This is a genomic window from Siminovitchia thermophila (genome assembly GCF_016909185.1).
GTDB lineage: Bacteria > Bacillota > Bacilli > Bacillales > Bacillaceae_C > Siminovitchia > Siminovitchia thermophila.
In genome coordinates this window covers 1-45,314 of record NZ_JAFBFH010000038.1, presented here as the reverse complement: position 1 = coordinate 45,314, position 45,314 = coordinate 1, and the positions used below count along the sequence as shown (strand labels likewise).

Annotated in this window: 53 protein-coding genes, 1 tRNA gene, 1 pseudogene and 1 riboswitch; of the genes and pseudogenes, 34 read left to right on the top strand and 21 right to left on the bottom strand. The window is 42.2% G+C overall.

What is annotated here, in order from left to right; translation table 11 throughout:
- The 7 genes from JOC94_RS19660 to JOC94_RS19635 all read left to right on the top strand — a co-directional run.
- The coding region (locus JOC94_RS19660) for a helix-turn-helix transcriptional regulator (protein ID WP_205180113.1) at nucleotides 1-213 on the top strand (213 nt) is incomplete at its 5' end.
- 110 nt (nucleotides 214-323) lie between these two features.
- Nucleotides 324-455, top strand: a complete 132-nt coding sequence (locus tag JOC94_RS23260; RefSeq protein ID WP_260842199.1) for a hypothetical protein — start codon at nucleotides 324-326, stop codon at nucleotides 453-455.
- 24 nt (nucleotides 456-479) lie between these two features.
- Complete coding sequence (locus JOC94_RS19655; protein WP_144469100.1) at nucleotides 480-1,070, top strand: HNH endonuclease signature motif containing protein; 591 nt, start codon at nucleotides 480-482, stop codon at nucleotides 1,068-1,070.
- A complete protein-coding gene (locus JOC94_RS19650; RefSeq protein ID WP_144461148.1) occupies nucleotides 1,067-1,291 on the top strand; it encodes a hypothetical protein in 225 nt (74 codons plus the stop codon). Before JOC94_RS19655 ends, JOC94_RS19650 begins: the two co-directional genes overlap by 4 nt.
- A gap of 4 nt (nucleotides 1,292-1,295) precedes the next feature.
- On the top strand, nucleotides 1,296-2,006 hold the full coding sequence (locus JOC94_RS19645; RefSeq protein WP_144461149.1) for a hypothetical protein: 711 nt from the start codon (nucleotides 1,296-1,298) through the stop codon (nucleotides 2,004-2,006).
- A 20-nt stretch (nucleotides 2,007-2,026) separates the two neighbouring features.
- Nucleotides 2,027-2,473: a hypothetical protein gene (locus JOC94_RS19640; RefSeq protein WP_144461150.1), complete on the top strand. Its 447-nt coding sequence runs from the start codon at nucleotides 2,027-2,029 to the stop codon at nucleotides 2,471-2,473.
- On the top strand, nucleotides 2,473-3,285 hold the full coding sequence (locus tag JOC94_RS19635; RefSeq protein WP_144461151.1) for a hypothetical protein: 813 nt from the start codon (nucleotides 2,473-2,475) through the stop codon (nucleotides 3,283-3,285). The genes JOC94_RS19640 and JOC94_RS19635 overlap by 1 nt, the downstream gene beginning before the upstream one ends.
- A gap of 182 nt (nucleotides 3,286-3,467) precedes the next feature.
- On the opposite strand, the gene JOC94_RS19630 is transcribed toward JOC94_RS19635, so the two are convergent.
- From JOC94_RS19630 to JOC94_RS19620, 3 genes are all read right to left on the bottom strand, one after another.
- Nucleotides 3,468-4,301: a helix-turn-helix domain-containing protein gene (locus JOC94_RS19630; RefSeq protein WP_328799814.1), complete on the bottom strand. Its 834-nt coding sequence runs from the start codon at nucleotides 4,299-4,301 to the stop codon at nucleotides 3,468-3,470.
- A 126-nt stretch (nucleotides 4,302-4,427) separates the two neighbouring features.
- Nucleotides 4,428-5,447, bottom strand: a complete 1,020-nt coding sequence (locus JOC94_RS19625) for a tyrosine-type recombinase/integrase (RefSeq protein ID WP_205180112.1) — start codon at nucleotides 5,445-5,447, stop codon at nucleotides 4,428-4,430.
- A 146-nt stretch (nucleotides 5,448-5,593) separates the two neighbouring features.
- Nucleotides 5,594-5,666: transfer RNA gene (locus tag JOC94_RS19620), tRNA-Arg, on the bottom strand.
- A gap of 167 nt (nucleotides 5,667-5,833) precedes the next feature.
- On the opposite strand from JOC94_RS19620, the gene JOC94_RS19615 reads away from it, so the two are divergent.
- Nucleotides 5,834-5,977: a hypothetical protein gene (locus JOC94_RS19615; protein ID WP_171973774.1), complete on the top strand. Its 144-nt coding sequence runs from the start codon at nucleotides 5,834-5,836 to the stop codon at nucleotides 5,975-5,977.
- Between the two features lie 82 nt (nucleotides 5,978-6,059).
- Here the strand turns inward: JOC94_RS19615 and JOC94_RS19610 are convergent, their stop codons facing one another.
- Nucleotides 6,060-6,821 (bottom strand): N-acetyltransferase, encoded by a 762-nt coding sequence (locus tag JOC94_RS19610; protein WP_077109508.1) that lies wholly within the window; start codon nucleotides 6,819-6,821, stop codon nucleotides 6,060-6,062.
- 298 nt (nucleotides 6,822-7,119) lie between these two features.
- On the opposite strand from JOC94_RS19610, the gene JOC94_RS19605 reads away from it, so the two are divergent.
- The 5 genes from JOC94_RS19605 (at nucleotide 7,120) to JOC94_RS19585 (ending at nucleotide 11,646) form a co-directional block, all read left to right on the top strand.
- The gene (locus JOC94_RS19605; protein ID WP_077109509.1) at nucleotides 7,120-7,326 is read left to right on the top strand and encodes a hypothetical protein; all 207 of its coding nucleotides are present in this window, start codon (nucleotides 7,120-7,122) and stop codon (nucleotides 7,324-7,326) included.
- Nucleotides 7,327-8,642: 1,316 nt separating this feature from the next.
- Complete coding sequence (locus JOC94_RS19600; protein WP_077109511.1) at nucleotides 8,643-9,413, top strand: VOC family protein; 771 nt, start codon at nucleotides 8,643-8,645, stop codon at nucleotides 9,411-9,413.
- Between the two features lie 107 nt (nucleotides 9,414-9,520).
- Complete coding sequence (locus JOC94_RS19595; RefSeq protein WP_077109512.1) at nucleotides 9,521-9,961, top strand: Hsp20/alpha crystallin family protein; 441 nt, start codon at nucleotides 9,521-9,523, stop codon at nucleotides 9,959-9,961.
- Nucleotides 9,945-10,235, top strand: a complete 291-nt coding sequence (locus JOC94_RS19590; RefSeq protein WP_139345525.1) for a hypothetical protein — start codon at nucleotides 9,945-9,947, stop codon at nucleotides 10,233-10,235. The genes JOC94_RS19595 and JOC94_RS19590 overlap by 17 nt, the downstream gene beginning before the upstream one ends.
- Before the next feature lie 205 nt (nucleotides 10,236-10,440).
- Nucleotides 10,441-11,646: an iron-containing alcohol dehydrogenase gene (locus tag JOC94_RS19585; protein WP_077109513.1), complete on the top strand. Its 1,206-nt coding sequence runs from the start codon at nucleotides 10,441-10,443 to the stop codon at nucleotides 11,644-11,646.
- Nucleotides 11,647-11,650: 4 nt separating this feature from the next.
- On the opposite strand, the gene JOC94_RS19580 is transcribed toward JOC94_RS19585, so the two are convergent.
- On the bottom strand, nucleotides 11,651-12,235 hold the full coding sequence (locus tag JOC94_RS19580; protein ID WP_077109514.1) for a beta-class carbonic anhydrase: 585 nt from the start codon (nucleotides 12,233-12,235) through the stop codon (nucleotides 11,651-11,653).
- 118 nt (nucleotides 12,236-12,353) lie between these two features.
- Nucleotides 12,354-12,400: riboswitch (PreQ1 riboswitch) on the top strand.
- 88 nt (nucleotides 12,401-12,488) lie between these two features.
- On the opposite strand from JOC94_RS19580, the gene queF reads away from it, so the two are divergent.
- The 4 genes from queF to JOC94_RS19560 all read left to right on the top strand — a co-directional run bounded on the left by queF (nucleotide 12,489) and on the right by JOC94_RS19560 (nucleotide 15,836).
- Complete coding sequence (queF, locus tag JOC94_RS19575) at nucleotides 12,489-12,986, top strand: preQ(1) synthase (RefSeq protein WP_077109515.1); 498 nt, start codon at nucleotides 12,489-12,491, stop codon at nucleotides 12,984-12,986.
- Nucleotide 12,987: 1 nt separating this feature from the next.
- Nucleotides 12,988-13,623 carry a queuosine precursor transporter gene (locus JOC94_RS19570; protein ID WP_077109516.1) on the top strand — a complete coding sequence of 212 codons (636 nt, stop codon included), beginning with the start codon at nucleotides 12,988-12,990 and terminating at the stop codon, nucleotides 13,621-13,623.
- A gap of 125 nt (nucleotides 13,624-13,748) precedes the next feature.
- Entirely contained in the window at nucleotides 13,749-14,282 is a 534-nt protein-coding gene (locus JOC94_RS19565; protein WP_077109517.1) for an NfeD family protein, read from the top strand.
- A 15-nt stretch (nucleotides 14,283-14,297) separates the two neighbouring features.
- Nucleotides 14,298-15,836 carry a flotillin family protein gene (locus JOC94_RS19560; RefSeq protein WP_077109518.1) on the top strand — a complete coding sequence of 513 codons (1,539 nt, stop codon included), beginning with the start codon at nucleotides 14,298-14,300 and terminating at the stop codon, nucleotides 15,834-15,836.
- A gap of 95 nt (nucleotides 15,837-15,931) precedes the next feature.
- Here the strand turns inward: JOC94_RS19560 and mreBH are convergent, their stop codons facing one another.
- Both mreBH and JOC94_RS19550 read right to left on the bottom strand, forming a co-directional pair.
- Entirely contained in the window at nucleotides 15,932-16,939 is a 1,008-nt protein-coding gene (gene mreBH / locus JOC94_RS19555; protein ID WP_077109519.1) for a rod-share determining protein MreBH, read from the bottom strand.
- Nucleotides 16,940-17,720: 781 nt separating this feature from the next.
- A complete protein-coding gene (locus tag JOC94_RS19550; protein WP_077109520.1) occupies nucleotides 17,721-18,236 on the bottom strand; it encodes an acyl-CoA thioesterase in 516 nt (171 codons plus the stop codon).
- A 192-nt stretch (nucleotides 18,237-18,428) separates the two neighbouring features.
- Here JOC94_RS19550 and JOC94_RS19545 point away from each other — a divergent pair, with 192 nt between their 5' ends.
- Nucleotides 18,429-18,626, top strand: a complete 198-nt coding sequence (locus JOC94_RS19545; protein WP_077109521.1) for a hypothetical protein — start codon at nucleotides 18,429-18,431, stop codon at nucleotides 18,624-18,626.
- 586 nt (nucleotides 18,627-19,212) lie between these two features.
- On the opposite strand, the gene JOC94_RS19540 is transcribed toward JOC94_RS19545, so the two are convergent.
- The gene (locus JOC94_RS19540; RefSeq protein ID WP_077109523.1) at nucleotides 19,213-20,445 is read right to left on the bottom strand and encodes an aminopeptidase; all 1,233 of its coding nucleotides are present in this window, start codon (nucleotides 20,443-20,445) and stop codon (nucleotides 19,213-19,215) included.
- A 71-nt stretch (nucleotides 20,446-20,516) separates the two neighbouring features.
- Nucleotides 20,517-20,954: an Rrf2 family transcriptional regulator gene (locus JOC94_RS19535; protein ID WP_077109524.1), complete on the bottom strand. Its 438-nt coding sequence runs from the start codon at nucleotides 20,952-20,954 to the stop codon at nucleotides 20,517-20,519.
- A gap of 213 nt (nucleotides 20,955-21,167) precedes the next feature.
- Here JOC94_RS19535 and hmpA point away from each other — a divergent pair, with 213 nt between their 5' ends.
- Complete coding sequence (hmpA, locus tag JOC94_RS19530) at nucleotides 21,168-22,388, top strand: NO-inducible flavohemoprotein (protein ID WP_077109525.1); 1,221 nt, start codon at nucleotides 21,168-21,170, stop codon at nucleotides 22,386-22,388.
- Between the two features lie 452 nt (nucleotides 22,389-22,840).
- On the opposite strand, the gene JOC94_RS19525 is transcribed toward hmpA, so the two are convergent.
- Complete coding sequence (locus JOC94_RS19525) at nucleotides 22,841-23,779, bottom strand: metal ABC transporter solute-binding protein, Zn/Mn family (RefSeq protein WP_253191836.1); 939 nt, start codon at nucleotides 23,777-23,779, stop codon at nucleotides 22,841-22,843.
- 157 nt (nucleotides 23,780-23,936) lie between these two features.
- Nucleotides 23,937-24,713 carry a 3-hydroxybutyrate dehydrogenase gene (locus JOC94_RS19520; RefSeq protein WP_077109527.1) on the bottom strand — a complete coding sequence of 259 codons (777 nt, stop codon included), beginning with the start codon at nucleotides 24,711-24,713 and terminating at the stop codon, nucleotides 23,937-23,939.
- A gap of 671 nt (nucleotides 24,714-25,384) precedes the next feature.
- On the opposite strand from JOC94_RS19520, the gene JOC94_RS19515 reads away from it, so the two are divergent.
- From JOC94_RS19515 to motB, 6 genes are all read left to right on the top strand, one after another.
- A complete protein-coding gene (locus tag JOC94_RS19515) occupies nucleotides 25,385-25,765 on the top strand; it encodes a DnaJ family domain-containing protein (protein WP_077109528.1) in 381 nt (126 codons plus the stop codon).
- Nucleotides 25,766-25,983: 218 nt separating this feature from the next.
- Nucleotides 25,984-27,681 (top strand): carbon starvation CstA family protein, encoded by a 1,698-nt coding sequence (locus JOC94_RS19510; RefSeq protein ID WP_205180110.1) that lies wholly within the window; start codon nucleotides 25,984-25,986, stop codon nucleotides 27,679-27,681.
- Nucleotides 27,682-27,703: 22 nt separating this feature from the next.
- Nucleotides 27,704-27,982, top strand: coding sequence for a cory-CC-star protein (locus JOC94_RS19505; RefSeq protein WP_077109529.1), 279 nt, complete (start codon nucleotides 27,704-27,706; stop codon nucleotides 27,980-27,982).
- A complete protein-coding gene (locus tag JOC94_RS19500; RefSeq protein ID WP_236017160.1) occupies nucleotides 27,976-28,998 on the top strand; it encodes an ArsA family ATPase in 1,023 nt (340 codons plus the stop codon). Before JOC94_RS19505 ends, JOC94_RS19500 begins: the two co-directional genes overlap by 7 nt.
- Nucleotides 28,999-29,071: 73 nt before the next feature.
- A complete protein-coding gene (motA, locus tag JOC94_RS19495) occupies nucleotides 29,072-29,878 on the top strand; it encodes a flagellar motor stator protein MotA (RefSeq protein ID WP_077109530.1) in 807 nt (268 codons plus the stop codon).
- A complete protein-coding gene (gene motB, locus JOC94_RS19490) occupies nucleotides 29,865-30,650 on the top strand; it encodes a flagellar motor protein MotB (protein WP_077109531.1) in 786 nt (261 codons plus the stop codon). Before motA ends, motB begins: the two co-directional genes overlap by 14 nt.
- A 386-nt stretch (nucleotides 30,651-31,036) precedes the next feature.
- Here the strand turns inward: motB and JOC94_RS19485 are convergent, their stop codons facing one another.
- The gene (locus tag JOC94_RS19485; RefSeq protein WP_077109532.1) at nucleotides 31,037-32,209 is read right to left on the bottom strand and encodes a pyridoxal phosphate-dependent aminotransferase; all 1,173 of its coding nucleotides are present in this window, start codon (nucleotides 32,207-32,209) and stop codon (nucleotides 31,037-31,039) included.
- A gap of 113 nt (nucleotides 32,210-32,322) precedes the next feature.
- On the opposite strand from JOC94_RS19485, the gene JOC94_RS19480 reads away from it, so the two are divergent.
- Nucleotides 32,323-33,105: a carbon-nitrogen family hydrolase gene (locus tag JOC94_RS19480; RefSeq protein WP_077109533.1), complete on the top strand. Its 783-nt coding sequence runs from the start codon at nucleotides 32,323-32,325 to the stop codon at nucleotides 33,103-33,105.
- 73 nt (nucleotides 33,106-33,178) lie between these two features.
- On the opposite strand, the gene JOC94_RS19475 is transcribed toward JOC94_RS19480, so the two are convergent.
- Both JOC94_RS19475 and JOC94_RS19470 read right to left on the bottom strand, forming a co-directional pair.
- Nucleotides 33,179-33,400 carry a DUF1128 domain-containing protein gene (locus JOC94_RS19475; protein ID WP_077109534.1) on the bottom strand — a complete coding sequence of 74 codons (222 nt, stop codon included), beginning with the start codon at nucleotides 33,398-33,400 and terminating at the stop codon, nucleotides 33,179-33,181.
- Nucleotides 33,401-33,507: 107 nt separating this feature from the next.
- Nucleotides 33,508-34,887, bottom strand: coding sequence for an alanine/glycine:cation symporter family protein (locus JOC94_RS19470; RefSeq protein WP_077109535.1), 1,380 nt, complete (start codon nucleotides 34,885-34,887; stop codon nucleotides 33,508-33,510).
- A 156-nt stretch (nucleotides 34,888-35,043) separates the two neighbouring features.
- On the opposite strand from JOC94_RS19470, the gene JOC94_RS19465 reads away from it, so the two are divergent.
- The 6 genes from JOC94_RS19465 (at nucleotide 35,044) to JOC94_RS19440 (ending at nucleotide 40,833) form a co-directional block, all read left to right on the top strand.
- The gene (locus JOC94_RS19465) at nucleotides 35,044-35,898 is read left to right on the top strand and encodes a YihY/virulence factor BrkB family protein (protein WP_171973776.1); all 855 of its coding nucleotides are present in this window, start codon (nucleotides 35,044-35,046) and stop codon (nucleotides 35,896-35,898) included.
- Between the two features lie 414 nt (nucleotides 35,899-36,312).
- Nucleotides 36,313-36,699 carry an OsmC family protein gene (locus JOC94_RS19460; protein ID WP_077109537.1) on the top strand — a complete coding sequence of 129 codons (387 nt, stop codon included), beginning with the start codon at nucleotides 36,313-36,315 and terminating at the stop codon, nucleotides 36,697-36,699.
- A gap of 23 nt (nucleotides 36,700-36,722) precedes the next feature.
- Nucleotides 36,723-37,784: a calcium/proton exchanger gene (cax, locus tag JOC94_RS19455; protein WP_077109538.1), complete on the top strand. Its 1,062-nt coding sequence runs from the start codon at nucleotides 36,723-36,725 to the stop codon at nucleotides 37,782-37,784.
- Between the two features lie 81 nt (nucleotides 37,785-37,865).
- Nucleotides 37,866-38,672 carry a YfkD famly protein gene (locus JOC94_RS19450; protein WP_077109539.1) on the top strand — a complete coding sequence of 269 codons (807 nt, stop codon included), beginning with the start codon at nucleotides 37,866-37,868 and terminating at the stop codon, nucleotides 38,670-38,672.
- Nucleotides 38,673-38,829: 157 nt separating this feature from the next.
- Nucleotides 38,830-39,627, top strand: coding sequence for a delta-lactam-biosynthetic de-N-acetylase (gene pdaA / locus JOC94_RS19445; RefSeq protein WP_077109540.1), 798 nt, complete (start codon nucleotides 38,830-38,832; stop codon nucleotides 39,625-39,627).
- 336 nt (nucleotides 39,628-39,963) lie between these two features.
- Nucleotides 39,964-40,833 (top strand): DNA-3-methyladenine glycosylase family protein, encoded by an 870-nt coding sequence (locus tag JOC94_RS19440; RefSeq protein ID WP_077109541.1) that lies wholly within the window; start codon nucleotides 39,964-39,966, stop codon nucleotides 40,831-40,833.
- A gap of 214 nt (nucleotides 40,834-41,047) precedes the next feature.
- On the opposite strand, the gene JOC94_RS19435 is transcribed toward JOC94_RS19440, so the two are convergent.
- The 5 genes and pseudogenes from JOC94_RS19435 to JOC94_RS19420 all read right to left on the bottom strand — a co-directional run bounded on the left by JOC94_RS19435 (nucleotide 41,048) and on the right by JOC94_RS19420 (nucleotide 43,193).
- Entirely contained in the window at nucleotides 41,048-41,749 is a 702-nt protein-coding gene (locus JOC94_RS19435) for a permease prefix domain 1-containing protein (RefSeq protein WP_139345526.1), read from the bottom strand.
- Nucleotides 41,746-42,087, bottom strand: a complete 342-nt coding sequence (locus tag JOC94_RS19430) for a PadR family transcriptional regulator (protein ID WP_077109543.1) — start codon at nucleotides 42,085-42,087, stop codon at nucleotides 41,746-41,748. The genes JOC94_RS19435 and JOC94_RS19430 overlap by 4 nt, the downstream gene beginning before the upstream one ends.
- A gap of 87 nt (nucleotides 42,088-42,174) precedes the next feature.
- Nucleotides 42,175-42,483 (bottom strand): annotated as a pseudogene (locus JOC94_RS23015) (insertion element protein); the annotation flags it as partial.
- Nucleotides 42,484-42,780: 297 nt separating this feature from the next.
- Nucleotides 42,781-42,966 carry a YfhD family protein gene (locus tag JOC94_RS19425; RefSeq protein WP_077109544.1) on the bottom strand — a complete coding sequence of 62 codons (186 nt, stop codon included), beginning with the start codon at nucleotides 42,964-42,966 and terminating at the stop codon, nucleotides 42,781-42,783.
- Nucleotides 42,967-43,049: 83 nt separating this feature from the next.
- A complete protein-coding gene (locus tag JOC94_RS19420) occupies nucleotides 43,050-43,193 on the bottom strand; it encodes a YfhE family protein (RefSeq protein WP_139345533.1) in 144 nt (47 codons plus the stop codon).
- A 346-nt stretch (nucleotides 43,194-43,539) separates the two neighbouring features.
- On the opposite strand from JOC94_RS19420, the gene recX reads away from it, so the two are divergent.
- Together recX and JOC94_RS19410 are read left to right on the top strand one after the other, a co-directional pair.
- Nucleotides 43,540-44,352 carry a recombination regulator RecX gene (gene recX, locus JOC94_RS19415; RefSeq protein ID WP_077109545.1) on the top strand — a complete coding sequence of 271 codons (813 nt, stop codon included), beginning with the start codon at nucleotides 43,540-43,542 and terminating at the stop codon, nucleotides 44,350-44,352.
- Nucleotides 44,342-44,656 (top strand): YfhH family protein, encoded by a 315-nt coding sequence (locus JOC94_RS19410; RefSeq protein WP_139345527.1) that lies wholly within the window; start codon nucleotides 44,342-44,344, stop codon nucleotides 44,654-44,656. The genes recX and JOC94_RS19410 overlap by 11 nt, the downstream gene beginning before the upstream one ends.
- A gap of 32 nt (nucleotides 44,657-44,688) precedes the next feature.
- Here JOC94_RS19410 and JOC94_RS19405 read toward each other — a convergent pair whose 3' ends face one another.
- Both JOC94_RS19405 and sspK read right to left on the bottom strand, forming a co-directional pair.
- Nucleotides 44,689-44,814 (bottom strand): YpzG family protein, encoded by a 126-nt coding sequence (locus tag JOC94_RS19405; protein WP_171973778.1) that lies wholly within the window; start codon nucleotides 44,812-44,814, stop codon nucleotides 44,689-44,691.
- 47 nt (nucleotides 44,815-44,861) lie between these two features.
- Nucleotides 44,862-45,029, bottom strand: a complete 168-nt coding sequence (gene sspK, locus JOC94_RS19400; RefSeq protein WP_077109547.1) for a small, acid-soluble spore protein K — start codon at nucleotides 45,027-45,029, stop codon at nucleotides 44,862-44,864.
- Between the last annotated feature and the right edge of the window lie 285 nt (nucleotides 45,030-45,314).

The following is a 45,314-nucleotide window of genomic DNA, read 5'->3' as shown; positions in this document are numbered from 1 at the left end:
AACAAGGTGAAAGCTATTAGGCATTATCTTGGCCTGTCTATGGCGGAGTTTGCCAAGCGTCTCGGTATTTCAGTTGGTACCGTGTGTATTATCGAACAAGGTGGTCGGGACGTGTCCGATTACGTAAGGGCAAAGTTAGCGCGCCTCGAAATGGAGCTTGACGAGGATTTTTATTTGTTTATGGAAAAATTTACTCAGAAGCCCCCATACTAATTAAATTTTAACACTTTCGGAGCATTTGTCAAGAGGAAAATTAAAATACCCGATGATGCCCCGTACGCGGCCGGAGGGTAAGCGGAAATTTTAACGGAAGGAGCGAGAGAATGAGGGAAACACGGCTGGACGCCCTTATATCGTATCTCCGAGCATTGGCGGAGCTAAAAAAGGCGGGCCATCATGTAACGCTAGAGATTAACGATATTTTACGTAAAATCGACGATCAACTAAAAAATTAAAAAAGCGAAGGAGAGATTGAAAGATTGAAAGACAATACTAAACGCACATGCCGTTTATGCAATGTGGAGAAACCGCTGGAATTATTTGAGGTTGACAGCCGCGTAAAAGGCGGACGTACTCACCGTTGTCGAGAGTGTAAGTACACACTAGATGATCGAGCAAGTCGGACATTTCGGGGGTTAAAAAGAAGGGCGCAAGAGGACGGAATCCCTTTAGAGGTAACACGCAAAGAGTTACAGGCGCTTTATATGGCTTTCGACGGAGAGTGTATCTACTGCGGAACAAAAGAGGACGAAAACGGGCGCGCTCATCATATCGACCATGTAATACCGGTTAGCGATGGAGGCAGACATCACATTTCGAATCTCGTCTTATCATGCCCTTCTGATAACTCGAGCAAAGGAAACAAGCCGTTAATTGCGTTCTTCTTCGAGAAGAGAGGCGACCAATTTACCGACGAACGGTTCGTGAAACTTGTCCATTATCTCGCGCTTGTAAACGGTCAGCCAGTCGAAGAAATCACTCGAGATTTTACCCAACGATACGCTGAATATGTAATGGAAGAGTTTAGTAGATGGTGCGATAAGGCAGCGGAAAGGTTGGCGGTAAGTTGAGTTATTATTCCAAACCGGAGCAAGAGACGCTTTACCTATACGATGTTGCCGCGGGACATTGGCGGGTTTACTCAACATACCCGCCTCATATTCGGCAGTTAATCGAACGGGCTGCAATTCATCGGACGGAAGTTGACGACGAAGGACGAATTATTGCGGTCGAAGGTATAGCGGACAGAAACCAAGTACGCCTATTCAAGCCTTTAATTTCGAAGGAGTGAGCGAATGTTTTGTGTTTATGAGGAAAAGTCAATCTCGCATCAAACCGAAAGTCATATTCGCCAATTTAGGGAAAGTCGGAATGGCCATCTCGCTCCAATGTTCCGGGACAATCGGGCAATTATCGAAATAGACGCCAACGAGCGCTACATTGTCCGCAATGATTCCGGCGAGGTTTATTTTATCGGGCAGGGCTACGACGAAGCGATAAAGCGGATCGGACATGCGGAGCCAGCAGCCAGTATCGAAGTCATGAAGGACGGCAAGCATTACACCGGCGCCCAATATAAGCAAGATACCGCGCCAACCGTGTTCCTCGTTGCTTATTCGGTCAATAGTTCTAATGGCGTTTTATTCGTCGGGATGGACGCCAAGAAAGGCAATCAGCATCTCGGTAGCTGGCAATTTATCGGGAATGAGAACGAGGTATCCGCGGAGATTCGCGAGATTGTCGAGGAAATGGGCGAGCGTGATAATACGGCTATTCGCTATGCCTGGCGCGATATTGAAGAACTGGCCGACTTAAAAGGCGCTAATCTAAACGTAGGCAAACTGGACTTTACTGCGGTGCGAGCGCGAGCTAGAAATTTGAAAGCGAGGATAATTAATGAAACAACTAAGTCAGCCGAAAAGGAAACCACGAAGCAGGCGAAGAAAAGTAAGGTAAAGCTAAAAGACGGCAAGTTTGACGTGATGTCACTTTATCGAATTAATTAAAAGAAAAGAGGCTAAAAAATATGGCATATCAAGAACTCGTACAAAAAGCGGAGCAAAGAAAAGCACAGGAAAAAGAACAATGGGAGGTAAAGCGGGCGCAACTAGAGCGTGAAAAACTCGATACAATGGCGATAATTAGACGATATGATAATACACCACGCCCATTTCGCGACGTAACAGACAGCGAGTACAAGGCGGCTAGTTCTCGTTTAACGCAGATATCGACGGAAATCAGCGAGGGCGATTACGAAGCAAACAAGCCCGTTAATCCGCTGGACTATATGACGAAGGCGGAATTACAGGCGGCGCTAAAAGAATTGACAGACGATGTACACCAAACCGAGGCGCAGGCGGAATATAAAAGGGAAACGGGCTATAACTTCACGATTCCACGCAAAGACAACCGCAAACTTGCGGACATCATGGCTATTCAGACGAGATTACAAGCGATGGAGGACGATAATTAATGTTAAAATCACTTCGGGAATTTTACGATTGGCAGCAGACGAAAAAGAAATCTTACGAAGAAATGACGAAGCAAGAGACGGAACTAAAAGACAAATTAGCGGAGTTGGATAACGACAGACTAGGCGCGCTTGCCGACGGCGACGAAAAGAAACTCGAGAGAGTGGACAAGGAAATCGCGAGTACCAAACGTAAGCTAGAAATCACGGAGTACCAACGGAAAGCTAAAATCGAGCATGATCCGCAGGAGTGTTTGCCGTTCGCGGAAAAGATACGAAAGGAAGCCGAGCAGACATTCGAGAAGAAACAGAAAGAGGACGAAGAACTTCGAAAGAAAATCGAAGAAACAAAGCGAACATATTTAAAGCTAGTGGCGGATCACCACTCTTTAGTTTCCGAATGTTCTAAATTGCAGAACGAAGTCAACGAAGCGATAAGTCCGCTCGAACTTTCGTTAAAGCGTGAATCAGAGCGACTGCGCGGGCAAGCGCAAGAACTCGACCGTAAGCTATTCGATATGGCCCGGCCCACGGGCGTTCATAATGACGAAGCTATTACCGGTGAAATGTCGAGATTACAGAAAGAAAAAGCGGAAGCAATACGGAAAGCTAACGAAATTGAAGCGCAGACAAAGCCGGTAAAACATTCGGTGCGCCCGCTCCGAGAACACGTATTATCGGGCATAGGAAGTCCTTATTTTATACATGAGGACGAGCAACTAAGCGCAGCAAAAGGCGAGTTAGGTAAATTCGAAATGGCTACGCCGACGAGCGGACAAAGTGAGTTTGGTAAGGATATGGCTAAACGGAAATAATAAAACGCTGGTGCGCTGGGTATATCCCCTTTTGCCTATCACCGATAAATTACCTTCGCATTAAGGGCTGGCTTCGGCTGGTCCGTCTTTTTTACATACTAAACACATTTAATAAACCGCATAAGGGCGTGCTTAATCCGCCAATTACTGAAGTAACGCTACTTAGGTCGGTACTTGAGTAACTACCACGGCATATGCAGTCCGCCTAGCTCGTCCATTTCTTCGAAGTATAGCTTATCTAGCATCCGATCAAGTACGCCATTAAAATAGCCCGGCAAATTGCGGATATTCTTCGTCTTTGACGCCATGACAGCGACATGTAACGCACTATAGCCGACCTGTTCTACGTCTACCTTATCGAATGCATTACCGCGCAATAAAGGCGTGCTGTGAGCCTTGTAAACGCCATACAAGCGACTTATTAGGCGTTGATTGCCTTCGCCAATGGTTTGGCTTATGAACGCTTTAAAACGGACGTAGAACGGCTTAGGCTCGTCCGAATACGTATCTGTAAGATTATTATTTAGTTTTAAATAAGTAATAGGTTCGTTCTCATTTTCGGACGGCTCAACGCTTGTTTCCGTAGGCGTTACGTCGCTAGACCGAGTGGACAACTCCGACTGGACAACATAAGGCAATATGCGGTAAATGTTCGCACCATAGCCGCCGGAAACTACGCGCATGACCGTTACTTTTTCGATGATATTAAACTCGATCAGCTTCGCAATTGCACGCCGAATAGTACGGCCAGTCTTGCCTATGGCTGCCGCGATTGTAGCCGTTTTTAAGTGAGCCACGCCCGGATACTTGACGCTGTAACGCGCAAGCATCATAAGGACATCGCGAGCCGTATCGTTCAATTCGTATGTATGGCGGCTTAAATGCTCGGCTATCGCGTCGTTTAACTGCTGCTTATTTTCGAATGTTTGATAATCGGATAAATAGCGCATACTTAGCGGACTCCTTCCGGAAGCCCCTCGCAGACTAGAAACATATGTTCGGTAAACAGCGCGCACTTAAATAAACGTTGCATATCTGTCTTTTTTTAGATATACTAACGATAACTTAATGATATTGCGAACCCGTTGGTGCGGGTGTGCGCGCTGCCTTCCGTAGTCTAGTCTGCGGAGGGCTTTTTTATTTTATCGATGTTTGTTTCTTAATCGGACAATCGGACTATAAAGCGAATGTTGACTTTGTATATCTACGCCCGTCATTTGTACATACTTTCGCGTCGTCTGTATATCGGCATGACCGACAATACGCTGTAACGTAAATATGTCACCGCCGTTCATAATATAATCGCGGCAAAACTGATGCCGTAAGGCGTGCGGGCTTACTCGCTTTTCTATGCCGGCCAAGTCTTTATAAATTCGCAGACGCGACCGGAAAGAATTCGAATTATACCTCTCTCCGAAATTAGATAGAAATACATACTCGCTATCAAAATGAACCTTATTTTCAGTGATTAATTCGAGCAGTAATTTTAAAACGGTATTCGATAGCGGAATGATCCGCGGCTTTCGGTTCTTATTCTTCGATGCCGGAAGCATAATCGAACGTGTTTTAAAATCAATCTCGGAAACCTCTAAGGAAAATACCTCGTTTACTCTCATACCGGTATCCAAAATCAAACTCATAGCGACCTTATCTCGAAATTGCGCGTATTCCCGAACGTCGGGTGCGTCTAATAGTTTTAATATCTCTTTATCGGTCAATGGCTCGAACGTATCCTCGTCGACGCGCATCAACTTAACGTTTGCTGCCGGATCTTTGTCGATCAATTCCTCCGTGAATAGCGCTCGAAAGAATACTTTTAAGAAACGTATTCGAATATTAACCGTATAAGGTGATAGGCCGTAACCGCCCGTTTTATCGTTGAAGCGTTCTTCACTTAGATAAACGGAATACTCCCGAATCATCCCGGTTGTTATGTCGTCTATATAAGTTACATCGGGGTAAGCCTCGGCCAGCCATTCAGTAAAGTATTCGAACAATACCGGATAATCTTCCATTGTACGAGGTCGTAGTCCTTCCGTTTTCTTTAACGTGACGAAGTAATCGAAAGCCTGCTCGATTGTCATACCATATTCGGCCGGCTTCTTCGGATCAGTCCTGCGGCTAACAATACGTTTGCCTTTACGTCCTTTTTCAGACAACAAAAAACGCCCCTTCCGTTTAATCTCGTAATAAGAGATAACGAAAGAGGCGTCTTTGTTCGCCTTCTAATCGACGTGTAAACCGTGTGCCTCCGTCTAGCCTTACGGATGCCTCACCGGCTTATAAACCTTGATATGACGCTATTTAGCGGCCCCGGCAGGAATCGAACCTGCGACGCACGGTTTAGGAAACCGACGCTCTATCCTCTGAGCTACGGAGCCAAGTTGTTATTCATAAATGACCTTTTCTATTATAATACACATTATCTTTGTTGAAAAGTCCAAAATGATATATACTATAAAATAGACAAACGGAAAAGGATGTACATCCTTGCTTTTCAGTTGTGCGCAGATGAAAAGCGGACAATGTATGGGTGGAGGAGATGTTTATGCAACTGGGCGTACTCATTGGCTTGTCTATCCTTCTTGGTGTTATCGCCGTATTTTTAATATACTTCCTTGGCGGTGCGCTAGATTCGGAAGATTCCAAAAAAATAGATGAGCTACCTTCTGATCAACAAAAAAGTGGCTGATCAAAAACCGCCTGCGGTATAATATTGCAGGCGGTTTTTTTATATAATATGATCTTCAAATCTTCTATTGGTCGGTTATGGACTAGCCGGCTGCTAATAGTTTTGTTAATAATTTGTCAAATTTGTTTGGACTGATGATTTCGTGTGTAATGTATTTTCCATTATAGAACAAACCAAATGTTGTCCAGATTGTCGGTGCATTTTGTGCTTCCTCTTTAGTGGTTATCCTAACAGTTTTAAAAGGGATTCCTTTGTTTTCTGCTATTTTTCCCAGCTCGTCCAATATGCCAACAGCAAATGGACACTGAGCGGTGTAATAAATGGATATGCCTTCGTCATCGAAGAAAGTCTTTAGTTGTTTTTTAAAAGAAGGTAAAACAGCTTGTTCATTCCATCTCAATGCCACTAACTGGAAATAAGGTTCTGTTTGGTCCGCCAACTCAAAACCCATATGTTCAAAGAAACGTTTATCGCTTAAATATGGATATTTTTTCTTTCCCACAATGTGCACAATCCCATCCATGCCACGATTAATCGCATCTTCTTTGCAATGTGCTAGCAATTGCTTGGCATATCCGTTATTTTTATGGCGGCCTGAAACCCACAAGCAGTTGATATACATATAATTTGGTGCACCAATAGGAACCCATGCCATTTCAGCAGGCAAGTATTCTATAAATACTTTTGCACGCTCATCTAAACGGTAAAAAACTAATCCTTCTTCCATTCGTTCTGTCAGCCACTTCTTTTTCTCACTTACTGCGTGTTCGTACTGTTTTGCCCCTAATGCGCAGCATATATGTTCGGATTCGATATTCCTTTTTGTTATTTGAACAAATCCCATTGTTCCATCTCCAAATTCATTATTATAGATTGTGATTTTCTCTAAGACGTATGTTACTCCTATTATAACTTTGCCCGATAATGGAAGCAAACATCATATGGAGTCACGCTGTGAAATGGACAACTGTAATGATCATGAAGCTTGAATTTGCCGCAAAGATGATCGGAAGAGCGGAGCAAAAGGGACACTGGTTCATGATGCCATAACGGATCCCAGTCATGCCCCTAAACAAAGTAATGACGTTAAGACTTTGATAAAAATGTGGTGACAACCGGCAGAAAGAGCAGGCAAAAACAACATGCTCTTCAGCTTCAACAAATGCCAGAGCAACGAAACCCTGATTGAAAGCAACCTAAAGCAACATGATTTGAAGCTCGCACCATCATTGAAAGAAAATGATTGGAAACAAAAAATTGTTGTTGGAAGTCAGGGAACGAGCGTGGCTGCCGGAGAGAAAAAAGCAGGAGATTCTTTGCGTGGTTTTCTCGAAGAAAAAAGAGACTAGATAAAATGAAGAGGGCGGCATTACCCAACAAACGGGCCATTGTTTAAGAAATGTATGAGAAGATGATTATATTCAGCGGAATTTCATAATGAATCACACTCCTTTTGGTTGAATCACTTAAAGGGGTAACTTATCGACAACTATCTATAATTTTTGTCTACTCCTTTCTTTAAAAACATTCTTGTAAACTAATTATTGGAAATAATCGTACTATTAATGCAATATAAATCTTAAGGGATTAGTCAAATTATTTCGCGAATAAAAAAGGATGTTGTAAATGAAAATCAAGGTTACATTTTTGATCATTTTTCTCGTTGTTTCCGTTTTATCCCGCATGTAAGGTGCCGTAAGCCTCCCACTTCAAAATCTTGAGTGAATACAAGAGAAAACGGCACCTAAATGCCCGATTGGTTCAACTAACATTCAGTAGGAGATGGAAGAAAACACCTACTGAATGAAGTTTCACTTTATCCCGCATGTAAGGTGCCGTAAGCCTCCCACTTCAAAATCTTAAGTGAATACAAGAGAAAACGGCACCTAAATGCCCGATTGGTTCAACTAACATTCAGTAGGAGATAGAAGAAAACTCCTACTGAATGAAGTTTCACTTTATTTGCTTACATATTTTTGTTTGCTTATAAACAGAAACCACTTACTTTTGTGGGGGCAAGTGACAATTGGAGTATACACTATGAAGTGAATGAAAAAAATGGCTGTCGAGTAAGCAGTGGATACATTAAATATGTTGGGAACGGATCTATTCCAGAGGTGTTGGAGTACTCTATTTATCGTTCAACAGGAACAGTTCCATTAGAGAAAAATGGCGTTTTTACGTTACCGTATAGTGGGTGTACTGACGTAAGCAAGAATTCGGATATTAAAGCAACCATAAAATGGGATCATCAATCAGAAACGATACCCTTAACAATCCAATGATATTACTGAAGAGGATATATAGGCCATTTCAAAAATTGTGTACGGTAGGCTTATTGCCAGCGAGGTTGCTATAAAATGATCAAGCCTATTTAAGGAGATTATGTATAATGGCCTATTTGGTTGCGAATATACTCTGGCCTGCGGTAATGAGTCCGTTTTGAGATATGATACAGAGCCTAAGCACATTGTTCCGGTATAGATAGCAGGTGGCGGTACAAGATTGGGAAAGGGACGCATCAAAAAACGGCGCTACATCAAGGATTTGTGGATTTTGAGGAGCCAGCAATTCGTAATTGTATCTCTTTTAAGCTTTCTCTCGTCGTCAATCTGTCCTTATAAACTCTGATACAATGATAAAAAAGTAAAGGAATGGTGATTCAATGGCTGCATTGGTTTTTGACCATATCGTTCATTTTATTGACCGCGATCCGTCAGCGGCCATTTTTGAATGGAAGAAACACGGTCTTCATGCTGTGAAAGGGGGATCGCATCTTCAATGGGGAAGCTGGAACAGTTTGCTCTACTTCGGGCTTTCATATGTGGAATACTTGGCGATAGAACATGATGCGATTGCTCGAACTTCCAGCAATCCTTTAATACAACAAATGAACGAAGATTTACAGAAAGGGGAAGGATTCGGAACGATCTGTTTTAGAACGCATAACTTACTATCGCTTCGTGAACGGCTCGTTGCTTCAGGTTTTACACCCGGAGAAATAGTAAACGCGGAACGGATAAGAGAAGACGGAACGATGTTGCGGTGGAAAATGATGTTTGTGGAAACTCCATCTTTCACGGTCCGCTATCCCTTCTTCATCCAATGGGAACAGGATGATTCGGACAGGTTCAAAGAATTTTCTGAGCGGGGAATGATCCCGGAAAAACAGCAACATTTACACGTAAACAAAATTGATTATGCTGTCCCATCACCTGAAGAGTACGCTGCTCATTGGGGAAAATTGCTGCAATCGCCGGAACCATCTGTTGTTTTAGATGAGTTTTACAAGAAAGAGGCCATTTTGCTTCAGGTAGGAAACGTGGAATTGAAGTTTATACAAGGCAAAGCAAAGCGTCCGATCGCTATTCATGTAAATCATTTTAACATTAAAAAATCAATCGAACTGTTTAACGGCCTTTATGTATTTTACTAACTGAACGATCATTTCTTATGTTTCATTTGTGTTGACATCGGGTAAAAGAGAATTGAAAGGCTCTCTGCCTTTTTCCATGAATAACTAACATGGGAGGAGATGGAAAAATGTCTTTAGTACCATTTGACCCTTTTCGCCAACTGGACAATATGAGGAGAGATTTAAATCGGTTATTTTCGACGGACTTTGGGATGGACAGGGAGTTCGGCATACCGAAAGTGGATGTGTATGAAACGGAAAACGAAGTGGTAGCCACATGTGATCTTCCCGGGCTGGAAAAGAAAGATGATGTCCAGATTCATATCAATGATCAGAACACGCTGACGATCAGCGGAATCATCCAACGCTCCAATGAGATTAAGGAAGACAGAATGCACAAGCAGGAGCGTTTTACAGGTCGCTTTCAGCGGACGATCCCTTTGCCGTCACCGGTATCGTTGGAGGGCAATGCAAAAGCCACCTATAAAAATGGGGTACTCGAAATTCGAATGCCGAAAATGCAAGATGACGGTCAAAACAGAAACAAAATCGATGTTGATTTTCATTAAAATAGAAGCCGGAGGAGCAGCCTCCGGCTTTTTCTTTATTTACAATGGGAAAGTCTGGATTTTATTCGTACAACAACAGCCTGGTGTTTCCCAGCTTCAGCATATTTTTCAAGGGTGTCGATCACAAAGTCGTTTTGACGTACTAGTGCAGGAGTGCAAGCGACTCGACTTGTCAAAGAAAGCTAGGAACAACATCATCATCGTACGAGAAAAAGCGCAAGCTGTTTGTGGACGTTGCTGCTGGGCCTTGCCAACAGACCGCTTTCGATCTTGAGCTCTGTTTTCGTTTCTTATCAGTGAAGTTTAAAGGCTCCCAAACTAAGAATGCCCCGTCGGCATGCTCCAAATCTTATGGGCCTAACCCACCCGTTTGATGTCATTGCCTATGTTCCCGGTACTTCGCTAAACGGCCACTTGCGCTTTTCTTGTGAGAAAGGTTAAAATATTCAGTATATATTCAAATTCAGGGAGGAAGGTAGATGTATACATACGCAAGCTTTTCCATGCCGCCTGTTATTATTTACGGAAGCCATGCTTTTGAAAAAGTGGGTGAACTAACAGCAGAGAGAGGAAAGAAAGCACTTATTGTAAGTGATAGGATCATGGAAAAGCTCGGAAATGTGGAAAAATGCCGGCATTATTTGACATCCTCCGAAATATCCAGTGTTTTATATCTCGATATCGATTCTGAGCCGACTGATCGCTACGTGACCGAGGCGCTCAAACTGTACATCGCTCACGATTGTGACGTTATTGTCTCCCTTGGAGGAGGCAGCTGCATTGATACAGCGAAAGCGGTCGGCGTTTTGGCAACAAACGGGGGCAATATTGGGGATTACATGGGTGGAAAGAAGCTTGCAAAAAATGCGCCCGTGCCCCATATCGCCATTCCAACGACAGCCGGTACAGGCTCGGAAGCAACAGATGCGACAGTGATTACGAATACTTCCAACCACGTCAAAATGATGATAAAACAGCCGGCTTTTATGCCTGCGTGTGCCATTGTCGATCCTATTTTAACGGTGTCATCACCGAAAAATGTGACAGCCGCTACAGGAATAGATGCTTTAAGTCACGCCATTGAAGCATACTTATCAAAAAAAGCGCATCCCATGACAGATATGTATTCGTTGTCGGCGATGAAACTGATAGTGGAATATATTGAAAGCGCTTATCGCGAAGGGGACAATATCGCTGCACGTGAAAAGGTGTCCTTGGGTTCTTTGCAGGCTGGGATTGCTTTTTCCAATGCTTCGGTTTGTTTGGTTCATGGCATGTCCCGGCCGATTGGGGCCTTGTTTCATGTTCCGCACGGCATTTCCAATGCCATGCTTCTCCCGGCCGTATTGGAGTACAGTAAAGATGCCTGCGTTGACAGGCTCGCAGATTTGGGAAGAATCTTTGAAAGGGACAAAGCCTTCACCAATGAAGAGGCGGCTGAAGTGGCTATTGCCTCGGTGAAAAAGCTTTGTGCCCGGCTGGACATTCCCAACCTGAAAAGTTGGGGAATAGAAGAGGGGACCTTCAGACAATCCTTGGCCAAGATGGCGAAGGATGCGATTGACAGCGGCAGTCCGGCCAATCATCCAAAGGTGCCGAGTGTTGAAGAGTTAATGGAGCTTTATATGGTTTGTTACGATTATCCGTTTGCAGTGCAGGAAATCAGTGGCAAACCGCTTCATTAATCCATTATGTTTGGTCATTGGCTTTTACATTCTCATAACCATTGACGACCAAATCAAGCTTGCCTGTAACGGGATCAATCACGAGCCCGTGAACCGGAATTTCACCCGCCATTAATGGGTGATTTCGAATCATATTGACACTGTGTTCAACGCTTTGTTCCACGCTGTCAAACCCTGTCAGCCATTCATCCAGGTTGATGCCGGCGTTTTGGATAATATCCAATGTGTCCTGTTTAATGCCGCGAAGTTTCATTTTCTCTAGAACTTGATCACTTTCGATAGCGCTCATGCCGCAATCGTGATGACCAATGACATAAACTTCATCCGCCTTTAATTCATAAACGGCAATAAGCAGGCTCCGCATAATACTTCCAAATGGATGGGTGAGAATAGCTCCCGCATTTTTTACCACTTTTACGTCACCGTTTTTCATATTCATTGCCTTATGGAGCAATTCAACGAGGCGCGTGTCCATGCATGTTAAAATAACAAGTTTCTTATCTGGGAATTTTGTTGTTGCATAAGCTTCGTACATTTTTTCTTCAATAAATGTTTGGTTGTATTTAAGGATTTCATTTAATAAGGACATGATGATCTTCCCTCCTAAGGCAATATTGGATTGAAATATAAATTCATTTTACAGAAAATGATGGTGAAAAAAAAGTTTGACGTTCTGTTTTGCATTTTGTATGATGTTGGAAGATATGTTGGGAGAGGTTCATAGCGTCAACCCTCTATAAAAAACTATGGCTAATAAGAATCGCCATATCAGTTAGATATGGCTTTATTTTTTGCCCATAAGTTGAACCTCCTCCCAAAAACTATTTAGGGAGGCTTTTTTTATGACTGAAAGACAGGAAGATCGTTTAAAAGATTTGAAGCTCTTGGGAAACAAGGAAACGAAATACTTATTTCATTACTCACCGGAAGTGTTGGAGGCGATTGATAATTTGCATGTAAACCGCGACTATTTTATTAAATTTAACTGTCCGGAATTTACATCACTGTGCCCTCAGACACACCAGCCGGATTTTGCCACGTTGTATATCAGTTATATTCCGGATACAAAAATTGTGGAGAGCAAGTCGTTAAAATTGTATCTGTTCAGCTTCCGGAATCATGGAGATTTTCATGAGGACTGTGTCAACATTATCATGAACGATTTGATTCAATTGCTTGATCCTCGATATATTGAGGTGTGGGGGAAGTTTACGCCAAGGGGCGGGCTTTCGATCGACCCTTATTGCAATTATGGAAGGCCGGACACGAAATACGAACAAATGGCCGAATATCGCTTGATGAATCACGATATGTATCCTGAAAAAGTGGATAACCGCTAAAATGCTTTTTTATTTAAACGGAGCGTTTGTCGGCCTGTTGGTTTTGTCCAATATATTGGCGGTAAAACTGATTAGCATTGGAAATTGGGTCGTCCTGCCGGCCGCTGTGATCATTTATATCTTTACTTATCCGATTACCGATACGATTACGGAAGTATATGGAAAGGAAGCTGCAAAGCAAACAGTGATGGCGGGTCTTATTACGCAAATATTGGCGGTTATTTTTATATATGTCGCGATCAAGCTGCCCGCGGCACCTTTTTATCAAAATCAAGCTGAGTTTGAAGCCATTTTTACTTCTGGATTCCGCGTTACGATTGCCAGCTTGGTTTCCTTTCTCATCAGCCAAAATTTGGATGTGGCATTGTTTCACAAGTTGAAAGAACGGCACGGGGATAAAGGTCTTTGGATTCGGAACAATGCATCAACGATGACGAGTCAGCTGGTAGACACAACTATTTTTATTACAATTGCCTTTTACGGAACGATGCCTGTCGGGGCACTCGCCGGGCTTATTTTGACCCAGTATTCCTTTAAATTTGTAATGGCCATTTTTGATACGCCATTCGTTTATTTGCTCGTCCGCTTGTGCAGACGAGAGTTTCAAAGAAAATCGTCACTCCACAAATTTTCATGAGGAAAAATAAAAACTTTTGCAAAAAATGAAACGAATGACTAATCAATTACGTATATAGATTATCGGAATGATAGAAAAGGTGGGATGTTCAAAAAAATAAAATATGATAAAAGGAATGAGTGTCGATGACTCTTTTTGGTATGCCGATCGAGACGGTTTATTTAATATTATTAATCGTTTCAGGAAGTCTAAGCATTTTATATTTATTATTTGGAGATGTGCTGGAAGGAATTGGCGAAGTTTCCCCTTTTCTCCACCCTGTTCTCATCTTTGCTTTTATCACTTTTTTCTCAGCCGGAGGATATATTCTCGAAACGACCACGCCTCTAAACAGCATGCTGATTGTGGGAATTGCCGCTTTTGCCGCTCTGCTTTTGGATACCCTTCTTAACGTATTTGTACTGATTCCACTATCTTCTGCTGAACAATCGTTAAGTTATACGGAACAATCATTAGAGGGAAGAATCGGGAAAACAATCATTCCTATACCGAAAGAAGGATACGGGGAAGTCATTATCGACAGTTACAGCGGAAGTATTTCCAAGCCTTCAGCCAGCTTTGAGGAAGCTGCTGCAATTCCAGAAGGAACTGAAGTGCTTGTCGTTGAAGTAAAGAATGGTGTTTTATATGTTGTTCCTTACAAGAAAAATTTTACATAAAGGGGGAATAAAGTAATGGGAGTTGGCGTTTGGATTGTTGTCGGCATTGTTATTTTCATACTGGTTGCCTTGCTTGCTATCATCATCACGAAATACCGTACGGCGGGTCCGGATGAAGCTTTAATTGTAACAGGAAGCTATTTGGGAGGGAAAAATGTTCACGTCGATGATGCGGGTAATAAAATTAAAATCATTCGTGGCGGAGGAGCTTTTATCCTTCCTGTTTTTCAACAGGCCCAACCATTAAGCCTTTTATCGAGCAAACTTGAAGTAACAACACCTGAAGTTTATACAGAGCAAGGCGTGCCGGTCATGGCAGATGGAACGGCGATCATTAAAATCGGCGGCTCCATAAGCGAGATCGCAACCGCCGCTGAACAATTTTTGGGAAAAACGAAAGAAGAGCGCGAAAATGAAGCGAAAGAAGTATTGGAGGGACATCTCCGCTCCATCCTCGGTTCCATGACAGTCGAAGAAATTTATAAAAACCGCGACAAATTTTCCCAGGAAGTACAGCGGGTAGCTTCACAAGATTTGGCCAAAATGGGATTGATCATCGTCTCATTTACTATCAAAGAAGTTCGCGATAAAAATGGATACTTGGATTCACTTGGAAAACCCCGAATCGCCCAAGTAAAACGGGACGCGGATATCGCAACGGCCGACGCGGAAAAAGAAACGCGGATTAAGCGGGCGGAAGCGGCAAAAGAAGCAAAGAAAGCGGAGCTTGAAAGGGCGACGGAGATTGCTGAAGCGGAAAAAATCAATCAATTGAAAATGGCCGAGTTTCGGCGCGAGCAAGAGATTGCCAAGGCGAGCGCGGACCAAGCGTATGATCTTGAATCTGCCCGCTCCAAGCAGGAAGTAACCGAACAAGAAATGCAAATCAAAATTATTGAACGTCAAAAGCAAATAGAATTGGAAGAAAAAGAAATTTTAAGACGCGAACGTCAGTATGATTCTGAAGTGAAGAAAAAAGCAGATGCCGATCGTTATGCGGTTGAGCAAGGAGCGACGGCCGAAAAAATGAGACAAATTGCTGAAGCGGATGCCCATAAATATCGGGTGGAAGCTACCGCTAAAGCAGATGCTGAGCGCGTTCGGCTAGATGGAATCGCCAAAGCGGATGCCGAGCGAGCGAAAGGGGAGACCGAAGCCGAAGTGATCCGCCTGAAAGGGATTTCCGAAGCGGAAGCAAAACGCAAAGTGGCGGAAGCTTTCGAACAATACGGACAGGCGGCAGTTCTCGATATGGTTTTGAAAATGCTTCCTGAATATGCCAAACAAGTCGCCGCCCCTCTTGGAAATATTGATAAAATTACCGTTGTTGATACAGGCGCAGGCGGTGATGGCGGAGCGAACAAAGTGAGTGGGTACGCCACAAATCTGATGGCCACGATGCAGGAGACACTGAAAGCATCTTCGGGAATCGATGTGAAGGAACTTTTGGAAAACCTTTCCGGCAAAAATACGTATGACAGCCTGGTCGGAGGGACATATGATTTGAGAGGCGCGAAAGAAGAAACAGAAACCACTCAAGGGGAGACTGTATAACGCATAGAAACCATGTTACGGAACTATGGAACGAAACCATGGTACGGAAAGTTGATTTCCGTCCATGGTTGTTTCCTATTTTCGTAGTGTTACTCTTATTTTCCAGTTGTTTGCAATTTATTAATAAATCGCAAGGCCCGGCCAGTTCCGACAGCCACTGATTCGAGCGGATTCGGGGCAATATGGACGGGAACGATGATTTCATCACTAAGCCATTCTTTCATGCCGTTTAACAGGGCTCCGCCACCGGATAAAACGACCCCATGGTCAACAATGTCACCGCTCAATTCCGCCGGACAATTTTCCAGTGTGGCCCGGATTGCTTCTAAAATATGAAGCAATGATTCTTTTATGGCTTCCTGAATTTCGGTTGACCTAAGCGTAATGGTTTTTGGCAAACCTGTAACGAGGTCGCGACCGCGAACGGCCATTGTTTGTTCTGGATGTTCAATCAAGGCGTAACCAATTTCTATTTTAATATTTTCCGCTGTTCTTTCACCAATCAGTAAATTATATCCTTTCCGCACATGCTGGATAATATTTTCATTCAAGAGGTCTCCGCCTATGCGGACCGTGTTGCAATTAACGACTCCGCCGTACGAAATAATGGCGACTTCCGTGGTGCCCCCGCCGATATCGACAATGACGTTTGCGACAGGTTCTTCAACTGGAAGATCCGCTCCGATAGCAGCGGCAACAGGCTCTTCGATCAAATGGACATTTTTCGCTCCGCAAGATTTGACCGCATCATGGATGGCCCGTCTTTCAACAGAGGTGGCGCCTGAAGGAGTACAAACGACGACATCGGGCTTCCTGATCGCAACACCCACCGTCTTTGCGGCTTTTTTCATCACATGCTTCAGCATTTGACTTGTAATATCAAAGTCTGCAATAACGCCATCACGTAATGGCCGCACAGCAATGATGTTAGCAGGTGTTTTTCCGATCATATCCTTTGCTTCTGACCCCACCGCTATTACTTGCTTCGTATCCGCATTAACTGCAACGACGGAAGGTTCATTTAAAACTATACCCTTATTTTTTGTATGCACGAGTACGTTCGCCGTGCCAAGATCGATTCCGATTTCAAGATTTGAAAACATATGTACCACCTTGCCTTTTTATTATAAAGTCCATGCTTTGCATATATAAAAGTATAATCAATTTGGTACAAGAATTCTTCTTACATATTATGGCAGAACGGCTTTGTTACAGAAAAACAGCTTATGCAGATTAAAAAGCATTGAAATGTAGCGGTTTATGGAAGATCTTCCCGGCGCTTGTTATACAAATTTAACTAATTTGTAATAAGCACTGGTGGAAAGAGAAGATAAGTAGAATTGTTGTTTTGATCATAGGTTTTCAGATGTTTGTCAGTGTGTATATGGCAGCGGCATGAGGTAAATAGAATGTTGTTTTTATCGTAGGTTTTCAGATGCTTGTCGACGTGTATGGCATGAGATGAATGGAATTGGGGCTGGGACACAAGTTAAAAGCTGATTGATACTCGTAAAAATCGTTAGAATAAAACCGCGTGAAATCAAGAGGTACTTACCAGGTTTTCAAACTTGAATTCACGCGGTATATTCATTTTTACAGGGTTCTGTCCCGGTCCCTTTTACGTTCGGGCTCTTTTTGTTCTTCTGTTTTAGGCTGGTTGCTGGAGCTAGAGCTACCGACCAGCCAATGATAATCGGTCTGTCGCAAAATACTAACGAAGGGATAGTTCGCTATCAAATGCGATTGGTTTCTCTGGCAGTTAGTAGTTGTAAGGTTAAACCAATAATGCGAAACGCAAGAGGAGACCGGAAGGGCTCCGTCAATCCAAAAAGATAATCATACATCATAAGGAACTGACATGTGCATGGCTTAAGGTCGCCTGTATTATAATGCAATCTTTGAGAAGAATTCGGCTAATTCCTTGCTTTCCTTTTTTCTTTTTTTACGGTGGGCCGCCCGAGTTTGGGCCGTTTCATGAAGCCAGCGTTCTTCCTCGGATTCGGGAACTGCTTTTGGAACAGGGGACGGATTTCCATTTTCGTCTAAAGCAACGAATGTTAGAAACGAAAAAGCCGCAATGGATTTTTCTCCAGATAATAAATGTTCGGAAACGACTTTGACAAACACTTCCATCGAAGTCCGTCCGCTCCTGGTGACAATTGCTTCCAACGTAACGGCATCTCCAATTCGGATGGGTTTAAAAAAATCAACTGAATCTGTTGAAGCTGTTACGACGGGTTTCCTGGCAAATTTGGTAGCTGCGATAGAAGCCACGTCATCAATATGGGACATTAATTTTCCTCCGAATAAATTGCCGTGATGATTCGTATCAGGCGGTGATACATGGCTTGTCTTAATTGTTATTGTTTCTCTCATCTTTTTTTCAAGTTGCTCAACCATCCTAATCACCTCTAAGTAGTCAAAACTGATCATATTATATCATTGTGTTCAGGCTAGGTAAAAATTTTTCAAAAAAGAAGTTTAAGTATATAAAAATACGGGAATTGTTAAATATGCTTTGCACCTTCATCGGCCATGGACGTCTCTTGTCTCTTTATTTTAGGAATCAATTTATGGATAGGGGGAGATGTCATGATGGACAAGCTGACGAAGAAAATCAGATGTAACCCGGATGGCACATTGCTCATTAGGCGTTGGGATGATCGTTTAGTAGTCAAAGGAAAGACAGAGGAAGGCGCACCGGGAATGAGAGATATACGTTTCCATGGTCAAGAGGAATCTACTGGGGATGATGGCTACAACTGGGAAACAGAACTGGATTATTATTAATGAGGCGAAAGTAGAGTTGTTTCCAAAGAGCAATAAATTGACGAAACATAACAGATCGTGGAAAGAATTGGGAAATCGGGCATATCAGCCCGATTTTTTTATGTAATATTTGCATTGCTTTCCAGTGGATGGTGGAAAGCAACGCTGCAGCCCATATTGGCGGTTTGGCGGGTGGCAAATAAGCAGCAGACAAACCGCGGTGTACCCGCGTATAAAGAAAAATACCCGCGTATAGAGAAAAATACCCGCGTATAGAGAAAAATACTACCCGCGTATAGAGGAAAATACCCGCGTATAGAGGAAAAATACCCGCGTATAGAGGAAAATACCCGCGTATAGAGGAAAATACCCGCGTATAGAGGAAAATACCCGCGTATAGAGGAAAATACCCGCGTATAAAGAAAAATACCCGCGTATAGAGAAAAAAACCCGCGTATAAAGGAAAATACCCGCGTATAGAGGAAAATACCCGCGTATAGAGGAAAATACTCGCGTATAAGGAGAAATACCCGCGTATAAGAGAAAAATACCCGCGGATAACTGATAAGGGTATCCGCGGGTGGTCATGGCAGGTCTAATAGGGTGTTTAAAATGCCCATTCTCCGTTGCGGAAGACAGGTTCACGCTTTCCGCTCTCTGTAATGCCGTCAATGTCCATTTGGTCTGAACCGATCATGAAATCAACATGGGTTATGCTCGTATTAAGCCCTTTTGCTTCCAGTTCTGCCTGGCTCATGTTTTTTCCTCCTTCAAGACAAAAAGCATAAGCGCTTCCGATGGCAATATGGTTCGAGGCATTTTCGTCAAACAGGGTGTTGTAAAATAAGATGTTTGACTGGGAAATGGGGGAGCTGAACGGTACGAGCGCCACTTCGCCTAAATAATGGGAGCCTTCGTCTGTTTCGATCAGTCCTTTTAGTATTTCTTCGCCTTCCTTCGCTTTGACATCGACAATTCTTCCTTTTTCAAAGGTAAGGGTAAAACCGTCAATAATGTTTCCGCCATAGCTGAGCGGCTTCGTATTCGTTACAACACCGTTAACCCCCAACTTGTGAGGCACTGTAAATACTTCCTCTGTTGGCATGTTGGCCATAAATTCATCGCCTTTTTCATTTGTGCTGCCTGCTCCGACCCAGAGATGGCCTTCGGGGAGTTCAATCGTCAAGTCTGTCCCCGGTGCTTTATAGTGAAGCTGTTTATAGCGCTTTTTATTTAAATAATCCACTTTTTCATGGAGCGATTGATCATGCTTTTTCCACGCAGCAATCGGATCTTCCTGATCTGCTCTCGTTGCTTGAAAGATTGCTTCCCACAGTTTATCAATTTGTTCATCAGCAGGAGCATCCGGAAATACTTTTTTGGCCCAATCCGCGGAAGGGGCGGCAATGACGGTCCAGCTTATTTTATCTGATTGGATATATTGGCGGTATTTGTGCAAAGCAGTTCCCGCCGCTTTTTGAAAGTTGGCAATGCGCTGCGGATCTACGCCTTTCAGCAAGTCGGGACTGGAAGAGACCACCGACATAAAAGCGGCACCTTGCTCAGCAAGCTCTTCCATTTCTTTTGCCCGCCACTTTGGAAACTCATGAAAAACTTCGTCTGGAGCCAGATCATATTTTAAACGGGAAACGATGTCATCATTCCAGTTGACGATGACATTCTTTGCCCCGGCCTCATATGCTTTTTTGACGATTAGCCGGATAAATTCAACGCTGTTCAAAGCAGTGTTAATAAAAAGCGTCTGTCCTGTTTGAATATTAACTCCTACTTTGACTGCCAGTTCAGCGTATTTTTCCAGCTGTTCCTGAAAATGACTCATACAACATTCTCCTTTGTGATAAAAATGTATTTTTATCATACCAATATTGGCAGGACAAACCAATTCATCCGTTATTTGATTCCAAGGAGTTCCCGGTAATCATATGGATTTCGAATAATATCTGCCAAAGTATATTCATCCAAAACAGCCAAATAGGAGGAGAGGGCACGATTCAATACATGTTTTAAACCACATACCGGAGAAATAACACAATTCGAAGGGCCATCTCCAAAACATTCCACGAGATTAAAGTCATCTTCGGTCTGTCTGACAATCTTCCCAATATTGACTTCTTCAGGAGGTAGTGCCAGTTTTATGCCGCCGTTACGCCCGCGGATTGTTTGAATAACCCCCATTTTTCCAAGCTCATGAATGACTTTCATCAAGTGGTTTCTAGAAATGCCATACGCTTCCGCAATCTCCGTAATATTGGACAGCTCGTCTTGTTTTTTGGAAGCCAAATATATTAAAACTCGCAATGAGTAGTCCGTATAATTTGTCAGTCTCATCATGATCACCCATTTTAATTTTATCATTTTTATAAAAAATAAGCTTGATTACAAAACATGGATTCAAAATACATGTTATGTGACTAAAATAAGTCTGTATTATGGCAGCTTTTTTACACATCGAAAAAAGGGATTGTGTAGTTGTCAGCTATGTTTTATTGTATACTTAAAGATACATTTAAAATACATCTTTTTAAAAAAGGAGAATGAAAAATGGCACTTTCCCAAAAAACGATTGATGTGGTCAAATCAACTGCTCCTGTGTTAGAGGTACATGGTGTTACCATTACTTCAGTATTTTACAAAAATATGTTCAAAAATCATCCTGAATTATTGAATATTTTCAATCATGCAAATCAATCTCAAGGAAGGCAGCAAACCGCATTGGCGAACATGGTATATGCTGCGGCCAAAAATATCGACCAATTGGAAAACGTCCTTCCCGAAGTTGTACAAGTAGCCCATAAGCACCGAGGTCTCGGGGTAAAACCAGAACATTATCCAATTGTTGGAAAATACTTACTCGGTGCGATCAAGGAAGTGCTTGGGGATGCAGCAACTGATGAAATCATCGATGCCTGGTCAGAAGCTTACGGGGTGATCGCCCAAGCATTCATTGGCATTGAAGCGGACATGTACAAAACATCAGCGGAACAGCCAGGGGGATGGGAAGGATTTAAGGAGCTTGAAGTAATTGATAAAGTGAAAGAAAGTGATGTAATTACTTCCTTCTACTTGAAAGCAAAAGACGGAACAGCACTCCCTTCTTTCGAACCCGGCCAATACATTACCGTTAGGCTTCAGATCCCCGGCGAAAAATATGCGCTAAATCGCCAATACAGCTTGTCATGCGCTCCGGGAAATGATTATTATCGCATTTCGGTTAAAAAGGAAGCTGACCAGGAACCATTTGGGAAAGTATCCAATTATTTGCATGAAAAAATCAATGTTGGCAACGTGATTGAAGCAAGCGCTCCGGCAGGTGATTTTACATTCAATATGGAAGAAACGGCACCAGTTGCTTTTATCAGTGGGGGAGTAGGACTTACGCCTCTGATGAGCATGCTGGAAACTTTGACAAAAAGTAATGAAAATCGGGATGTTACATTTATTCATTCAGCAAGACACGAAGGTGTCCACGCTTTCCGTGACGAGGTAAAAAATATGGTTGACAAACTGGAACATGGGCGCTTCTTATACGGCTATGAACACCCATTTGATCAAACTGGAGGACATCATTTTAGCGGCTATATAACAAAAGAATTTTTGAAGGAACATATTACAAAAGATACGATTTGTTATGTATGTGGGCCGGTTCCGTTCTTAAAAAATGTCGTTCAAATGCTAACAGACCTCGGCATCACCGAAGACAATATCCGCTATGAATTTTTCGGTCCGGCTATGAGCTTGCAAACTAATAAAACTGCTGTTTAATAATATATGAAAAGAGCAAGGATCCGGCTTCATCAGCCGCTTGCTCTTTTTTATGCATTTTCGATTCAAATTTTTATTGCGCCAATCAAGTTATCCCTTGCTGTTGGACTGAAAAAAACCGTATATGCCATTACGGTACCTACCCAAGTCAAAAACGCGCGGCGGATGTAAGGCGCCCGGTGCCCTTGTCTCTTACGATGGAAATGAAGGTTGGACGCATGGCAGCTAACGTGTATTTCTGTACATTTCTTACGACGGAGTGGCAGTTAACGTGTAGTTTCGTACATTTCTTACGATGGGGTAGCAGCTAACGTGTATTTCTGTACATTTCTTACGATGGGGTGGCAGCTAACGTGTATTTCTGTACATTTCTTACGATGCGTGGAAAGCTAACCTGTACTTTCGTATCTCTCTTACAAAATGTCAATCTGCCATTAGGCCGTCGCTAGTTGTTATTCCGACAATGCTTTTTGCAAATTGGAAATATTTTTTTTCATGATGGAGAAGTAATCTTCGTTGTTTTTGGCGTCTTCAGTTGTGATGTATTCAAGATTGTGCAAAGTGAGCGGCGTTGTCCCGGTTTCTTTTTGTATGGTTTCCGTTACTCTTGTCAGTGGATTTTGATCGTAAATAATAAACGGAATTCCCTGTTTGTTTACCTCTTCAATAATGGATTGCAGCTCCTTTTGGGATGGTTCATGCTCAGGGCTTAAACCGGTAATCGTGATTTGCTTTATTCCATAGCGGTGCTCCCAATAGCCGTAGGAAGCGTGGGAAACCAATATTACATTACGGTCCGCCGACTCCACTGTTTGCTTCAGTTCTATATCAATCTCTTTTAATTGATTTGCCAACTGTTCGTAGTTTTGTTCGAAATCGGCTTTTGCGTCCGGCTTTTTTTCTATAAGCGCGCTTTTTATGTTTTCGGCCATTGTGATCGCGTGAGTAGGATCGAGCCAAACATGCGGATCTGTATGATGGTCTGTTTTCTCATGATTCTCGTGGTCTTCCGAATGTTCATGTCCACCGTCGATGAATGGAATGCCTTTAGTTGCTTCAACGGTTGTCACATGTTCATCCTTCAAAGAACTTTTCAATTTATCGACAAATGCTTCGAGGCCAGCCCCATTGTAAATAAACAAGTCGGAATCGGCCACTTTCATCATCGTTTTCATTGTCGGTTCAAACGTATGGGCATCTGCGCCCACCGGGTAGACACTTTTAACATTGACATGTTCTCCACCAATTTTTTTTGTGAAATCTTCAATGGGATAAATGGTTGTATAAACCGTTACAGTATTTTGTTCCTTTTGATCATCTGCCGCTTCGCCGTTGCAACCGGATAAAAATAATACGAACAATAAGAATGCCGTTACAGAAAATATTTTCACCCTCAAAATACGAATCTTCCTTTCTGGTGATAACTGTGGATAAAGATTGTCACATCGTAAATCGTAATGATTACGATTTGGATATTATATAATAAAAATGCAAAGACGGCAAGAGGAAAAAGCAGCACGACACATATTATTTATGCCCATTTTCATTTTACTGGACGGTATATCCTCCATCTATCACGATCGCTTGGCCGGTAATTCCTTTGGCAGCGTCGCTCGCCAAAAATAAAGCGTATTCCGCGATTTCAGAAACATCCAGCAGTCTTTTCTGTGGGACAAGAGGGTATATGACTTCTTCCAGTACTTTGTTTACAGGGATATTTCTCGTTTTTGCCAAATCACTCAGTTGATTTCGAACCAAGGGTGTATCGATATATCCAGGGCAAAGTGCATTGACTGTAACTCCATACTCGGCCGCTTCGAGGGCTGCCACTTTTGTCAGACCGATCACGCCGTGTTTTGCACTGTTATATGCCGCTTTTCCCGAGAAGCCGACTAGACCGTTGATGGAAGACATATTGATAATGCGGCCAAACTTCTGTTTTTTCATAACCGGAAGAGCATGTTTCATCGCAATAAAGGGTCCGGTTACCATCACTTTCAACATTTGCTCAAATTTTTCCGTTGGGAAGTCTTCAATAAACGAAACATGCTGAAGCCCGGCATTATTCATTAAAACGTCAAGTCTGCCGAATTCATCAACCGTATTTTTTAGTGCCTGTTCAATATCTTCCTCATTGCTGACATTACAAGAGATCCCGAATACATTCAGCCCTTGCTCTTTCAATTTAGTTGCGGCCATTTTAGCGTGATCTTCATGAAGATCTGATAGAATAACTGTTGCGCCATTTTCGGCAAAAACTTTTCCAACTTCGTATCCAATGCCCCGGGCAGCACCTGTTAAGAAAACAATCTGTTTTTTATCCATAAACACACCTTCTTTATAATGATAAATTTGTCTCGCATGAACTGGCAGTTATCGTAAAATAGAAAAGTATTTTTTGGGGGTCAACTGCCAGTAAAACACGATCGTTCGGGCCGGCAGGACAAGAAAAAGACAGCGACACATCGCGTGTTTTTCTAAAGGATGTCAATTACAAAGGCTCTAAGACGTACAGGAAGTACAGTTAAAAGCGAAACGACAGGACAAGGAAAGCTTCGGCGGCAACTCGAAGAAAAAGCGTAATCTTTTTCGAGCATGGCTACCTGAATTGTCCAACAGGACGTTTTCTGGCTTTGCTTTTTTGTTCTCGGCAGTGGGGATGGGATTCGCAGACTAAGATGCTAACGTCGGCATGAACCATTTCATGCGGGGCGGGCAACCTTCACTGAACATGCCAATAGTACGAGCTTGCTTTCTAATGTTATTATTATCTTACAACGAAGGATTTGCAATCGTCGTCTCAAAAAGAAAAAAGCGTGACTTTCTTTCGAGGATTTGGATATTTTCAGTGGTTGGATATAGTCTGTTTGCGGAATGATCAATGGGGCTTTGATCATTTCGATGAAAGCTTTGCCAGCAGTGATGTATTCTTCGAAAGAAAAACGGATAAAAAGGGTATATCATTCGTACGATAAGAAGGGAAAGGAGGCTGTATTTTGGACAAGTTCACCAACATTTCGGAAGAAAAAATTCGCAAGGCATATGAGGAAGGTGAATTTGACGAGCTTCCCGGCTTTGGAAAGCCTCTTCCGGAGGAAAATTTGGAGGGCATTCCCAAAGAATTGAGAATGGCGTACCGCGTTATGAAAAATGCCGGCTTTTCACCGGATGAGATGGACGTTAAAAAAGAGTTAATGACAATCGAGGATCTTATCCGCCGTTCCGAAGATGAGTTGGAGATAGAACAACTACGGAAAAAGTTAAACGAAAAATTATTGAATTATAACAGCCTCCTAGCGAAAAAGCGTATAAAAACAAACTCATCCGTTTTCAAAAAGTATGAACACAAAATAGAAAAGAAGTTTTTTGGAGACTAACCAGCCTGTTTGCGGACCGGCTGTTTTTTCTTTATGAACGTTTTTTCTTTAAAATCAGGTTGCCCTTTAGTCAAGGCTGGCTTTTTTCAAGAATACGTCTTTACTCAATGGTTTTAGAGAGCGTATAGAAACAGCATGTTAAAGTGAGACATGCTTGAAAAAAGTCTATTATTGTTATATAATATCTTTTCAGAATATTTTAAATAGGAGGGGAGAAAGTGAGTCCTACAATAACGACGATAGCAGTTCTCATTCTCTTTTATTTGGGGTACCGTTATTATTCGAAGTTTTTGTCGGAAAGGATTTTTCGGCTCGATCCGAATTTTGTGACACCTGCCCATGAGTTTAAAGACGGGGTGGATCATGTTCCCACGAACCGTTTTGTTCTTTGGGGACATCATTTTAGTTCAGTCGCTGGTGCCGCCCCAATTGTCGGGCCTGCAATTGCCATGATTTGGGGCTGGGGGCCTGCCCTTATATGGGTGACGCTAGGCACGATTTTCTTTGCCGGGCTTCACGACTTTGGGACGTTGTGGGCTTCTGTTAGAAACAAAGGAAAATCTGTTGGGGTCATTACAAACTCGGTGATCGGAACACGGGCAAAAGGTTTGTTTTTATTGGTTATTTTCTTTTTGCTCCTTATGGTGAATGCCGTTTTCGCTGTCACGATCGCCAACTTGTTTACTGCATTTCCCGAAAGTGTTCTGCCATATTGGCTGCAAATCCCCGTAGCGATCACCATAGGTTTTCTAGTATACAAACGGGGAACGAAGTTGCTTTGGCCTTCCATTATCGGACTTATTTTGTTGTTTGTATTTATTTTAATCGGGGCCAATGTTCCCCTCCCTTTGCCGGAGGCGATGTTCGGAATGTCACCTGGCGCATGGTGGGTCATCATTATGCTGATTTATGGTGCGGTTGCTTCAAGGCTGCCAGTATGGCTGTTGCTTCAGCCGCGTGATTATATCAACTCACACATGCTGTTCTTGGGGTTGATTATCATTTACTTGGGCTTGTTCGTGACACGCCCGGATTTTGTAGCCCCATTCTTTAATACGGATGTTCCGGCAGGCACTCCGCCGATTTTACCCTTATTATTTGTGACAATTGCTTGCGGTGCGATTTCCGGATTCCACGGACTGGTGAGTTCGGGAACGTCATCCAAACAGCTTGATAAAGAGACGGATGCCCGTTTTGTCGGATATTTTGGCGCAGTGGGAGAGGGGATGCTTGCACTTGCTGCGATCATGGCGACGGCCGCCGGGTTTGCCACTTTTGACGCATGGAGCCAGCATTATGAATCTTGGGCTGCGGCCAGCGCCGGGGGAACAGCGGCATTTGTAACTGGTGCAGGCCACTTTCTCTCCAGTTTGGGAATTTCACCAGTGATTGGAACGACATTCATCTCCATCATGATTGTGGCATTTGCCGCAACGACACTTGATACTTCCATGAGATTGCAGCGTTTTATTTTATCGGAAATTGGTGAGCAATATAACGTTCAACCGTTAAAGAATGCCAATGTGAGTACTGTCGTGGCCTTTTTAAGCTGTGTTGCGCTCGCGTTTCTTGCCGATCCTTCCAACCCAGGGGCTGGTGGAATGGTTCTTTGGCCGCTATTTGGTACGACAAACCAGTTGACTGCCGGATTGTCGCTGCTTATTTTGACCATTTTGTTATGGCGCATGGGAAGAAATTATATTTACTCGCTCATTCCGCTCATCGTTGTTGTTACAGCTACCACAGTCAGCATGGTCATTAACATTGCCAATTATATTCAAGCCGGAAATACATTGCTCGTAATAGTTGGAACGATTATTCTTGCTTTGAATATCTGGCTGATCCTTGAAGGACTTGCAGCGGTAAAAAGGGAAATGCAGTCAAGGATTCCACCCGCTCCTCCGCTTTCCAAATAATACACGTAAAAGAGGTCAAATCATGAACATACATGTCGAAAAACTAAAAAGTGTTTTAAAGGAAATCAAACATTTCTATCGTGAAATGTACTATGTTCCATATCGTCAAACGATGCAGCGAGAAATTCAGCGGAGAGACGATATGTTTAAGCTGCTTGTTATGTCGGAAATGCTCGGCCTACCCAATCCCGCTTCTTTTTACACGCTTGAACTAATGCCGTTTATGCTGGAAGACTTCCATAAATGGCATACAAGAATGGGGATGGAAAAATCCCCACTGGAAGGTTTTCGCTGTTGTTAAGATGGTTAAGGAACAGGAATGGGGATAGCCGGCAAGAAGACAATCGCAATGAGAAACAAAACGAAAGACAATTGAACATATCCTTTTTTGGGGGTAAAGGTGGAGTAGGTAAAACAACCTGCTCCGCCCTCTTTGCTTTTTCTTTGGCCAAAAAAGGGCATAAGACACTCCTCGTCTCCACTGACCCCGCTCATTCTTTGGGGGATTTACTAGAAGTGGATGCCGGTTCCGAGCAGCAAATTGCTCCGGGCTTATCCGTCATGGAGTTGGACAGCGAACGTGCCAGTAACCGTTATATCAACGAAGTGAAGGGCAATTTGGAAAAATTAACCGCACCCGAAATGTGGAAAGAGGTAGAGAGACAGGTTGATTTTGCAAAAGCTTCACCCGGCGCAGATGAGGCTGCTTTATTTGATGAGCTCGTAACAATTATATTGGATGCCGAGGGAAACTTTGATCATATCGTTTTTGATACTGCTCCGACAGGCCACACGCTTAGACTCCTTTCGCTGCCTGATTTGATGGAAGTGTGGATGGAAGGCATGCTCGCCCAACGAAAGAAGTCTCAGGAAATGAACCGCATGTTAAACAATATAGCCGGCGTTCGGGAAGAAGAGCCGGCTGATCAAGTGTATTATTTGTTGCAAAGAAGGAAGCACCGTTTTTCCATGGTAAAAAAATTATTGCTGGACTCGGAAAAAACGACTTTTTATTTCGTATTAAATCCGGAACGCCTCCCGATATTGGAAACTGAAAAGGCGATGGGCATTTTAGAAAAGTACCATATAAAAGTTGGAGGAATCATTATTAACCGGGTATTGCCCGAAGAAGCGGATGGAACATTTTTGGAAAAGAGAAGAGAGCAAGAAAAAATATATGTAAAAGAAATAGAAGAAAAATTTTCCAGTTTCAATAAGATATATATTCCGATGCAGTCCTCTGATATTAAAGGAATTGATGGAATTAACCAGCTTGCTCCTTTAATGGAAAACTTAACCAATAAAGGAACCGTTTAGATTTTTGTACTTAACATCTGATTTCACCGTCCGATATAAAGGATAAGACAATTATTGAGGGTGAAGCAAATAAATGGATAAAACATCATTGACTGGGGTCGTCCTTGGATTTATTGCAATTGGGGCAGGCATGATATTAAAAGGAGTAGATATAGCAGCGTTGATTAATCCGGCTGCCATCCTCGTCATCTTGGTGGGAACGGCTGCAAGCGTGATTATCGCTTTCCCTTCTTCGGAAATCAAAAGGATACCCAAGCTTTTCGGAATTATTTTCAAAGAGCAAAATATGCCAAAGCCAAAAGATCTTATTCTTTTGTTTTCCGATATGGCCCAATTAGCCAGAAGGGAAGGGCTTCTGGCGCTAGAATCGAGATTGGACGAGATTGATGACCCGTTTTTAAAACAAGGACTCATTTTGGCCGTTGATGGACAAAATGCCGACTATATTCGTGATGTCCTTTCGGATGAAATTGATGCTATGGAAGAACGGCATGCAGCCGGCGCTGCTATTTTTTCCCAAGCGGGTACGTATGCACCTACACTGGGGGTTCTAGGAGCTGTTATCGGATTAATTGCCGCATTGGGCAATATGGAAAATACCGATGAACTTGGAATTGCCATTTCAGGTGCGTTTGTCGCCACTTTACTCGGGATTTTTACCGGTTATGTGTTATGGCACCCATTCGCCAATAAGTTAAAGAGAAAAACGCATGAAGAAATCAAATTGAAGGAAATGATGGTTGAGGGCATTCTATCCATATTAGAAGGTGAAGCGCCGCGCATCATTGAACAAAAGCTTTCATCACATCTTCCAGCTTCAGAACGAAAAGGTTTATTTGTAGAAAATGAAAGTGAAGTGGCCCAAAATGTCGAGGCGTAAAAAAAGAAGAAAAGACGAAGAGCATATGAGTGAGGCTTGGCTACTGCCATATGCCGACTTATTAACGTTGCTCCTTGCCTTGTTCATCGTGTTATTTGCGATTAGTTCCGTTGATGCCCAACGGTTTAGCCACTTGTCCCAAGTGTTTAGCGGTATCTTCATGAACGGGACGGGTCCGGTCGAGTTTCAACAGCCGGTTGAAGACAGCGAACAAAGTGCGGATGTCCCATCCGATTGGGACGCCTATAATAAAGCAGAAAAGGAAGCCGCTGAAAAGGCTATCCAAGAGATGGAGAAAGAATTGGAAATACTGGAAGCCATCCGGGAAAAAGTGGAAAGCTTTATTCAAAAAAATGGTTACGAAGATAAATTCTCGACTTCACTCACTGCAGAGGGGCTCCTTATTAGAATTAATGACAGCGTACTGTTTCAGTCAGGGAGCGATACCGTACGGGAAGAAGATAAGAACACGGGTAGAGAGTTGGCAAAGCTGCTTGAAATGGAGGTGCCGCGAAGCGTCATCATTAGCGGCCATACCGACAATGTTCCGATCAAAAACTCGAATTTTCAATCAAACTGGGAATTGAGCGTTATGCGGGCGGTCAATTTTATGAAAGTCCTTCTGGAAAACGAAAACTTGGACCCACAGCTATTCAGCGCCAAAGGCTTTGGGGAATTTCAACCAATCGCTGATAATAATACAGCGGAAGGCAGAGAAAAGAACCGCAGAGTGGAAGTGCTCATTCAACCATATACCGAAGAAACGCAATAAGCAGACGCAGTTAATGCCGGCATTCTACTTGAGCCAGTGACACAACAAAATCAGCTGATTAAAAAAAGAACGATAAAGTGAAACTTCATTCAGTAGGGCTCCTACTGAATGTTAGTTGAACCAATCGGGCATTTAGGTGCCGTTTTCTCTTGTATTCACTATAAGCAAATACGAAATAGCAAGGGGCTTGGACAAAACCCTGTAAACATGAAACAAACCGCATGGAATCAAGTTTAAAAACCTTGATTTCACGCGGTTTTCTTCTCACGATTTTTACGAATAGAATCAGCTTTCAATTTATGTCCCGGCCCCTATTGTGTTAAAAAAATCGCTATCATAGCTTGAGTATGCAACTAATGTAAATGTACATTTTCGATGAGTAGGAGTTAAAATATTCCAAGCTTACGTATACGTGCTGCCGCTTCCTGAAGACGTTCTTCAGATGTAAGGAGCCCCACTCTGACATAACCTTCTCCATATTGGCCGAAGCCGATTCCGGGTGCTACAGCTACGTGGGCCTTTTCAAGTAAGAGGTCCGCGAATGACTCTGAGGTATATCCGGAAGGAACTTTTAGCCATGCGAAAAAGGAACCTTTCGGTGCATCGACATGCCATCCAATTTCATGAAGGCTTGAAATGAAAACATTTCTTCTAAGTTCGTACATATCATTGATTTGCTTTGCGGCTTCGGCCGTATTGGAAAGGGCTTCTTCTGCCGCATCTTGTATGGCGCCAAACAGGCTTACATACAAGTGATCCTGCAGTAGATTGATCGCTTCGATAACAGATGGATTTCCCGCGGCAAAAGCGATTCTCCATCCCGCCATATTAAATGTTTTCGATAACGTGTAGATCTCGACGCCAATGTCTTTTGCACCCGCTGCTTGCAGGAAACTGACTGGTTTTTTTCCATCAAAGCCGATCCCGCCGTATGCAAAATCATGACAGACACAAATATGGTGGTTGGCCGCAAATTCTACCGTTCTTTCGAAAAAGCCGATATCAGCAACTGCGCCGGTCGGATTGTTGGGATAATTTAATATCATTAACTTCGCTTTATCAGCAATTTCTTTATGTATAAGGTCATAGGAAGGAAGAAAATCATTTTCTTCCATAAGGGGCATCATTTCCATTTTAGCATTGGCAAGCGCGGCTCCAGACCAATAGTCGGGATAACCGGGGTCGGGCACAAGCATGACATCCCCGGGATTTAACAGACATTGCGGCAATTCTACCAGTCCGGCCTTTCCTCCAAACAATATGGCGATATGTTTTTCGGGGTCAAGGTCAACACCGTATTCTTTCTTATAAAAATCCGCGGCAGCCTGTTTTAAATTCCTTTTGCCTCTAAATGGCGGATATCGATGATTATTCGGATTGTCGGCAGCCGATTTTAAACGCTCCACAATGTTGACAGGCGTCGGCTTGTCTGGATTGCCCTGGCCAAGATTAATGACGTCATGTCCTTCGGCTTTAATGTGATTAACCTTCTCCACAAGTGAAGCAAAAAATTGCGTCGGTAAATGTTTCAGTAATTGAGATTGTTCAAATGTAAGCATTCCATCACCTTTTTTAAGATAATTCTATTTTTTTATCTATATAGTTCAAAATGTTACCCCTTAATGGTATGTTTGTAAAGAACAGGCAAGAATGAACAGGAGGAGAACAGTTCATGAAGTGGAAAGTGGGCCTTATCCAAATGGATATTGCATTTGGCGATCCGAAAGAAAATTACAAAAGGGCTGAACAATGGTTTGAAAAAGCTGCTGAACAAGAGTGCACGCTCGTAGTGCTTCCGGAGTTGTGGACTACTGGTTATGATTTGACAAGATTGGACGAAATTGCCCATTATGAAGGTGAAGACGCGCTCCAATTTTTAAAGGAACAGGCGGTCAAACATCGCTTTCATATTGTAGGTGGATCGGTTGCGAAACAAACAGCAGATGGCGTAAAAAACACAATGTATATTGTCGATAAAAATGGAAGAATGCTTCATGAATATAGCAAGCTTCATTTGTTCCGATTGATGGATGAACATAAGTATCTTATTGCGGGCGAGGATGAAGCAAGATTTACGGTTGATGGAGAGGAAGCAGGGAGCTTTATATGTTATGATATCAGGTTTCCGGAATGGCTGCGCAAACCTGTTTTGAACGGAGCAAAGGTCTTGTTTGTTGTTGCCGAATGGCCGCTTCCAAGGTTGGATCATTGGCAAACATTATTAAAGGCACGCGCCATCGAAAACCAAAGCTATATCGTTGCGTGCAACCGGGTTGGCCGCGACCCTCATAACATATTTGCGGGGCATTCTATGATCATCGACCCTTGGGGAACAGTCATTTCCGAGGGCGGTGAGGGCGAGGAGCTGCTGACAGGGAACGTAGATCTTGGACTAATTGATGAAATTCGTGGAAGAATTCCCGTTTTCGATGACCGGAGACCGGATTTTTATTAAATGAAACACCCAAAAGCTGCACGTGCTTTTGGGTGTGTTTCGTCTGAGGAAGGAATAGCAGATGAGAAAGGCGTTATTTTCGCAGTCTTCCCAACTCTTCGGCGATAGCTTCCATTTCGTTTGGAGTGAAGTGTTCTTTTTTCATGACCATTTCATAGATTTCGCAAAGTTCTTCGTATAACTCTTCATTGATCGCCTCTGCTTTTACCGCACTCGTATTCACCATGCGAAGTTTTTCTGTAATTTGGTTGAGCATGTATTCAATGTTTTGCGGCTTGTTTTTCGATAAATCCACCGATGTCATCTCCCTGATTTGAATTATGATAATCCAATGATTCCATTCTCTTAAAGGATTGTCAACTAGATTATGAATATGATCTCCATATTAAGACAGGGATTGAATCAAGCCGAATTTCTTTTCAGTTGTTGTTTTTCTTCCTTGATCGTATTAATGATTCTCTTTGTTTCATAAACAACTACACCCGAAAGACCCAGCAAGCCAATTAAGTTGGGAATCGCCATGAGGCCGTTCATAATGTCGGCAAACGTCCAGACGATATCAAGGGTGGTGACTGCTCCAATAAAGATGGCACTTACAAATACGATTCTATAGTAAATAATTGCTTTGGCAGTAAACAGGTAAGAAAAACATTTTTCACCGTAATACGACCAACCCAAAATGGTTGAAGAGGCGAAGAATAGAAGCCCAAGAGCAATTATGATCGATCCGGCAGGGCCCAGGAAAGTTTCAAAGGATGCTGAAGTCAAGTCTCCGGCAGCTATTGAACCATCCTTATACAAACCTGCCATGACAATGGTTATTCCGGTGATTGAACAGATGACAATCGTATCAATGAAAACTTGTGTCATTGACACGAGCGCCTGTCGGCCCGGCATATCCGTTTTGGCTGCTGCGGCTGCAATGGGTGCAGAACCAAGGCCTGCTTCATTAGAAAATACACCACGGGCCACACCGTAGCGAATAACGGCTCCAATTGCGCCCCCGGCAACGGCTTGTCCTGAAAAAGCATCTGAAACAATAACGGAAACAGCGGTAGGAATTAAATCAAGATTCATAAATAATACTGCCAGTCCGCTCATAACATAAAACAAGGCCATAAAAGGGACAAAAAGTGCTGTGACTTTTCCAATACTTTTGATTCCTCCAATAATGGAAAGGCCGGCAAAAATCACAAGGATGATTCCGGTAACCCATTCGTTAATTCCAAAAGTTGTTTTAACGATATTGGAAACAGCATTTGACTGGACAAGGTTCCCTATACCAAATGCGGCAATAGCGCCAAAAATGGCAAACAAAACCCCGAGCCATTTTTGTTTCAGGCCGCGCTCTAAATAATACATGGGACCGCCCGACATTTCTCCATTTGTATCAACAATCCGATATTTTACGGCAAGAACCGCTTCTGCATATTTAGTTGCCATACCGAAAAGGGCGGAAAGCCACATCCATAAAACTGCTCCCGGACCTCCAAGAGTGACCGCCGTTGCAACACCAACAATATTTCCTGTACCGACTGTTGCTGCTAAAGCAGTCATTAAAGCCTGGAAATGGGATATGTCTCCTTTTGAAGATTTATCTTGCTTGAAGCTAAAAGCAAGCTTTAAAGAATAGGGAAGGAGCCGGAGCTGCAAAAATCCGATCCGAAAAGTGAGAAAAATCCCTGTTCCCAAAATGAGTACGAGAAGGGGCAATCCCCATACAAAACCACTGATTGTCTCCAGAATTTTAGAAATTTTGTCTGTGAATGTAGGCGCTTTCATACGCAACCTCCTTTTTTATCTGTTAAACTCATATGCTCTCATTCTGCAAAAAGATCAATAGAATGTCAAGTTCATTCGGGATCTGGTAAAATGTTTTATAGTTTCTCCAAAAAGGTAAACAAAAGGCAGATAAAGTGGTCGGGAGAGGTGTCCGGTATGGATAAAGTGAAAGCCAGAAATAATCGCAAGAAAATCATCAGATTTGTAAATGTATTAATGGAAAAGATTCATCATAATGATGTCACAGGGCTTGCAGCCCAGTTGGCCTACTTTTTCCTGCTGTCCTTATTCCCCATGTTAATTTTTCTGTTTACTCTTTTACCTTATACGCCGGTAACGCAACAAGACATTTTTAACCTGATAAAAGATTTTGCGCCAGAAGAGACATATACGTTCATGTACGATACATTGACGGATGTTATGGCTAATAGAAGCGGCGGGCTTCTTTCCATCGGCTTTATTGCTACGATTTGGTCAGCCTCCAAAGGAATGAATGCCTTGATGAAATCTTTAAATCGGGCACATGGGGTCGAGGAAAAACGCTCCTTCTTTATTGCACGGGGATTGTCGGTCGTTTTGACAATTGCCATGATCTTTGTATTTATTTTGGCATTGCTTCTTCCTGTTTTTGGTAAACAAATCGGTCTGTTTATGTTTTCTTTTCTCGGCCTGTCGGAGCACTTTTTAAAAGTTTGGGGAATTATTCGCTGGACACTTAGTCCCATCATATTATTTGTCGTTTTTCTGGCAGTGTACTATCTGGCGCCCAATGTCAAGATCAAGTATCTATCAGCAGTGCCAGGAGCTGTTTTTGCAACGGTTGGCTGGATCGTCGTATCACTCGGATTTTCGTATTATGTTTCAACATTTGGAAATTATACAGCGACTTACGGGAGCATAACCGGTATTATCATTTTGATGTTATGGTTTTATTTTTCATCCATCATTATTATGGTCGGCGGGGAGATCAACTCTTTTTTTACAGAAAAAAAGGAAAATCGAATTCATTAAAGAGCCGCTTGACAAGCAGGCAACGCGGAACTCGCAAAGTAAGGAGACGGATACTAAAAATCGTGAGTAAACTTGATAACAACAAGCTGTTTTTTGACATGGGAAGTTTTGATTGTTTTACTGCAATCGGACTTCCCGTTTGTTTATTCATGAAGTTTCAATCTGGAAATGACAAGGTTGATGGAGAATTTTTCCGGTTTCACATCGTGAAGGAGAGAAAAGCTCACATTGACAATTCGCTAGGGAAAAGGAAGCAATGCCAGCTGAAACGCCATGCTCTTCAAGCTTCATTTACGGATTCGGTAAGAGAGTAGAGAAGCGCCTCTTACAGATGAATGTCTTTTGAAGCCAACTGCCAGTTGGTATAATGCTTTCAAATCATGTTTGTTTTATTTTGGAAAGGGGAAGAAAAAAATGGAATTTAAAATGAAGACGGAAGGTTTTCACATTGAATTGCCCTACGGAAGGCTTGATATTTCGGGGAATGAGGAAAATGGTTTTCGGCCGTATCAACTGTTAATTTCTTCACTTGCTGTATGCAGCGGGGGAATATTGCGCACCATATTGACAAAGATGCGTTTAAAGGTTGACGATATTCGAATTATTGCCGATGCGGAAAGAAATCCGAAAATAGCCAATCGGATTGAAAAAGTTTCCCTGCATTTTAAAATCAAAGGCTCTCATTTGAGTGATGAAAAAATAGCAAAAGCCTTAGAACTGACAACAAAAAATTGTGCAATGGTTCAATCTATGATTGATTCCATCGAAGTATGTAAAACTTACGAAATCATCGATAGTTAAAGTTGAAGGAGGATGATCAGTGGATGGTCAATAAAATCATTTTAATTGTCATTGCTATAGGGCTTCCGCTTTCTATTATCGGCTCATTTTTGCAATGGCCAGGGACGGCAATGTTCGGCGTATATTGCCTGACGATCGTCGCCTTGGCGGGCGTGATGGGGCGAGCAACGGAAAGCTTGGCTATTGTGGCAGGACCCCGGATTGGCGGGCTTTTAAATGCGACGTTTGGAAACGCTGTTGAATTAATCATTTCCATTTTCGCATTAAAGGCAGGACTTATTAATGTTGTCCTTGCTTCCTTGACAGGCTCGGTCATCGGAAACTTGCTCTTAGTTGGAGGATTGTCTTTTTTCGTAGGCGGGTTGAAGTTTAAAAGGCAAATGTTTAATGTGTACGACGCAAGACATAACGCGGGCTTACTCATGTTTGCCGTGATCGTTGCCTTTATGATTCCGGAATTATTTACGTTAAAGATGACCCCCGGGGAAAAAATGACGTTAAGCATTGGCATATCCATTATCATGATCATCCTTTATATGTTTGCGCTTTTCTTCAAGCTTGTTACACACCGTGGGGTGTATATGACAAGGGAGGAAAAAGAGGCGGCTCATGAGGAAGAAATTCCTGAATGGTCAAAAGGAAAGGCGATGCTCATTTTGGCGCTGGCAACGTTGGCCGTTGCGTATGTGTCTGAGCGGCTTGTTCATACATTTGAGGCTGTGGGCGAACAGTTTGGCTGGTCCGAGTTATTTATCGGGGTCATCATTGTGGCCATTGTCGGTAATGCAGCCGAACATGCCTCGGCCATTATTATGGCTTACAAGAATAAATTGGATATAGCCGTAGAGATTGCGATTGGCTCTACATTGCAAATTGCCATGTTTGTAGCACCTGTTCTTGTCTTGATCTCATTGTTTTTTAAACAAGAGATGCCGCTCGTATTTACAGTACCCGAGCTTGTTTCAATGGCCACTGCCGTATTGCTGACGATCGTTATTGCAAACGACGGGGAATCGAACTGGTTTGAAGGATTAACGATGCTTGCGGCATACTTAATTATGGGTATTGGATTTTATTTGCTGTAGGGGTGGATAATCCGGGGCAATTAGGAAAAAATAAACGCATCAACATAACGCCGCTTTTAAGATGAAAGGAGTAAAAACACCATGAAACGGCATCATGAAATTATGTTCTTGCTTTTAACCTTTGTCCTGGCAATGGGCCCTATTACGGCAACGGCTGCAAAGGAGCCTGAATTGCGTAAAGAAGCAACCTTTGAAATCCCTTCATCCGTAGTGAATATAGGAAAAGAAAATACCATTTCAAACCCTTCCAGCGAGCTTCCTCGTTTGGCGCCGAGCAAGTTTACGAAAGAATTGCTGGAGAATTCCAAAGTGAAAATTGAAAATCCCAATCTGATTCGTATATTGAATGAATCGGCTGTTACAAAGTCTCCTCTTTCTTTCGGAGCAAGGGCCACTATTTTTCTGGGAGAATGGGCATTGAACTATGAATCGGAAGAGACGGACCCGAACTGGAAATATCAGAAAATCAATACAAATTTTTATGATAACCGGGGCGGAACAGGCAATTATCAAATTCATTATGTACAGGAATCCCAAAAAACAATCAAGGGCGGTTTGACATCCAAAGTGACCCACCCCGAAGACGTTCAAAAAATGATGCAGGAAAAAGCGCGTGAAAAAGTGAATTTGCCGCTTTCATTTGAAACACTCATCGGTGCCGGAACGAAACATACGCATGTTTACAACATTCCGCCCACTCGCGTAGGGTATTTATATGCATATGCACCTGCAGTAAGCGAAAAAGGAAAGCTGACTTATGGCGAAGTATACTTATTATTAAAAGGTACGAAACAAAAAATAGTCGTAAAAAATGTGACGACACAAGAAATCGGCGCCTGGATTCCGATTCAGGATCATTTAAGCTTTTCATTTGAAACGAGGGAATAGGAGGGGCAGAAGCCTCTCTTTTTTGCTATCAACATCTTGTCAAGATGCTCTGTCCTTGCCGCCTCCGCCATGAACTACAGCATTTGGAAAGGTATGGCATGGATAAAATCCCTGCAATGGAAAAAATATAAGAAAAAGATTGAAAGGCGGTGTGTGAATGAAACGCTTGGCGATGTGGCTGCCACTTTTTTTTCTCTTCTTTCTTTATGGACACGAGGTGAATGCAGTATCCAATACGCCCATTCATTGGGGGTTTAAAAAGGGAAGCGGAGAAAAGCAGGCTGATGCCGGACAGGAATATGAACAATTGCTGAATAAATATGACGCTTTTTATAAAGGAAGCCCAGATAAAAAAGTGTTATATATGACGTTTGATAATGGATATGAAAATGGCTACACCGGTAAAATCTTGGATGTATTAAAAAAAGAAAAAGTTCCGGCAACTTTTTTTGTTACCGGCCATTATTTAGATAGCGCTCCTGACCTGGCCAAACGGATGGTAAAGGAAGGACATATCATTGGGAATCATTCTTGGAGCCATCCCGATTTAACACAGGTAAGTGATGACAAAATAAAAGAAGAGCTGGAAATGGTGAAAGAAAAAACAGCTGCTTTGACCGGACAGACTGAAATGCAGTATCTTAGGCCGCCAAGGGGAATTTTAAGCGAAAGAACCCTAAAAATTGCCAAGGAAGCAGGCTATTACCATGTCTTGTGGTCATTGGCATTCAAAGATTGGCAAACGGATCAGCAAAGAGGATGGAAATATGCATACGATAACATCATGTCGCAAGTCCATCCAGGTGCGGTGATCCTTCTTCATACAGTCTCCAAGGATAACGCCGACGCTTTGGAAAAAGTCATTGGCGATCTGAAAAAGAGGGGTTATACGTTTAAAAGCCTGGATGACTATATCGCACATGAAAAAATAAAGAATCCATTGATTTCCCAGTAGGTCTTTCAATAAATTCTTATTAGTCTTTATGTCAGGCGCTTTATAAATTTATTATCCAATGATGAACTGAGAAAACGAAAAGCGCTTTAAAGGTGGAATCCCAGCGTGTCGAAGGAAGAAAGACAAAGGACTTTAACAACTAGGCAGAAATGGATGATTGGAATCTGTCGGTTTTCAAAATGAAGAGAAGGAACAGCTTGGTGGAATGTACAAGCCTGAAACTAGTGTAAATCATTCATGATGAGGAAAATTATATAATGATGAAGGTTAAAGCGGCTAAAGAAGCTGCTTTTTCTTTTTTAAGATATAATAAAGCAAACAAAAGGAGGGGGCTATATGTGGGAAGAGCGTGTTCAGATTGAGGGGCCGTACAATTTTGATTTGGCGTTGGACAGGCTTGCCATGGATCCTCTCCATATGATTGCTAGTGAAAAAAGGCTTATACGGGTCCCGATTTATGAGCCATATGCGGAAGTGGTTGATGTTCAGGCGATAGGATCAACCGAAAAACCTGTATTTAAATTGAGAGGAAAAAACATCAATACTAAAGAAAAAATCATTGCCGAAGTGATGAGAGTTTTTCAATGGAATAAGCCGCTTGATGAAATTCATCAGTATTTTTCCGATACAGTTCTTAGCGATATCTTTTCTGAACATCGGGGTACACCAATTGTTCTGGAGTTTTCTCTCTATGCTTCCATTATGCGCTCTATCATTCACCAGCAAATTCATATGAAATTGGCGATTTCTTTAACCGAGCAATTTGTTAAAACATACGGCCTTGAAGTAGACGGCGTGCCGTTTTTCCCCTTGCCGGAAACAGTTGCTGCGCTGAAAGTGGATGATCTTCGCAAGCTGAGGATGAGCCTGCGTAAAGCAGAATATCTGATCGATATTTCAAGGAAAATCACCAATGGTGATGTAAATTTGGAGCATGTAAAACAATTGCCCGATCAGGAAGTGATTGCTGAGCTGATCAAGTTAAGGGGAGTAGGGCCTTGGACAGCCCAAAGCTTTCTATTATTTGGATTGGGGAGGAATAATCTTTTTCCAAAAGCGGATATAGGGCTGCAAAAGGCTTTGCAAAAGCTGTTTCAGCTCGAGCGTAAGCCAAGCCCGGATGAGATTGATGGTTATATAAAAAACTGGGAACCATATTTGAGCTACGCCTCTTTATATTTATGGAGAAGCATTGAAAAAAAGTAAGGAAAGGCAGACTAACGGGTTCGGTTGTTGAGGAGAAAAATGCTAATAACAAGAATTCGCAAACTTATTAGCATGGAATTCAGCAATGAATCAGCATATTAAATAGCAAGCAAAAACGCTCAGAGAAAATCCGAGCGTTTGAGAATGTAAAAAATTTTGTGTAATTGGTTAAACTTACCAATTAATGATATATTAATATCCATATTTAACGTGTTTAGTTAAGTATTTTAGTTTTTTGTTTATTGTATGCTTTAATTATTGCCCATAACATAGCAAACAGCACAAAGGTTGTTCCACCGACTAACAACACCAATAATCCTAAAAATGAATAATCCTTTGATTCAATAAATACACCATGCGATCCCGAACCAAAGTAATATGAGCTGTATAATTTACTCATAAGAGGGTTATCGTACGTTGTGTATTCATATATGACCTCATCTCCATTTGAGTAGTTTTTAACTACCGCCGTCCCAACAGAAAATTTCGCACCCTCCAAAATTTCTTCTATCTCAATTTTATTCGCTTCAGACAACTGCCCATCTGTCGGAATAATTTCAAGGATATCGTTAACAATAGCAGTTTGTTCTTTGTGAATATCATTGATTGGGATTATTGTAATAATAAAGATGATTAATGAAAGAGCAAAAATACCTAATCCAGCATTTAATAGCCTTTTTCCAAATGTTTTTTGTGTTTGAAATACCTGATTTATCAGTGATCGGAGTTCATTCTCTTTACCAAATCGTTCAATGGCGATTTCAACAGCTTCCTCTTCCGTTTTTCCCTCGGATATTAATTCGTGAACGGATTCGAGTAAATGACTTTTCATTTCACTTTTTAAATCTTGGATTTCATCTTTGTTGCCTTTCGCATTCCGATAAACCTTGTTAACGTACTCTTCAACTTGTTTCAATTATTTTCTCCCCTTTCAAGAAACGAATCAATCATATTTTTAACAAATTCCCATTCTTTGCGCTTTTGTTCTAATCCTTCTTCACCCGATGGAGTTAATCGATAATATTTCCGCCTTCCTCCTGGTCCTTGCTCATCTCCCCAATAGGACTCTATCCACATGTTTTTCTCTAGGCGCTTTAATGATAAATAAAGTGTTCCTTCTTTCAATTCGAATTGTTCTTCGCTCTTTTCTCGAACAAACTTGGCAATTTCATATCCGTACATATCCTCATCCCTTAACAAGGAGAGAATGATCGTATCAATATGCCCTTTTAAAACCTCTTTGTTAATTTCCAAATACACCGCCTCCTAACCATACTATAAAATATAATACCTAATAATACAAGGTATTATTTCAAAAAAACATCGCTAATTATTAGCGATCTATCTTGGATAGATTATTTCTTTCAAATCAAAAGTTCTATCTGTTATACCCAATCGTTGCGCGGGAGTCTCCCTTGTTCCGTTTGATGTAAAAGGGAAACAAAAATTGTAATACGTTCGAAGGATAGTGATTGCCATCTGTGCATACTTTGGATTGAAATTTGAATAGATATAACTTTTTCCATCGCCACGGGCGGTGGTCAATGGTCTTTCCAAAATAGATAGCCTTCTTCGAATCTGTTGAATAAAGGCGTTTGTAGCGTTGTCATAAACATTTATTATTAATGACGCAACATCTTTCGGCTCCAAGGTTTAGTCTCGTGTTTTTCTAGAAATTCCAACATCTTCGATATAGCCATTCCAACTTATCGTAGTAAGTTCCTCGTCCAATTCCTAAAATTTCACAAGTTCTTGTGACTGGTGTCCGACTTAATAACAATTTAGCGTAAAGATGATGAAAGAAAATTCGAGATAAACTTTGGTATATCAATAAAAAAAGAGACGCCAATTCATATGCGAATTGTGTCTCTAATTAATATGTTTTTTATTGTTTTCTCCCCAGCAACCGAACCCGTTAAAGACAGACCCTTTCCTTAAAAATCAATATCATGTCCGCTTTTTTCGGGCACGTTTGTCTGCTGCCTTGGATCTCAATTGGGCTTCTATATCCTCGTGATCGGCTAATTCTTGCGAGAATTCGATATCCTGCCCGTCACTTTTTTCATTTTTCGGCACCTGCGGAAGTTTTTGCTTGTTTTTGTCCCGCTGGTTTTGGTTATGTGCACGTCCCATCATGAACTCCCCTTTCGTTATTTGCAGGTTTGGCCCGCCTTTATATTATGTGTAGCCGCCGCTTTTTCACCGGTTTTCATTCATTATTTTCGTTCTTTTTCAACATATCCGCCAGCCCGGTCGGCTCGTTTAAATTCTCGTTGATAAAGGACTTCCTGGGTCGCAGAAAGTTTATTTTTCGATTTGAACTCTTTGCCTTTTTTCAATGCCCCTGCACCTCCAGTCATTTGGTAATCATTTTTGCCTTCATTCATTGGCTTCATACAAAAATAGATATGGATATTTATCCACTTGAATGGGCAGCTAGATTCGACCTCAAACTTAAAAGAACAATTGCCAGTAAAAGCCCGGTTAGGTCAGATCAATAAAAAGGAAAACTTCCGCAGCGACACACCACATGCCCCGAAGTCTTTTCGATGTGCAGAATGTACGGGTTGAGACAAGGGAAGCTTTGACAGCAATGTCAGCGCGAAAAATGCCACTGGCGGAGACTGCCAATAAAAAGTCTTTCGCTGATGGAAGTTTCACTTTATGTTAAAATACATATAGCTTATGGAACGAGGGTGAAAAAATATGCCCATTATTACTAAAATCTCTACCCAAAAGCAAAAAGGGGCGCGGTACAATATTTTCCTCGACGAACAGTATGCTTTCAGCGTCGATGAAGATGTACTAATTCGTTTTCAGTTAAAAAAAGGAAAGCAGATAACGGACTTGGAGATCACACAAATTCAACACGCAGATGAAATCAGAAAAGCTTTTCATGTGGCTTTGCGCTTTTTGTCTTTTCGCATGCGGTCGGAACAGGAAATACGGAGCCACCTTAAGAAAAAGGATTGGGATGATTCGATTATTGATGCCGTTTTACATCAATTAAGACAGGAAAAATTGACGGATGATCTGGAATTTGCCAAAGCTTATGTACGGACGGCCATGAACATGGGGAGAAAAGGGCCTGCTGTCATCCAACAAGAACTGTTAAAAAAAGGGATCAAAGAACCCGTGCTCGAAGCGGCAATGGAGGAATATACACGAGACCAGCAAATAGCAAACGCGATTGTATTGGGCAATAAATTCGCCAAACAACACCATAAACTGTCTGAACGAATGCGAAAGCAAAAAGTGGAGTATGCATTGTCAACCAAAGGTTTTCCTTTTGAGATCATCAACGAAGCCATGAATAAGATTGCTATTGAAAAAGATGAAGATGAAGAGTGGGAAGCGATCGTAAGAGAAGGCGACAAAGCGAAAAGGAGATTCAGCAAATTTTCTGGTTACGAATATAAACAAAGAATGAAACAGGCTTTGTATCGGAAAGGGTTTGCAATGGATTTGATTATCCGTTATGTAGAAAAAGATGCGGAGGATGCCGAAAATGGAGAATGAAAAAAGATATAGCCAAATGACAGAAGCTGAGCTGAAAGCCGAAATAGCGAAAGTGAAGGAAGAAGCTCGTAAAGCGGAGCAAATGGGGATGGTGAACCAATTTGCCGTTTTGGAACGCAAAGCGGTGATGGCAAAAGCGTACTTATTGGACCCAGCCGACTTTAAACCAGGCACTATATATGGCATAGACGGCGATCCCGGAAGCTATTTTAAAATTGACTATTTGAACGGTGTATTTGCATGGGGGTATCGTTTGGGAGGATCCGGCAAAGAAGAAGCCCTGCCAATATCTTTGTTGAAGTAAAGGGCACAGCGTAGTCCGCTGTGCTCATTTATTTATCTTTTGTATCTTTTGACGGCATCTTTTTCGGTGATGATCATCTGCTGTGTTTGTTCAGTTTCGCCGTTCACTTGGGAATCACTATGTTTCGGCCTATACCAGCCTCTGTTGAAAGGTGTCAGATTTCGGTTTAAATGAGTAAGGTCTTTTTTTCGCAAATAAAACACCCCTAATCGTTTCGACTTTCATCCCTTGCTCCGGACTCCCTCATTCTTGCTTGCGGGGTCGTATTGATCGTTCCGTCCGCCCGCTTTGAAGCATATATTGCTTTAGCACGGGGGTTTAAATCCAACTGATTTTTGTTTTCATATGGAAAGTGTTTTGCTTTGTTGCGCAATGAATATTCACCTCCCAATAGCGCGGACATCCATCCGCTTATCGGTAGTATGGCTTGGGGACTAAGAAAAAATACGGACCCGATTGGGCCCGATCTTGCTGTTGGAAGAAAATTCATACTTATGTGTGGCGTTTTGCGGGACGAGCCATAACGAAAGGAAAGAAAAGGAAATGAGGAGCCATAAAAAAACGGTTCTATGTCAAATGTTGGGGTGAAGTGAGATGGAATCTCACCTACCCAACATGACTTCCAATTTTTTTATACTTATGTAAAAGAAGTATTCTT

What these genes read in the sequence shown, in the direction of transcription:
- JOC94_RS19480 (WP_077109533.1), top strand. Translation starts at nt 32,323, where the DNA reads ATGAAGTGGAAAGTGGGCCTTATCCAAATGGATATTGCATTTGGCGAT.
- JOC94_RS19540 (WP_077109523.1), bottom strand. Translation starts at nt 20,445, where the DNA reads ATGAGTCATTTTCAGGAACAGCTGGAAAAATACGCTGAACTGGCAGTC.
- mreBH (WP_077109519.1), bottom strand. Translation starts at nt 16,939, where the DNA reads ATGTTTTCAAATCTTGAAATCGGAATCGATCTTGGCACGGCGAACGTA.
- JOC94_RS19535 (WP_077109524.1), bottom strand. Translation starts at nt 20,954, where the DNA reads ATGAGACTGACAAATTATACGGACTACTCATTGCGAGTTTTAATATAT.
- cax (WP_077109538.1), top strand. Translation starts at nt 36,723, where the DNA reads ATGGTCAATAAAATCATTTTAATTGTCATTGCTATAGGGCTTCCGCTT.
- JOC94_RS19610 (WP_077109508.1), bottom strand. Translation starts at nt 6,821, where the DNA reads ATGGGATTTGTTCAAATAACAAAAAGGAATATCGAATCCGAACATATA.
- recX (WP_077109545.1), top strand. Translation starts at nt 43,540, where the DNA reads ATGCCCATTATTACTAAAATCTCTACCCAAAAGCAAAAAGGGGCGCGG.
- JOC94_RS19505 (WP_077109529.1), top strand. Translation starts at nt 27,704, where the DNA reads ATGAACATACATGTCGAAAAACTAAAAAGTGTTTTAAAGGAAATCAAA.
- JOC94_RS19425 (WP_077109544.1), bottom strand. Translation starts at nt 42,966, where the DNA reads ATGGGACGTGCACATAACCAAAACCAGCGGGACAAAAACAAGCAAAAA.
- JOC94_RS19440 (WP_077109541.1), top strand. Translation starts at nt 39,964, where the DNA reads ATGTGGGAAGAGCGTGTTCAGATTGAGGGGCCGTACAATTTTGATTTG.
- JOC94_RS19565 (WP_077109517.1), top strand. Translation starts at nt 13,749, where the DNA reads ATGACTCTTTTTGGTATGCCGATCGAGACGGTTTATTTAATATTATTA.
- JOC94_RS19550 (WP_077109520.1), bottom strand. Translation starts at nt 18,236, where the DNA reads ATGGTTGAGCAACTTGAAAAAAAGATGAGAGAAACAATAACAATTAAG.
- pdaA (WP_077109540.1), top strand. Translation starts at nt 38,830, where the DNA reads ATGAAACGCTTGGCGATGTGGCTGCCACTTTTTTTTCTCTTCTTTCTT.
- JOC94_RS19545 (WP_077109521.1), top strand. Translation starts at nt 18,429, where the DNA reads ATGATGGACAAGCTGACGAAGAAAATCAGATGTAACCCGGATGGCACA.
- JOC94_RS19570 (WP_077109516.1), top strand. Translation starts at nt 12,988, where the DNA reads ATGCTTTTTTATTTAAACGGAGCGTTTGTCGGCCTGTTGGTTTTGTCC.
- JOC94_RS19640 (WP_144461150.1), top strand. Translation starts at nt 2,027, where the DNA reads ATGGCATATCAAGAACTCGTACAAAAAGCGGAGCAAAGAAAAGCACAG.
- JOC94_RS19450 (WP_077109539.1), top strand. Translation starts at nt 37,866, where the DNA reads ATGAAACGGCATCATGAAATTATGTTCTTGCTTTTAACCTTTGTCCTG.
- motA (WP_077109530.1), top strand. Translation starts at nt 29,072, where the DNA reads ATGGATAAAACATCATTGACTGGGGTCGTCCTTGGATTTATTGCAATT.
- motB (WP_077109531.1), top strand. Translation starts at nt 29,865, where the DNA reads ATGTCGAGGCGTAAAAAAAGAAGAAAAGACGAAGAGCATATGAGTGAG.
- JOC94_RS19645 (WP_144461149.1), top strand. Translation starts at nt 1,296, where the DNA reads ATGTTTTGTGTTTATGAGGAAAAGTCAATCTCGCATCAAACCGAAAGT.
- JOC94_RS19605 (WP_077109509.1), top strand. Translation starts at nt 7,120, where the DNA reads ATGCTCTTCAGCTTCAACAAATGCCAGAGCAACGAAACCCTGATTGAA.
- JOC94_RS19615 (WP_171973774.1), top strand. Translation starts at nt 5,834, where the DNA reads ATGCAACTGGGCGTACTCATTGGCTTGTCTATCCTTCTTGGTGTTATC.
- JOC94_RS19585 (WP_077109513.1), top strand. Translation starts at nt 10,441, where the DNA reads ATGTATACATACGCAAGCTTTTCCATGCCGCCTGTTATTATTTACGGA.
- JOC94_RS19520 (WP_077109527.1), bottom strand. Translation starts at nt 24,713, where the DNA reads ATGGATAAAAAACAGATTGTTTTCTTAACAGGTGCTGCCCGGGGCATT.
- JOC94_RS19410 (WP_139345527.1), top strand. Translation starts at nt 44,342, where the DNA reads ATGGAGAATGAAAAAAGATATAGCCAAATGACAGAAGCTGAGCTGAAA.
- JOC94_RS19590 (WP_139345525.1), top strand. Translation starts at nt 9,945, where the DNA reads ATGTTGATTTTCATTAAAATAGAAGCCGGAGGAGCAGCCTCCGGCTTT.
- JOC94_RS19460 (WP_077109537.1), top strand. Translation starts at nt 36,313, where the DNA reads ATGGAATTTAAAATGAAGACGGAAGGTTTTCACATTGAATTGCCCTAC.
- JOC94_RS19635 (WP_144461151.1), top strand. Translation starts at nt 2,473, where the DNA reads ATGTTAAAATCACTTCGGGAATTTTACGATTGGCAGCAGACGAAAAAG.
- JOC94_RS19420 (WP_139345533.1), bottom strand. Translation starts at nt 43,193, where the DNA reads ATGACTGGAGGTGCAGGGGCATTGAAAAAAGGCAAAGAGTTCAAATCG.
- hmpA (WP_077109525.1), top strand. Translation starts at nt 21,168, where the DNA reads ATGGCACTTTCCCAAAAAACGATTGATGTGGTCAAATCAACTGCTCCT.
- JOC94_RS19595 (WP_077109512.1), top strand. Translation starts at nt 9,521, where the DNA reads ATGTCTTTAGTACCATTTGACCCTTTTCGCCAACTGGACAATATGAGG.
- JOC94_RS19485 (WP_077109532.1), bottom strand. Translation starts at nt 32,209, where the DNA reads ATGCTTACATTTGAACAATCTCAATTACTGAAACATTTACCGACGCAA.
- queF (WP_077109515.1), top strand. Translation starts at nt 12,489, where the DNA reads ATGACTGAAAGACAGGAAGATCGTTTAAAAGATTTGAAGCTCTTGGGA.
- JOC94_RS19465 (WP_171973776.1), top strand. Translation starts at nt 35,044, where the DNA reads ATGGATAAAGTGAAAGCCAGAAATAATCGCAAGAAAATCATCAGATTT.
- JOC94_RS23260 (WP_260842199.1), top strand. Translation starts at nt 324, where the DNA reads ATGAGGGAAACACGGCTGGACGCCCTTATATCGTATCTCCGAGCATTG.
- JOC94_RS19580 (WP_077109514.1), bottom strand. Translation starts at nt 12,235, where the DNA reads ATGTCCTTATTAAATGAAATCCTTAAATACAACCAAACATTTATTGAA.
- JOC94_RS19600 (WP_077109511.1), top strand. Translation starts at nt 8,643, where the DNA reads ATGGCTGCATTGGTTTTTGACCATATCGTTCATTTTATTGACCGCGAT.
- JOC94_RS19560 (WP_077109518.1), top strand. Translation starts at nt 14,298, where the DNA reads ATGGGAGTTGGCGTTTGGATTGTTGTCGGCATTGTTATTTTCATACTG.
- JOC94_RS19470 (WP_077109535.1), bottom strand. Translation starts at nt 34,887, where the DNA reads ATGAAAGCGCCTACATTCACAGACAAAATTTCTAAAATTCTGGAGACA.